The sequence below is a fragment of the Streptomyces sp. MK7 genome, assembly GCF_032658145.1.
Classification (GTDB): domain Bacteria; phylum Actinomycetota; class Actinomycetes; order Streptomycetales; family Streptomycetaceae; genus Streptomyces; species Streptomyces spiralis.
Window position 1 is genome coordinate 398,414 of sequence record NZ_JAVACL010000004.1, and the last position, 41,317, is coordinate 439,730.

The following is a 41,317-nucleotide window of genomic DNA, read 5'->3' on the forward strand; positions in this document are numbered from 1 at the left end:
CGCACCCGCTGCTTCAAGGCGCGCGAGCGCTGCGCCCTGGAGGTGCCGGCGCTGGCGGTCCCCGAGCAGTTCCTGCGCACCACCGGCCCGGCCGCCCACGACTCGGCCTGCCTCTTCGCGAGCACGGAGCCGCTGAAGCCGCTGTAGGTGCCCCAAGACCGTTAACGCACAGGCAACTTCGCGGAAGCAGCACCGATATACGGACACCCGATGGTGGACAGCGTACGGCCGTGCGGGTGCCGTGAACGGGCCGGCCCCACCCTGTCTGTGGAGTCAGGGCGGGACCGGCCCGTTGCCGTGGCGCAGGGCCCGTCGCCGTGTGGCTAGGCCATGCCCAGCGAGCGCTTGAGGAAGTCCACCTGGAGCAGCAGCAGGTTCTCGGCGACCTGTTCCTGCGGAGTCATGTGGGTGACCCCGGACAGGGGGAGGACCTCGTGCGGGCGGCCGGCGGCGAGCAGGGCGGAGGACAGCCGCAGGGCGTGCGCGACCACCACGTTGTCGTCGGCGAGGCCGTGCACGATCATCAGCGGGCGGTGCGGCTCGGCGGCCCCGGACAGTCCCTCGTCGGTGACGAGGGAGTTCCTGGCGTACGTCTCCGCCTCGGTGGCCGGGTCGCCCAGGTACCGCTCGGTGTAGTGGGTGTCGTAGAGGCGCCAGTCGGTGACCGGGGCGCCCGCGACGCCCGCGTGGAAGACGTCCGGGCGGCGCAGCACGGCCAGAGCGGCGAGATACCCGCCGTAGGACCAGCCGCGGATCGCCACCCTGTTCAGGTCGAGCGGGTGGGTCTTGGCGAGGTCGTGCAGGGCCTCGATCTGGTCGTCGAGGGTGAGCGCGAAGTCGTGGTGGACGGCCTTCTCCCAGGCGGGGGAGCGGCCGGGGGTGCCGCGGCCGTCGGCGACGACCACCGCGAAGCCCTGGTCGGCGAACCACTGGGAAGTGAGGTACGCGTTGTGCGCGGCGACCACGCGGGGGCCGTGCGGGCCGCCGTAGGGGTCGAGGAGGACGGGCAGGGGAGTGGGGGCGGACGCCGACGTGGAGGTGTCACCGGGGTAGTCCGTAGGCATAAGCACGGCGCACGGGATGCGGCGTGCGCCCCCCTGGGTGAGGGTCACGCGCGGGGACATACCGGGATCCTCGGCACGGGACGCGATGAGCGCCGTCTGCTCGCCGTTCCGGAACACCCGCACCCGGGCGCCCGGCCGGTCGAGCACGGCGGAGACGAGGACGGTCACACCCCCGGAGCGCACAGCCGAGTGCACGCCCGCTTCCTCGGTCAGGCGCTCCACGCCCAGCTCGTTGACGCGGTAGACGTGCACCTCGCCGGTCTCCGCCTCGGCCGCCTCCTCGCCGGCCGAGGCGGAGACCAGCACGTCGCCGGCCGAGACGTCGAGGACCGCACGGATGTGCAACTGCGGCCCGGTGAGCGGTCGTTCGCCCACCGCCAGCACCCGCGCGCCGCCCTCGTCCGCGATCCGCACGAGCTGCCCGGAGGGGCTCCAGCAGGGCACCCCGGGGAAAAGATCAAGCCAAGTTGGATCTTCGTCGGCGTGCACCATCCGGGTCGACCCCGAGGCCGGGTCCACGGCCAGGTACAACTGGCTGCGCTGGTCCCGCGCCTGCACCAGGAGCAGCGGCGCACCCGCCTCTGACCAGTGCACACGCGCCAGATACGGGTAGCGGTCCCGGTCCCAGACGACCTCCGTGCGCGTCCCGTCCAGGCCGATCACGAAGAGCCGTACGTCCGCGTTCGCGGTGCCGGCGGCCGGGTAGCGGACGTGAGCGGGCTCGCGGTCCGGCTGTGCGGGGTCGGAGATCCACCAGCGTCGCACCGGCGTGTCGTCCACCCGCGCCACCAGCAGCCGGTCCGACTCCGGCGCCCACCAGAAGCCCCGCGAGCGGTCCATCTCCTCGGCCGCGACGAACTCGGCGAGCCCGTACGTCACGGACTCCGACTCCGGCTCGGCGAGCGGCCGGTCGTCCTCGCCCTCGGCGCTCACCACGCGCAGCGCGCCGCCCGCGACGTAGGCGACGTGCCGCCCGTCCGGGGAGGGGCGCGGGTCGATCACCGGTCCGGGGACGGGCAGTTCGCGGGCGGTACCGGCCCTGAGCTCGGCCGTGAAAAGCCGCCCTGACAAGGCGAAAGACGCCAACTCGACGGCTGTGTCGGTGGCGTAGCCGACGATCCCCGCACCGCCCTCGCGGCTGCGCTCACGGCGCGCCCGCTCCTCGGGTGAGAGATGTTCGCCGGCGCCGCCCAGGAGGGCGCGTGGGTCCGCGGCCACGCGCTCCCCGCGGTCGCCCAGGTCGAGGACCCACAGCGAATTCGCCCGGTCCGTACCGGAGTCGGAGCGCAGGAACACGACGCGGGAGGCGTCGGGAGCCACGGTGAACGCGCGCGGCGCGCCGAGCGTGAAACGCTGGGTGCGCGCGTGCCGTCGGGGGAAGGAGACAGGCTCGGTCGTCATGCCCCGACCATATTGGCCATGCGCCCCCTTGTGCGGCTGTGCGCGGGCCGGTGCGCGCGTGCGGATAGTTATGATCACTAGCGCATAGTGGGTATGTAAGTGCTGCCCGTTGTGTGGATTTATCTGCTTTCCCGGTGCGTCCGGCCTGTCCGGCCCGTCCGTGTCCAACCGCTCGACCGTCCGTCCGACCGAGACCCTGACCCCCGACCCCCCGACACCCCGCGTCCTGGGATCTTTGGAGGTGAGCCGCCGTGGCACTCTCGATTTCGGCGGTGGTGCTGCTGGCGATCATCGTCTTCCTGCTGATCAGGAAGTCCGGCCTGAAGGCCGGCCACGCGATCGTGTGCATGCTGCTGGGCTTCTACCTCGCCTCTTCCACGGTCGCCCCCACGATCAGCGAACTCACCACGAACATCGCGGGGATGATCGGCAGCATCAAGTTCTGAGTGCTCGAGGCGGGGCTTCCGTGGACGCTTCCCGGTGCCGGGAACACGAGGAGGGGGAACGCCGCCTCGTAGGGTGGGGGCATGACGGAACTGCCCTCCCCCAGCCTTCGGCCGGGGGGACCCCCACCTCGCTTCGCGCGGCGTCTGTTGCTGGTGCACGCGCATCCCGACGACGAGTCGATCAACAACGGCGCGACCATGGCCCGGTACGCGGCCGAGGGTGCCCAGGTGACCCTGGTGACCTGCACGCTCGGTGAGCGGGGCGAGGTCATCCCGCCCGGGCTGCGGCACCTTTCCGGGGCCGCGCTCGGCGCCCACCGGCGCCAGGAGCTCGCCGCGGCGACGAGGGAACTGGGCGTCACGGACGTCCGGCTGCTCGGCGGCGCCGGGCGGTACCGGGACTCCGGGATGATGGGCCTGCCCGACAACGAGGACCCCGACTGCCTCTGGCAGGCCGACCTCGACGAGGCCGCCGGGCACCTCGTCGCCGTGATCCGCGAGGTGCGCCCGCAGGTCCTCGTGACGTACGACGACAACGGCGGGTACGGCCACCCCGACCACATCCAGGCCCACCGCATCGCCATGCGCGCCGCGGACCTGGCCGCCGACCCCGCCGTACGGCCCGACCTGGGCGAGCCCTGGCGGATCGCCCGGGTGTACTGGAACCGGGTGCCGCGCTCCGTCGCCGAGGCCGCCTTCGCGCGGCTCCAGGACGACCTGGCCCAGTTGCCTTTCGCCAAGTCCGCCGCCATCGAGGACGTACCGGGTGTCGTCGCCGACGAGCGGATCACCGCACGGGTCGACGGCAGCGCCCACGCCGCCGCCAAGGCCGCCGCTATGCGCGCCCACGCCACCCAGATCGAGGTGGCCGAGCCCTGCTTCGCGCTCTCCAACGAGCTGGCCCAGCCCCTGTTCACCACCGAGTACTACGAACTGGTGCGCGGAGAGGGTGTCGCGGGCGTCCACAGCGATCTGTTCGCCGGGATCGCCGGGATCACCGGGCCCGCCGGGACCGAGGAGGCGTCATGAGCCCGGCCGGACGGGAGCCCGCGCACGGCTCCACGCTGGCGCAGCCCCTCAAGCCGCCGTCCGCCGGGCGGGCCGCGGCCTATCTGGGGCTGTTCGTGCTCGGCGCGGTGGTCGGCCTGGCCGGGGCACTGGTGCAGGCCGCGTGGTTCCCCGGCGGGCTGCTGCTCGCCCTCGCGGGCTCCGCCGGGCTCTTCCTGGGCGGGGCGCGGGCCACCGGCGGCCGGGGCGGGGCCGTGGCGGGCGCGGCCGGCTGGATGGTCGCGGTCGTGCTGCTCACCGCCAGCCGCCCGGAGGGGGACTTCCTCTTCGCCGCGGGCGGCGGCTCCTATCTCTTCCTGCTCGGCGGCATGGCAGTTGCTGTGATCTGCGCCACTCTGGGTCGCGGGCGGCAACCGGACGGTCCGTGACGTCCGACTTGGCGAATGACGTACCGCTTCTTCCCACCGCCGCCGTGGGGGTCCGGTGTGGGTTTCCCCGGCGGTCCCGGGATGCGGGCCGGACGTGGCCAGTATGGTGGTGCGCGCCGCCGAGCCGCCCGCACAGTCAGGTCGTAACGGGCGGCGGAGCCAACCGGGAGAACCTGCCTTGAGTCGTGAAACTGACACTCCGTCCTCCGGGCCCAACGGGCGCGGCGGAGCCGCCTACCCCTCGGGGACCCCGCCGTACGGCATCCCGGCGGTGTCCGACGACGGCGCGGGCGCGGGCCGTTCGGCCGCGCAGCCCGAGGAACGCAAGACCGAGACCACACTGACGACCCGGATCCGGATCAACATCCCCGGATCCCGGCCGATTCCGCCGGTGGTCGTGCGCAAGACCGTCAACGAGGCCGAGGCGGAAGGCCAGGGGGCCGAGGGCCCCGGCGGTGCTCAGGGGGCCCAGGGGTCCGACGGGGCCAAGGTGCCCCTGCCGACCAGGGGGTCCGTCCGGGCCGACGGAACGGGCCAGGGCGCCGGCGGTGACGCGCGGACGCCGGCGGGCGCCGCGGGGGCCTCCGGTGACGCTCAGAGCGCCGCCGCGGCCGAGGAGAAGGCGACCAGCGACTGGTTCGCGCCCCGCAAGTCGCAGGGGAAGAAGGCCGGCCAGGGCGGCGGCGGCACCAACGGCGCCGGGCTGCCCGGCGGTTCGGGCGCGCCCGCGAACGGGTCCGGGACGGGCCCCGGCGCATCCGGGACGGGACCGTCCGGCGCGGGCGCTCCGGGCGGTTCACGTCCGGCGGCCGGCGGCCGGCCCGGTGGTGTGGTCGGCTCCATGAGCGTGCCCGGCGGCCCCGCGCGCGCCGGTTCCTCCGGCGGCGGGCTCCCCGGGGCCACCGGCGGCCCCGTCGCCCCCGGCCACGGCGGCGGTACCGGCTCCTTCGACGTGACCGAGGCGCTTGCCGCGGGCGCGCGCTCCGGCGGCTCCCGGCCCGGCGGCAGCGGCGAGCCGAGCCGCGACGACCTGCCGTTCTTCGCGGAGAGCGGCCGGAACGGCCAGAGCGATCGGGACGGTCAGAGCGGCCACGACACTCCGAACGGCCCGAACGGGCCCGGTGGCGGCCTCAGCGGCTTCAACGGGGCGGGCGTTCCCGGCGGGCCCGGCCGGCCCGGGGGAGCGCAGGGGCCCGCGGGCCCGACCGGCGGTCCGGTGACCGGCGACGGCCCGCTCCTGCCGCCCACCGGCGGCGCACCCGTGACCGCCTCCGGCCCGTCCGGCCCGGTCGGTCCCGCCGGTCCGTCCGGCGCCCCCGGTGCGCACACCGCACGTCCCGGTGGCGGCCTGAGCGACGACACCGCGATCCTCACCCCGCAGCAGCCCGCCCCCGAATCGGGCACCCCGGGCTACGCGGGCCGTCCGGACAACGTCTCCGGACACACCGTCACCAGTGGCATCCCCGTGGTGCCGGCCGGGACCGACTCGCCGTTCCCGTCGGGTTCCGGTGGCAAGCCCGCGCCGTCGTACCCGCTCCCGAAGCCGCCGGAGCCGGGCCGGCGGGGCCCCGCCGCGCCCGCCAAGTCCACCAAGGCGCCCAAGAAGAAGGGCCGCAGCAAGGTGGCGCTGCTCGGCGGCGTCGTGGTCGTCGTCGCCGGTCTCGCCTACGGCGCCGGGCTGCTGATGAACCACTCCGACGTGCCCAAGGGCACCACCGTGCTCGGCGTCGACATCGGCGGCGGCACCCGCGACGACGCGGTCAAGAAGCTCGACGACGCCTTCGGCAAGCAGGTGAGCCAGCCGCTGAAGCTGTCGGTCGACGGCAAGACCGTCACCCTCAAGCCCGACCAGGCCGGACTTCAGTTCGACATACAGGCCACGGCCAGCGCGGCGGCGAAGAGCGACTACAACCCCGTCTCCGTGATCGGCTCCCTGTTCGGCAACCACCGGGTGGTCGAGCCGCGGATGCCCGTCGACGAGGAGAAGCTCCAGGCCGCTCTGCAGGGCGCCGCCGGCGGCGCGGGTTCGTCGGCCGACGGCACCATCAAGTTCGAGCCGGGCAAGGCCGTCGCCGTGTACGGCAGGACGGGCAAGGGCATCGACGCCGCCCGCTCCGTCCAGGCGGTCGAGCAGGCCTACCGCACCCAGGTGGAGACGGGCACGACCGCACCGGTCCAGGTGCCCACCACCACCCGGAAGCCGACGGTCTCCGACGCCGAGGTCGACCGGATGATGAAGGCGTTCGCCAAGCCGGCGATGTCGGCCAAGGTGACGGTCATGACCGACCCGGCGCACTCGGTGCTGTTCAGCCCGCAGAAGTCGCTGTGGAAGTTCCTGGGCGTCAAGGCGGTCGACGGCAAGCTCGTGGAGTACTACGACAAGGCGGCGCTCAAGCAGCTGTACGGGCGTGCCTTCGACGGCGTACTGATCACCAGGGGTACCGGCAAGAAGACGCCCGTGACCGTCGAGGACGTGATCGGCGCACTCCGCCCCGCCCTGACGAGCAGCACCAACCGGGTCGGCGTCATCGACACCACCCCCAACTAGGCACCACCAGTGGTGAGGGGGCACCGGGTGCGTACCGCACCCGGTGCCCCCTCACCACGTCACCCCGCTGTCATGCCGTCCGTATGACATCTGTCATCCCGCAGTCAGGACCCGCGGCACTGCCCCGCGCCCCGGCCTCCCGGTCAGGATGGGGGCCATGACGATGACAGCGGAGACCGCCACCGCGACCGCGGTGGTGGCGTTCGACCAGGTGACCAAGAGCTACGGCGACGTACGAGCAGTGGACGGGCTGACCCTCGCCCTGCACCCCGGGGAGACCGTGGCGCTGCTGGGGCCGAACGGGGCCGGCAAGTCGACCACCCTCGACCTGCTGCTCGGCCTCAAGCACGCGGACAGCGGTTCGGTCGCCGTCTTCGGCACCAGCCCCCGGGAGGCGATCGTCGCCGGGCGGGTGGGCGCCATGCTCCAGAGCGGCGGGCTGATGGAGGAGGTCACCGTCGCCGAGCTGGTGCGGCTCGCCTGCGACCTGCACCCCAAGCGGTTCAAGGTCGACGACGTGCTGACCCGCGCCGGCATCGGCCAGATCGCCGACCGCAAGGTCAACAAGCTGTCCGGCGGCCAGGCCCAGCGCGTCCGCTTCGCCCTGGCCACCGCCGGTGACAGCGACCTGATCGTCCTGGACGAGCCGACCACCGGCATGGACGTCTCCGCCCGTCAGGCCTTCTGGGCCACCATGCGCGAGCAGGCCGACCAGGGCCGTACGGTCCTGTTCGCCACCCACTACCTGGAAGAGGCCGACGCCATCGCCGACCGGGTGCTGGTGCTGCACCGGGGCCGGCTGCTGGCCGACGGCACCGCCGCCGAGATCAAGGCGAAGGCCGGCGCCCGCAGCGTCCGGTTCGACCTTCAGGGCGCCGTCGACGAGGCCGCCCTGCGCGGCCTGCCCTTCCTGACCTCGATCACCGTGTCGAACAGCGGCTCCGCCGCGGGGTCCGGCCAGACCGTGCGCATCCAGTCCTCCGACGCCGACGCGACCGTCCACGCCCTGTACGGGCTCGGCGTCTACCCCCGCAATCTCGAAGTCGCCGGGCTCGGTCTTGAGCAGGCGTTCGTCGCCATCACCGAGGCCGAGGAGGCCAAGCAGTCGTGAACAGCCTGATCAAGCTGGAACTCGCCCGCGCCCTGCGCAACCGCAAGTTCCTGTTCTTCTCCGTGCTCTACCCCTCGATCCTGTTCCTGATCATCGCCGGCAAGGCCGACAGCACGACCAAGGTCGACGGCAGCGGCCTGACCATCCCGACGTACATGATGGTCTCCATGGCCTCCTTCGGTGCCCTGACCGCCGTGCTCATGGGCAACAGCGAGCGCATCGCCAAGGAGCGGGAGAGCGGCTGGGTACGCCAGCTCCGGCTGACCGCCCTGCCCGGCCGCGGCTACGTCCTCGCCAAGACCGCCAGCGCCGCCGTGGTCAGCCTGCCGTCCATCGTCGTCGTCTTCGCGGTCGCCGCCGCCGTCAAGCACGTCCGCCTCGACGCCTGGCAGTGGCTCGCCCTGACCGGCTCGATCTGGGCCGGCAGCCTCGTCTTCGCCGCCCTCGGCGTCGCCATCGGATACCTCGCCACCGGCGACGCGGTCCGCCCGATCACCATGATCGTCTACTTCGGCCTGTCCATGCTCGGCGGCCTGTGGATGCCGGCCACCACCTTCCCGCAGTGGCTCCAGGACATCGCCAAGTGGCTGCCGACGCACGCGTACGCTGCATTGGGGCAGGCCATCGAACAGAGCCAGGCCCCGCACAGCAAGGACATCGCCATCCTGGTCGTCTTCTTCGCCCTGTTCGCGGGCGGCGCGGCCTGGCTGTACCGGAAGGACACGCTGAAGGCGTGAGCGTCATGACCCAGGACCGGCCACGGGAGCGGGACGAGAACACATGGGGCATCGGCCGGCCGCCCCGCAACCGGCGGGAGCTGCTGCGCAAGCTCATCTGGATCGGGGTCTGGCTGGTCTTCCTGAGCGCGCCGGTCCACGATCTGGCCGCCGGGAACCACTCGCCCACCGGCACGGCGGCCGGCTGGGTGGGCCTGGCGACCTTCGTCGGGGCCTACATGGCGCTGGTCTTCCGGAACATGGGACGGCCGTTCGCCCGGACCGTGGTCGTCTCGCTCATCTGCTTCCTCGCCGTCCTGGCGATCGTGCTCTGCCTCACACTCGGCGGCGCATGGCTCGGCCTGTTCTGCTACGTCTCCGTCGCCTGCGGGGCGACCCTGTCGGTCCGCGCGGCCTACTGGGCGATCCCGGCCACGGCCGCCGTGATGACTCTGGTCGGGTGGCGCACGGACCTGGAGGAGGCCAAGAACCTGGTCCTGCTCGTGCTGCTGATCGGCTTCGCGATGACCGGCGTGGGCCAGCTGGTGCGCACCACCGTCGAGCTGCGCCAGGCCCGCGCCACCGTCGCCCACCTCGCCGCCAACGAGGAGCGCCTGCGCCTCGCCCGCGACCTGCACGACCTGCTCGGCCACTCGCTCTCCCTGATCACGCTGAAGAGCGAGCTGGCCGGCCGGATGCTGCCCGGCCGGCCCGACCAGGCCGCCCAGCAGGTCGCCGACATCGAGCAGGTCAGCCGGCAGGCCCTCGTCGACGTCCGCGAGGCCGTCACCGGCTACCGCCGCCCCCGCCTGGCCGCCGAGCTCGCCGGGGCGCGGGTCGCGCTGACCGCGGCCGGGGTGAGCGCGGAACTGCCCGACGAACCCGACCTGACCGCCGTCCCCGAGGAGAGCGAGTCCGCGCTCGCCTGGGCGCTGCGCGAGGCGGTCACCAACGTCGTACGGCACAGCGGCGCCCGGCGCTGCGCCGTGGAGGTCGTACGCCGCCAGACCCTCGACGGCCCGACGCTGGAACTGTCCGTCGAGGACGACGGCTCCGGTGGCTCCGGCGAAGGCCCCGGCAACGGTCTGACGGGCCTGACCGAGCGCCTGGAGAAGGCCGGCGGCATGCTGGAGGCCGGCCGCGTCAAGCGCGGCTTCCGGCTCGTCGCCCGCGTCCCCGCCGGTGCCGCGGTGGACGTAGGATCCCCGGCATGAGCAGTACGATCAAGGTCCTTCTCGCCGAGGACCAGTCCATGGTCCGCGAGGCCCTGGCCGCTCTCCTCGGCCTCGAGGAGGACATCGAGGTCGTCGCCCAGGTGGCCCGCGGGGACGAGGTCGTGGCCGCCGCGCACGCCCACGGCGTCGACGTGGCCCTGCTCGACATCGAGATGCCCGGCTGCACCGGCATCGAGGCCGCGGCCCGGCTCCACAAGGAGCTGCCCGCGGTGAAGCTGGTCGTCCTCACCACCTTCGGCCGCCCCGGCTATCTGCGCAGCGCCATGGAGGCGGGCGCCGACGCGTTCCTGGTCAAGGACGCCCCCGCGGCCCAGCTCGCCGAGGCGGTGCGCAAGGTGCTGGCCGGCGAGCGGGTCATCGACCCCACGCTCGCCGCCGCGGCCCTGGCCGAGGGCGCCAACCCGCTGACCGACCGGGAACGCGAGATCCTGCGCGCCGCCGCCGACGGCTCCACCAACGCCGAACTGGCCAAGGCCCTCCACCTCTCCCAGGGCACGGTCCGCAACTACCTCTCCACAGCCATCCAGAAACTGGCGGCCCGCAACAGAACAGAAGCGGTCCGCATAGCGAGGGAGAAGGGCTGGCTGTAAGAGGCGGCTGCGGGCAGCCCCGCCGCGGAGCCGTCATAGCTGCGGGCAGTCGTGCCTCCCCCCGGCGCGCACCCGCACCCCTCAGTTCAACATCGCCCGCGCCGCCCGAGCCTGCCCCCGCACCCTCTCCGCCGCAGCCTCGTCCACCGCCCCGACAACCTCCGCATACGCCTCCAGCTCCCGCGCCCCGCCCACGAAGTCCCCCCGCTGCACCAGCAACTGCGCCCGCTCGTACCGCAGCCGCGCCGGATGCGACGGCAGCAGCAGCGACAGCTCCACGGCCCACAGGGCCACATCCGACCGTTCGGGCCGCGCCGCGGCCCAGGCCCGGATGTTGTTCAGGATCCGCAGCACGACGTCCAGCGGACCCGCCGGAGCCAGCATCGAGGGATGCAGCGGCGCCCCCGTGGCCCCGACGACCAGCAGCTCAGCATCCGCCCCGGTGAGCACCCGGCCTCCGTCGAACGGATCGGCGAGCACCTGCTCCTCCGCCGTGCCGAACCCCACCACGAAGTGACCGGGCAGCGCGACCCCGTACACCGGCGCCCCGGCCCGTCGCGCGACCTCCATCCACACCACCGACAGCAGGATGGGCAGCCCGCGCCGCCGCCGCAGCACCTCGTGCAGCAGCGAGGACTCCAGGCGCTGGTATTCGGCGGCCGACCCGTGGAACCCGTACCGCCCGCCGAGCAGATCGCACACGGCCTGCGCCCACGCACGGGGGCCGCCCGGCCGGTACGGCAGCTGCCCGGCCAGCTCGTCCAGTTCCAGCTGCGCCGCGTCCAGGCCGGCCTCGTCCAGGGTCCCGTCGGCCGTCGCCCCCACCAGCAGGCACAGCTCCGACAGGTCCGGCCGCTCGGCCCGCGCCTCCTCGGCGAACCGCCGGCGCAGTTCGGCGGCCCGTTCGGGCGGCGGCGGGGGACAGGAGGGACGTATGGCTGGCATGGCAGGCTCTTGCCCTTTCACGGCGGCGTCACGCGGATGGACGTCACGCGACGGACGTCACGCGGATGTCGGCGGCTCCGTCGCGGGCTCCCGGTAGTGGTGGTAGGCGTGGTGTGCCGCGAAGCCACTGCCGGCGTACAGGGCGCGCGCTCCCGCGTTGTCGTTCTCCACCTGAAGGCACGCGGCCGACGCCCCCTCCGCGAGGGCCTGCCGGGCGAGCGCGGCCATGACGGTGGTGGCCAGGCCCTGCCGCCGCCGCGCCGGATCCACCTCCACGGCGGCGAAGGACGCCCACCGTCCGTCGACGACACACCGCCCGATCGCGGCGGGCGCCTCCCCGGCCGCGCCGGGCACCGTCGCGAACCACACCGAGGGCCCGCTGCCCAGGACCTTCAGGGCCACCTCGCTCACCCCCTTGCGCTGGTAGCGCGCAAGCCATGCCTCGTCGGCCGTGCGGGACAGCACGGCCCCGGAGCCCTCGGCGCGGTCAGCGACCGGCGCGAGCGCCCCGATCCACAGCTCGGCGGTCACCTCGCGCACCCAGCCGCGCCGCTCCAGCTCCGCGCACAGCAGTTCCTGCGTGCCCTCGGCTCCGGTGGCGGTCTGGACGTACGCGGGCAGGCCGCGCTCGCCATACCAGCGTCGTACGGCGGTCAGCGCCTCGTCGAGCGGAAGGCCGGGGTCGCCGAGCGGCAGCACGGAGTTGGCACGTCGTGTGAAGCCCGCCCGTCGCCCGGCCACCACCCCCCACGGACGCTCCCCCAGAGCTGCACGCCTGGGGGGACCCCCATCGCGCGGCACCTCCTGGACTGCCGCCCGCAGCTCCCATTCGCCGAGCCGTTCGCTCTCCACCGGCCGCCAGGCCCGCGCGACGACCCGCGCGAGCTCCTCGTACGTCGCCGCCGGTCCCCGGCGCCGGGCCGGAGCAGCCGGGACCACCTTCCCGGCGACCAGCGAGGACTCCGCGATGCGGACGGACTCGCCGCCCTTCCGTGTGATCAGCAGCACACCGTCGTCCCATGATGTGAGAACACCCACCGTGTCGGTGAACTTCTCACCCGTTCCCCCAGGTTCGCTCAAGCGCCGTACTGAGACCCGTTTGCCCACGTCAGCAGCGGTGATACGGACCTCGAAGCGTCCTGTCGACGAGATTTCCACAGGTCAGTTCACCCCTCCTGTTCGGATCATGCCCCGGAACGGAGATACTAGGGGCGGGCATCGACGACGCCGCGCTCCCGCGCGCCAGGCGGCGGAGCCTGTGGAGGCCCGCCAGCGCCCTATCGAGGAGGAACGACAGCGTGACCTACGTCATCGCGCAGCCTTGTGTCGACGTCAAGGACAAGGCGTGCATCGAGGAGTGCCCGGTCGACTGCATCTACGAGGGCCAGCGGTCCTTGTACATCCACCCGGACGAATGCGTCGACTGCGGAGCCTGTGAGCCGGTCTGCCCGGTCGAGGCGATCTTCTACGAGGACGACGTGCCGGAGGAGTGGAAGGACTACTACAAGGCTAACGTCGAGTTCTTCGACGAGCTCGGCTCTCCCGGCGGCGCCAGCAAGCTGGGGCTGATCGAGCGCGACCACCCCGTCGTCGCCGCGCTGCCGCCGCAGGGCGAGTAACCCTCAAGCGGCCCGCACACCGCGCCGCCTCGGTCCCGTACGGCCTGATCGCCTCCGGCGCTTCGGACTGCCGTACGGGACCGAGGCGTTCGCCGTTCCGGGCGCATGCCACAGAAGAAAGTGAGCCTGATCCCCGTGTCCGCAGTCTCCGACCGCCCCTCTGCCACCCGCGACCACCCTTCCGAGGAGTCGCTTCGCGACCGCCTTCCGATCTTCCCCTGGGACAGGCTGGAGCCGTACAAGAAGACGGCCGCCGCGCACCAGGAGGGCATCGTCGACCTGTCGGTCGGCACCCCGGTCGACCCGGTCCCCGAGCTGATCCAGAAGGCGCTGATCGCGGCCGCCGACTCACCGGGCTACCCGACGGTCTGGGGCACGCCCGAGCTGCGTGACGCGATCACCGGCTGGGCCGAGCGCCGCCTCGGCGCGCGCGGGATCACCCACCGCCACGTCCTGCCGATCGTCGGCTCCAAGGAACTGGTGGCCTGGCTCCCCACGCAGCTGGGTCTCGGCCCCGGCGACAAGGTCGCCTTCCCGCGCCTGGCGTACCCGACCTACGAGGTCGGCGCCCGCCTGGCCCGCGCGGACCACGAGGCCTACGACGATCCGACGGACCTGGACCCGGCGAACCTCAGGCTCCTGTGGCTGAACTCGCCCTCCAACCCCACGGGCAAGGTCCTGGGCAAGGAGGAGCTGACGCGGATCGTCGCCTGGGCCCGCGAGCACGGCGTCCTGCTCTTCTCCGACGAGTGCTACCTGGAGCTGGGCTGGGAGGCCGACCCGGTCTCGGTCCTGCACCCCGACGTCAACGGCGGCTCCCACGAGGGCATCGTCGCGGTCCACTCCCTCTCCAAGCGCTCCAACCTCGCCGGCTACCGCGCCGCCTTCCTCGCCGGTGACCCGGCGGTCCTCGGCCCGCTGCTGGAGATCCGCAAGCACGGCGGCATGATGACGTCGGCGCCGACCCAGGCCGCGGTCGTGGCGGCCCTGGGCGACGACACCCACGTGCGCGAGCAGCGCGAGCGCTACGCCGCCCGGCGCGCCGCCCTCCGCCAGGCCCTGCTCTCCCACGGCTTCCGCATCGAACACAGCGAGGCCAGCCTCTACCTGTGGGCCACGAGGGACGAGTACTGCTGGGACACCGTCTCCCACCTGGCCGAGCGAGGCATCCTGGTCGCCCCCGGCGACTTCTACGGCCCCGCGGGCGAGAAGTTCGTCCGCGTGGCCCTCACCGCGACGGACGAGAGGATCGCAGCGGCGGTGGCCCGCCTGTAACGGCGGCTGTAACCGGCTACCGCCGCGGGCAGTCGTTCCGCAGGGCGATGGGGGTACCTCCCATGCCCTTCAGGCGATGGGGGAGGGTGGGCACGGCCTACGGCTCCGGTGACCGTGCAAAGCGACGGGGGCCAGGGAAACCCTGGACCCCGTGTCGCACAGGCGGCTCTCAGCCAAGCGGCAGACCGGAAACCGGCAGCCCCTGCACAGGCCCCCCACCCTTCGTCGCCGTCTTCGCCGTGTCACCGAGCAGACCACCCGCGGTCCCCGCCGCGTCGCCCGCCGCCTTCTGTGCCACCGGCGTCGCCTTCTTTACGAGCTTGCCGCCGGTCTTGCCCGCGGCCGGCACCGCCTGCCGGACCGCCTTGCTGCCGGTGTCGCCCGCGACCCCGGTGACGTGCTGGGCCGCACCGTCCAAGGTGTTGCCGACGTTCGCCCCGTCCAGGGCGGTCATGCCGCCGAGGTTCGGAGTGGCCGGCAGCGCCGGGGCGGCGCCGGCGGAGCCGGCCGCACCGACCCCGGCAGCCGCTCCCGCAGCGACGAGCAGCGCGGCACGGGCGATCCGGCGGGTCAGGGGGAGGGACATGTTGCTCCTTCGACGGATGAGAACTCTGAACTGTCCTGCGCGGCCCGGCAGTTGAGGTCGGTCGACGGCCGTGGAGGCCGTCGCCCGGCCGGGCTCGGACGCAGTGACTACCGCTCGAAGGGCACGAAGGTTGCGGCGGCCTGACGTAAAGAATTGGCAATGCGTCGCATTATCGGTTGTGGCGGAAACCGGATAAAGAGGTCGGAAAAGGGGGCCTGGCCGTACCGTCTGCCGAATCCTTACGTCCCAGTGCTCCCAAGGGCCTCGGCAACCACAGGAGTGACGGCACGAAAACCTGCGCACCCCGCCGGTCCGGCCCACGCCGCACAGCCCTGACGAGTGAAGATCCGTACTTCCGTGCCAGTGCCGCAACAGGCGACGTTCGCCCCGTCGCGACGCCCGGCACTCCCCCCGGCCTTCGGCCGGGGGTCCCAGAGCACGCACCGGACGCCGCTCCTCGACGGGCAAACGTTGCCTAGCGCGCGGTCGTGATGCGCACGGCCTCCGCGCCCTGCCCGGCGGCGCCCTCGGCGTTCTTCGCGTCCGTCGTGTGCCAGGTGCCGTCGGTGACCCCGGCGGTCCACTCCCGTCCGGCGTACGAGACCCGTTCGATGTGCAGCGCCGAGGCGTTGGCCACCGCCCAGTGCGCCAGCTGCCAGCCGCGCTGCAACGCGCTGCGCCCGCCGCCGACGGCTCCCGTGCCCGTGCCGTCGCGCACCGGCAGTGTCACGGTCCGGTCGTCCGCGGCGGACGCCCCGCTCGACGAGGGCGTCGGTGTCGGTTGCGGCGAGGACTTGCCGCTGCCGCCCACCTCGGCGCCGGCCTCCTGCAGCACCTCCCGCCCGAAGTCCCGGACGAGGGCGGCGCGCACCGCGTCCGGGCCAAAGGCGCGGGTGGCGCCCGGGCGGCCCCGGCAGGTCAGCGTGGCCGCGGCGCGCCCGGTGAGCGCGGCGGCGAGCAGGGTGGCGTCCGGCTCGTGCTTGGCGTACGCCTGCGGGAAGCCGCTGCGCTGCACCCGCTGCGCGGCCACGGTGAGCGGCAGCCGCGTGTAGCCGGGAACCTTGGCCAGGTGCTCGTAGAACACGCCCGCCGCGTAGGTCGGCTCCATGATCTGCTTCGGCGTGCCCCAGCCCTGCGAGGGGCGCTGTTGGAACAGCCCCAGGGAGTCCCGGTCGCCGTGCCCGATGTTGTGCAGGCCAGACTCCTGAAGGGCGGTCGCCAGCGCGATCGTCACCGCCCGCTCGGGCATCCCGCGCCCGGTGCCGACGGCCGCGATGGTCGCGGCGTTCACCGCCTGCTCCGGGGTGAACTCGTAACTGGCGCCGTCGTCGTCGGCGGAGACGACCTTGCAGCCCGGCCCTCCCGGGCCGCCGGTGAGGTACTGCACAGCGAGGTACCCGGCGACCGCGAGCAGGACCATCAGGGCCGCCCCGATCCTGAGGAGGCGGCCATGGCGCTTCGAAGTGGGGGACGGCTCTGGCACGCGTACAAGGTACTGGAGACGGGTGGTGCCACTGAGGCGGATGAGGACAAGACGCGGCCGCGTCCGGGCGGTTCGGCGGGTTAGGGTCGACGCCATGGCCGATACCCCGCTTGACCTCACGCTGGACGCCGCGCGGCTGACCGCGCAGCTCGTCGACTTCCCCTCGGAGAGCGGCACGGAGAAGCCGCTGGCCGACGCGATCGAGACCGCGCTGCGCGCCCTGCCGCACCTGACGGTCGACCGCCTCGGCAACAACGTCGTCGCCAGGACGAACCTCGGCCGGTCCCAGCGTGTCGTCCTGGCCGGCCACATCGACACCGTCCCGATCGCCGGCAACGTGCCCTCCCGGCTGGACGAGGACGGGGTGCTGTGGGGCTGCGGCACCTGCGACATGAAGTCCGGCGTGGCCGTCCAGCTGCGCATCGCGGCCACGGTCCCCGCCCCCAACCGCGACCTGACCTTCGTCTTCTACGACAACGAGGAGGTCGCCGCGGAGCTGAACGGCCTCGGGCACGTCGCCGCGGCGCACCCGGAGTGGCTGGAGGGCGACTTCGCGGTCCTGCTGGAGCCCTCCGACGGCGAGGTCGAGGGCGGCTGCCAGGGCACCCTGCGCGTGCTGCTGAGGACCGGGGGCGAGCGGGCCCACTCGGCGCGCGGCTGGATGGGCTCCAACGCCGTCCACGCGGCGGCCCCGATCCTCGCGCGCCTCGCGTCGTACGAACCCCGCTACCCGGTCATCGACGGCCTGGAGTACCGCGAGGGCCTCAACGCGGTCGGTATCGCCGGCGGGGTGGCGGGCAACGTCATCCCCGACGAGTGCGTCGTCACCGTCAACTTCCGCTACGCCCCCGACCGTACGGAGGAGGAGGCGATCGCCCACGTCCGCGAGGTCTTCGCGGACTGCGGCGTGGAGGAGTTCGTGATCGACGACCACAGCCCCGGCGCCCTGCCCGGTCTGAGCCACCCGGCCGCCGCGGCGTTCGTCGAGGCGGTCGGCGGCACCCCGAAGCCCAAGTACGGCTGGACGGACGTGTCCCGCTTCTCGGCGGTCGGGGTCCCGGCCGTCAACTACGGCCCCGGGAACCCCCTTCTCGCGCACAAGCGGGACGAGCGGGTGGAGACGGCGAAGATCCTGGCCGGCGAGGAGCGACTGCGGGCCTGGCTCACCGCCTGACCGGCTGACCACCTGACCGCCACCGGGAGCCCTCCCGTGGGTCCTCATGGCGGACATGCCGAGGTCCCCCGCCCGTAACCCGCGTAGATCTACGCTGAGGTGGAACGTCCTCTCCCCGAGGTCCCGGTCCCGGCCGGGGGCCGGGGGAGGCCCGAACGCGGAGGGAGTGCACATGCCTACAGGCAACCCCGAGGGCAAGAAGCGGCCACCGGAGGAGCAGCGCCTGGGACCGGTCCTCCGGCGGCGGGCCCAGGTCCAGGCCAGCACCACCGACCAGCGGCTGCTGGACGAGCGCGCCCCCACCGACTGGGTGCACACCGACCCCTGGCGGGTGCTGCGCATCCAGTCGGAGTTCATCGAGGGCTTCGGCACGCTGGCCGAACTGCCACCCGCCATCAGCGTGTTCGGCTCGGCCCGTACGCCGGTGGACTCACCCGAGTACAAGGCCGGGGTCCGGCTGGGACGCGGTCTGGTCGAGGCGGGCTTCGCGGTGATCACCGGCGGCGGCCCGGGAGCCATGGAGGCCGCGAACAAGGGCGCCTGCGAGGCCGGCGGCACCTCGGTGGGCCTGGGCATCGAGCTCCCCTTCGAGCAGGGCCTGAACCCCTACGTCGACATCGGCCTCAACTTCCGCTACTTCTTCGTCCGCAAGATGATGTTCGTGAAGTACGCACAGGGGTTCGTGGTCCTCCCCGGCGGCCTCGGCACCCTCGACGAGCTCTTCGAGGCCCTCACCCTCGTCCAGACCCAGAAGGTCACCCGCTTCCCGATCGTCCTCTTCGGCACCGCCTACTGGGGCGGCCTGGTCGACTGGCTGAAGCACACCCTGATCGCCGAGGGCAAGGCCGCGGAAGCGGACCTGAGCCTCTTCCACGTGACGGACGACGTGGACGAGGCGGTCGCCCTGGTGTCGAAGGAGGCGGGCAGGTAGAGGGGCTCGGGGGCCCAAGGGGGCCCGCAGGGCCCCAAGGGGCGCGGGGCTGTGTCAATGTGCGGCTCCGCCGCGTGGGCGCGCCGGCCCCCACCCACCCGCCCTACGCCAGCCCCCGCCGGGCCACAGCCGGAACCCGATGCCCCGCGATGGACGCCACCATCTCCAGCACCTGCCGAGTCTCGGCAACCTCGTGCACCCGGTACACCCGCGCCCCCAGCCACGCCGAAACAGCCGTAGTGGCCAACGTCCCCAGCACCCGCTCCTTCACCGGCCTGTCCAGCGTCTCCCCCACGAAGTCCTTGTTGGACAAGGACACCAGCACCGGCCACCCGGTGGCGACCATCTCGTCCAGCCGCCGCGTCGCCTCCAGACTGTGCCGCGTGTTCTTCCCGAAGTCGTGCCCGGGATCGATCAGCACCGACTCCCGGGGTACGCCGAGCGCCACCGCCCGCTCGGCCAGCCCCACGGTCACCTTCAGGATGTCGGCCATGACGTCGTCGTACGTCACCCGGTGCGGCCGGGTCCGCGGCTCGGCGCCGCCCGCGTGGGTGCACACCAGCCCCACCTTGTACCGCGCCGCGACCTCGGCGAGCCGCGGGTCCACGCCGCCCCACGCGTCGTTGAGCAGATCCGCCCCGGCCTCGCACACCGCCTCGCCGACCTCGGCGCGCCAGGTGTCGACGCTGATCACCACGTCCGGGAACCGCCGCCGCACCTCGGCCACGAAGCCGACCGTGCGCCGCGCCTCCTCCTCGGCGGTGACCTCCTCGCCGGGACCGGCCTTCACCCCGCCGATGTCGACGATCGCGGCGCCTTCGGCGACCGCCTGCTCCACACGCGCGAGGGCCGGCTCGTCACGGAACGTCGCCCCCTGGTCGTAGAAGGAGTCCGGGGTCCGGTTGACGATCGCCATGATCACCGGCTCGTGCGTGTCGAATTCACGCCTGCCCAGCCTGAGCATCCCCTGTGACCTCTCCTCGTGCGTTCCGATACGTTCCGGCCTTCGGCCGCCTGCGACCCTGACTGTCAGCGTCGCATGGCACGATCGGACCTTGACACATACGACAGACTCCGGACTCCGTGGGGACCCCAGCGATGGTTATGTTCTTGTTCCTGGTCGTCGCGCTCGCGGTCGTGGTCGCCGCGGTGACACTCGCGGTGGTGGGCGGCGGTGAGGGCACCGGCCCGCTGCCCGAGGCCGCGCCCGAGCGGTTGCACGACCCGCTGCCGCCGGACCGCCGGGTGGCGCGCGCCGACGTGGAGTGCCTCCGCTTCCCGCTCGCCCTCCGCGGCTACCGCATGACGGACGTGGACGACGCGCTCAGCCGGCTGGGCGCGGAGCTGGCCGAGCGCGACGCCCGGATCGCCGACCTGGAGTCCGCGCTGGCCGGCGCCCAGGCCGCCGCGGCCCATGTCCGCATGGCCAAGCCCGAACCGGAGGACCAGCAGTGACGGAGAGCACGGTGACGGAGCGCACGGTGACCGGCGACCTGGCGACGGACGAGCCGGTGACCGAGGACGCGGTGACCGGCGACACGGTGACGGCCGGTGCCGCGCTGGCCGGACCGGACGGGGCCCTGCGCTGCCCGTGGGCGCTGTCCGCGGCGGAGTACGTGGCGTACCACGACGAGGAGTGGGGCCGCGCGGTCCACGGCGACGACGCCCTCTACGAGCGCCTCAGCCTGGAGGCCTTCCAGTCGGGCCTGTCGTGGATCACCATCCTGCGCCGCCGGCCCGGCTTCCGCGCCGCCTTCGCCGACTTCAGGATCGCCGAGGTGGCGGAGTTCACCGACGCCGACCGCGAGCGCCTGCTCGCCGACGCGGGCATCATCCGCAACCGTGCCAAGATCGACGCGACCCTCGCCAACGCGCGCGTGCTCGCCGAGTGGTCCCCGGGCGAGCTGGACGCCCTCATCTGGTCGTACGCCCCCGACCCGGCCGCCCGTACGGCTCCGAGGACGCTCGCCGACGTCCCGGCGGTCACCCCGGAGTCCACGGCCCTGTCCAAGGCCCTGAAGAAGCGCGGACTGCGCTTTGTCGGCCCGACGACGGCGTACGCCCTGATGCAGGCGTGCGGGCTGGTCGACGACCACCTCGCGGACTGCGTCGCCCGCCGCCGCCCGTGACCTCGGGGGCGGCGGCGGGCCGGGTCCGCGATCAGCGGCCCAGGTACTTCGGCTTCTCCTTGTTCACGAAGGCCTGTACGGCGATGGCGTGGTCCTCGGACCGCCCCGCCAGCGTCTGGAGCTCGTCCTCCTTCTCCAGCGTCTCCGCCAGGGAGTGCGTCAGGCCGTGGGTCACGGACTCCTTGAGCGCGGCGTACGCCAGCGTCGGGCCCTCGGCCAGTGCCCGCGCCACCTTCTCGGCCTCGGCGCGCAGCTCGGCCGCCGCCACGACCCGGTTGGCGATTCCCAGCTCGTGGGCCTCCTGGGCGGAGATGCTGCGCGGGAAGAGCAGCAGGTCCATGGCGCGGCTCGGCCCGACGACCCGCGGCAGGGTCCAGGAGACCCCGGAGTCGGCGGTCAGGGCCACGCCCGCGAACGAGGTGTTGAAGGCCGCCGTGTCCGCCACGATCCGGTAGTCGGCGGCGAGCGCGAAGCCGAAGCCGGCCCCGGCGGCGACACCGTTCACGGCGGCGACCACCGGCTTCCGGGCGCCGGCGAGCGCCCGCACGATCGGGTTGTAGTGCTCCCGGACGGTGCTCATGGTCTGCCCCGACCCGGCCTCGCGGTCGGCGGTCAGCAGCCCGATGTGCTCCTTGAGGTCCTGGCCCACGCAGAACGCCCTGTCCCCGGCCGCGGTCAGCAGCACGGCCCGTACGGCGTCGTCGGCCGCCGCGGACCTGACCGCGTCCCGCAGGGCGACCTTCGTCGCGACGTTCAGCGCGTTCATCGCCTCGGGGCGGTTCAGCGTGATCGTCGCGAGCCCGTCGCTCACCTCGTAGAGCACGGTGTCGGCCATGGGACATCCCCTCCGGTGTCGCGGCTGTCGACGTACCGTTCGGTACGTCCTGTCCGAAGGACAGCATGACGGAGATCACCGGCCGGAGCGCGGAGCCGACGTGTGACCTGCGTCAAACAATTTCCCCGGGGCGGTTACCGGGCGACGTCCGTGCGGGGGCGCAGTATCGCAGCCACATCGCCGAATTGAGTGGTTTTGCTCGCGCGCGTTGCCCAAGCGATGCCTACCGATGTTGGTCATCGGGTCCTGAGATGCGGGATAATGGCCGGGAAGCAATGTGTTCGATGCCGGTGCCGTGTGTCCTGGGCCGTTGTGGACGAGGACCGCGCCTGCCCTTCGGTGGGCCGTCGGCTTTGACGATGAGCTGGGTTTCAGGAAGGGGAACGAGCATGGCGGCCATGAAGCCGCGGACGGGTGATGGCCCGCTCGAGGTGACCAAGGAGGGGCGGGGCATCGTCATGCGCGTTCCGCTCGAAGGCGGCGGTCGGCTCGTCGTCGAGCTGACCCCTGACGAGGCCGACGCGCTCGGCGACGCCCTCAAGAAGGTCGTCGGCTGACGCGCGAGCGACCACACACTTTTCAGCTGCCCCGGCATCCCACGCGGTGCCGGGGCGGCTTTTTTCGCGGGTCCGGGGCGGGTCACGGTCGGCCGGGGCGGGCGGGATCCGTCCGGCAGGCCGGGCGGGTCAGCGTTTGACCGCGCACAGGAGGCCGTCGCCCACCGGGAGCAGGGACGGCAGCAGGTCGGGGCTCTCGCGGACCGTGCGCAGGAGCTCCCGCAGCCGCAGGACCTCCGCCGGCTGCGGTGCGGAGTCCACCGTCCGCCCGTGTGCGAAGACGCCCTCGAAGACGACGAGGCCTCCCGGGCGCAGCAGGCGCAACGATTCAGCTAGGTAGTCCGGGAACTCCTGCCGGTCGCCGTCGCAGAACACCAGATCGTATCCGGCGTCCGCGAGCCGGGGCAGGACGTCCAGGGCGCGGCCGGGGATGAACCGGGCCCGGTTGCTGGCGAAGCCGGCGGCACGGAAGGCCTGGCGGGCGGACTGCTGGTGCTCCGGCTCGGTGTCCACGGTGGTCAGCACCCCGTCCGGGCGCATGCCGTTCAGCAGATGGATGCCGGAGACGCCGGTACCGGTGCCGATCTCCGCGACCGCCTTGGCGTCCACGGTGGCGGCGAGCAACCGCAGCGCCGCGCCCGCGCCGGGCGACACCGAGCGCAGGCCCGCCTCACGGGCCCGGTCGCGGGCCCAGCGCAGCGCGTCGTCCTCGGCGACATAGGCGTCGGCGAACGCCCAGTCCGTCTGCCGGTTGCCGGTGATGACCCTCTCCCGTCCCGTGGTTGCCTGGGCGTGACTGTATCCGTTGGGGCCGGGAACCCGCAGATGAGCCCGGTCGTTTGAAGGGGTGAGGAAGTGCCGCGGGACGTGACCGGGGGTGCGACGGGGGATATGGGATGGATCAGGACGAAGAGCGAGTGCTGACGCAGCCGGATGCGCCGTGGCAGCGCGTGTCAAATTCTCGTAAAACCGCTTATCCGGAGCTAACGGGCGAGGTGGCTATGGTAGGGGCTCCACTGGACACCACCAGAGCCGACAGGGGAGGTGCGGCCACGCCTGGGGATCGGGGAGGAGTGCTGCGGCGCTTTCTCGGATCGGCGGGCAGGCCGAAATCCGTGACCGACACCGCTGCTGACCCGAGCCGCGCCGACGGCATCGCTCCGACCGCGACCTTCTCCACCGACGCGGACGGGCAGGCGTGGACTCCGCCCACCTGGGAGGAGATCGTCAGCACACACAGCGGCCGCGTCTACCGCCTGGCCTATCGCCTCACCGGCAACCAGCACGACGCCGAGGACCTCACCCAGGAGGTCTTCGTCCGCGTCTTCCGCTCCCTGTCGACCTACACGCCGGGCACCTTCGAGGGCTGGCTGCACCGCATCACCACCAACCTGTTCCTGGACATGGTCCGCCGCAAGCAGCGCATCCGCTTCGACGCGCTCGGCGAGGACGCGGCCGAGCGGCTGGCCAGCAAGGAGCCCACCCCGCAGCAGCTCTTCAACGACGCGCACTTCGACGCGGACGTCCAGCAGGCGCTGGACACCCTCGCGCCGGAGTTCCGCGCCGCGGTCGTCCTCTGCGACATCGAGGGCCTGTCCTACGAGGAGATCGCCGCGACCCTCGGCGTCAAGCTCGGCACGGTCCGCTCCCGTATCCACCGCGGCCGCTCGCAACTGCGCAAGGCCCTCGCCCACCGCTCGCCCGAGGCGCGGGCCGAGGCGCGGGCCGAGCGCCGCGCCTTCATGCCCCGGGTTCCCGCGCTGGGAGGAGGGGGCGCGACCGCGTGAGTGGATCACGAACCGACCCCGCCGCGAGCGGCCTCGCGGAACAGCATCTGGGAGACCGGCTCTCCGCCCTGGTGGACGGAGAGCTCGGTCACGACACGCGTGAGCGCGTCCTGGCACACGTCGCCACCTGCCCGAAATGCAAGGCGGAGGTCGACGCGCAGCGCCGGCTGAAGAACGTCTTCGCCGAGACGGCCCCGCCGCCGCCCTCCGAGAGCTTCCTGGCGCGCCTCCAGGGCCTGCCCGCGGGAGGCGACAGCGACGGCGGCTCACCGCCGGCCGCCGGAGGGTTCCCCGGCCTGACCGGACGCTCCGGGGGACTTGGGGGGCCAGGCGTGTTCGGTGTGCGGCGCGACGAGCCGTTCGAGTTCCGCTACGTGCCGGTCGGCCCCCACTCCTCCGCGCTCGACGAGCCGGAGCAGCAGAGCGGCTTCCGGATCCACCGCGTCGGCCACCCCGACAGCGAACGGTCGGCCTCTCGGGGCCTGCGGTTCGCGTTCGTCGCCGCCGGGGCGGTGTCGCTGGCCGCGGTGGCCCTGGGCGGCGTGACCACCGGGGCCGCGGGCGACCTGGCCGCGGAGGCCCGCGGCGGCTCAGGGGCGGGCAGCAACGTGACCCCGGCGCGTACGGGGGGCGGTGGCGCGGTGACGGGTGCCGAGAGCGCGCGGCGCCGCCAGTCGGCCGTACCCCTGCTCGCGCAGTCCCAGCGGTCGTCGTCCGATGCGGCACCGGTGGCGCCCACCTCGCTGTCCGCGCCGCTGCTTCCCGGGGCGCCGGCCGCGGCCGCCGGACCCGCGCAGAACGCGGCGCGGCCGCCGGTGACGCCCGTGGCCGCCGGTGCGGCGGCCATGTCCCCGCTGATACGTCCGCTCGGCACGCGTCCGCCCGTCTCCCTGACCGCTTGGTCGCCCGACCCTCAGCTCAGGGCACCCGGTCTGCTCGCCGCACCCGTCCCCGGCCCCACGTCCGCCTCCTCCGCCCACCCCACCCCGCACCGGGCGCACTGACCGGCGCGGACACCTCTGCGCGGTGGCCCGCGAACCTGGTTGAATCCAGGTGGTCGCGCCCATGACACCGGTCAGGGCGCGGCAGTCGACGAAGCACGGCCACCGCCGACGAGGCGTGCCGCGGGCACCTGTGGGGAGAGCATGAACGAGGGGAAGCCCACGAAGTCCACCCGCCCGAGGTGGTGGACCCGGCGCGGGCCAGTGCCTCCGGCCGGGCCGCAGAGCACGGCAACGGCCGAGGAGCCCGGAGAGCCGACCCGGACCGGGAACGCGGAGCCGGGCACGCCGGCGTCCCGGGGGAGCAGTGCAAACGGGGACTACGAGCTGGAGCGCCCTCACACACGCCCGCGCCCGGACGGCGCCCGGAACGCGGAGGACGACGAGGGGGACTTTCCCCTCGCCGGGCCTGCCGCGGTGAACCCCGGGAGCGACCAGACCGCCCCCGGACCGGCCGACGCGGTCGACCACGCGGTGGACGGCCTGACGGACCAGGCAGTGGACGGCGTGGCGGGCCGGGCGGTGGACGGTGTGGCGGGCCAAGCGGTCCACGGCGCGTCGGAGCACGCTGCGGACAGCGCGGTGGAGCACGTCGTGGAGGGTGCCGGTGAGCGGCCGGCCGCCGCTCCTGGCGCCGCCGGGCCCACCGCCGAACGGCCCACGCCCCTCCACGACCCCGACCCCTACAGCACCCCGCCGTACGGCGAACCGGGCCCGTGGGCCCCGGCCCCGCCGGTGCAGCACCCGGCGGCGACACCCGCACCCAGTCCCACGCAGCCCCAGGCACCCACGCCGCACACCCCGACCCCGACCCCCAGCACCCCGACCTCGGGCTCTGGCATACCGACCCCGGCCCCCGGCAGCCCGGCCTCGGGCCCCGGCGTTCCGGCCTCGGGTCCTGGCGTTCCGGCCTCGGGCCCCGGCGCCCCGGCCTCGGGTCCTGGCATACCGACCTCGGCCATCGGCACCCCGGCCTCGGGTCCCGGCACCCCGCCCGCGGGCCCTGGGCTACCGGCCCCGGCCCCCGGCGTTCCGGCCTCGGGCCCCGGCACTCCGGCCTCACCGCACTCAACCCCGACGCCGCCCCGGGCCCCTGCGCCGACCTTCCTGCCCATCGACTCGTCGGCCTCGATCACCCAGCCGCCCGGTGCTCCGGTCCCGGCTGCTCCCTCGTCGGCTGACGGTGACGCCTACGCCGCTGTCGTCGAGTCGGCGGGCCAGGCGCCGGGCGCTGCGTCCGCCCCCGGCGGCGCCCACCAGGCGCCCCACCCCGCCTCTTCCGTCGTCCCCGGCGCGTCCGCCGGTCCCTGGCAGCGGTACGACCCCTGGGTCGCGGCGCCTCTCGGCGGGTCGTTGCAGCAGAGCGGGGCCGCGCTGCCGAGCGTGGAGCAGCGGCGCAGGCGGGTGCGGCGGGCCCTTGTCGGCGGAGCCGTGGTGCTCGCGCTGGTCTCCGGAGGGCTCGGCGGGCTCGTGGGGGCCTACGTCGAGCGCAACGGCGGCGTGGGCGCCGTAGAGCTGCCACAGGCCGGGAAGGAGCCCGCCGGACGAGCCCCGGACAGCGTCGCGGGGATCGCCGCCCGTGCCCTGCCCAGCGTGGTGACCCTGCACGTGACCGGCTCGGAGGAGCAGGGCACCGGCACCGGCTTCGTGCTGGACCGCCTCGGCCACATCCTGACCAACAACCACGTCGTCGAGCCCGCCGCCACCGGCGGCGCCCTGGGCGACATATCGGTGACCTTCAGCGGCGGCCAGACCGCGAAGGCCACGATCGTCGGCCGCGACACCGGCTACGACCTCGCCGTCGTCCAGGTCCGCGGCGTGCGCGGGCTGACGCCGATGCCCCTCGGCAACTCCGACAACGTGCAGGTGGGCGACCCGGTCGTCGCCATCGGCGCCCCCTTCGACCTCGCCAACACCGTCACCTCCGGCATCATCAGCGCCAAGGAGCGCCCCATCACGGCCGGCGGCGAGAAGGGCGACGGGAGCGATCTGTCGTACGTCGACGCGTTGCAGACGGACGCGCCCATCAACCCGGGCAACTCCGGCGGCCCCCTCCTCGACTCCCGGGGCCGGGTCATCGGCATCAACTCGGCCATCCGTTCCGCCGACAGCGGCTCGGACTCGCAGAGCGGCCAGGCCGGTTCCATCGGGCTCGGCTTCGCCATCCCGGTCAACCAGGCCAAGCGCGTCGCCGAGGAGCTGATCAACAAGGGCAGGGCCAGCCATCCGGTGATCGGCGTGACCCTCGACATGAGCTACACCGGTGACGGTGCCAAGGTCGGCACCAAGGGGCGCGACGGCGGTTCCCCGGTCACCCCGGGCGGACCCGGCGCCAAGGCCGGGATCAAGGCCGGTGACGTGATCACCGCGGTGGACGGCCAGGACGTCCACTCGGGTGAGGAGCTGATCGTCAAGACGCGTGCCCACCGCCCCGGAGACCGCCTGGAGCTGACCATCGAACGTGGCGGCGCACAGCGGAAGGTCTCCCTCGTGCTCGGGTCCTCGAACAATGGCTGACGCGAACCTCACAGGGGAGCCGGCCACTGCCGCGACACGGGACAACACACGGCTGCCGCAAGGCAAACAAGCCGGAAAACTGCTCGCGTACACGCACTCCGAGGCCTCGGGACGGTACCGGGAGCGCACAGGGGCCGGGTACCGTGGTTCCGGCCCGGACCACGGATGGACCCGTACACACCGGACCACCCGAGGGCCGAGGACACGGACATCGCAAGGAGCTTCAGGTGTTCAATGACATAGGACCGCTCGAGCTGGTGACGATCATCGTCCTGGCCGTGCTCGTGTTCGGTCCGGACAAGCTCCCGAAGGTCATCCAGGACGTGATGCGCACGGTCCGGAAGATCCGCGAGTTCTCGGAGAGCGCCAAGCAGGACATCCGCCAGGAGCTGGGCCCGGAGTTCAAGGACTTCGAGTTCGAGGACCTCAACCCCAAGACGTTCATCCGCAAGCAGCTCGACAACGACGACCTGGGGCTGAAGGAGATCCGCAACGGCTTCGACCTGAAGAAGGAGATGGCCGAGGTCACGGACGCCGTCCACAGCCGCGACTCCGACTCGACGTCCTCCGCGTCGGTTTCGGCAGGCGGCCGGGTCGACATGACCAAGAAGCCCGAGGACGGCACGGACCGGGACGACCGCCCGCCCTTCGACGCGGACGCCACGTAGGCCGACGCCGCCCAGGCCCAAGCCGTCCAAGCCGACGCCGCCCAGGCCACGGTCAGTTCACAGCGAGCCGGCGGGCCACGACCCGGGCCGCGCCGCCCCGCCCGGACCCCGGGAATTCCGTGCGGTCCCGTGGGGTCCGGTGCGGTCCATGCGGCCTGAACCCGTCCCTCCTGCGACCTACGCGCCGGGTGATTTCCCGGCTGCCCGAGACGGGCTCGATATGCTGCCGAGTTGTTGTGCGGACCGGACGCGTACGCCCGAAGGGGGGCGGGCAGCCCCGGTCCGGCGAGAGCGAGGAGGCGTCCGGGTACATGGAGACGACAAGTAGGGCGGTCGCGCAGGCGCCGGCCGCGGAGGGCGGGCAGCGGCTTCCCTCCGCCCAGCGCACGGTCGACGGCTACCTGCTGGCGCCCTTCCCGTGGTACGGCCTCGACGAGGCCTTCACGGGACCGCGCTGGCTGATGCAGGTCGGCACCTCGGCCGACGGTTCCGTCGAACACGGTTCGATCGGGCACGGCGACGAGCCCTCCGTGCGCAACGAGTTCGCGTCCGGTTCCCCGGACGACCCCAAGGAGAGGTTCGCGGTCGTCGTCACCGTCGCCGCCAACCCCGAGCGGCGCCTCGCCGACGGCACGGGGCAGCTGGAGGCCACGTCGGTCTCCTCGGCGGCCTGGCTCGCCGGAGTGGGCCTGCTGTCCTTCACCTGGCCCATGCAGATGGACCACGCCCTGCGCGACGACTGGCTGGAGCAGCAGACCGAGACGGCGTGGGTGCTCGCCGACGACCTGACCGGCCCGGACTGGTCGACGCTGTCCCTGCCCGTGGACGGCGTCCCTGCCCCCTTCCACTACCGCGAGTCCGAGTTCGGCTGGGTACTCGCGGGCACGACCCAGGAAGGGGTCCACGTGGGGGCGTACGGCAGGGGCATGAGCGCGTACGGGCTCGGCTTTGCCAAGGTCAAGGACATCACCGCGTACGCGTGACTCCCACGACGAAGGGGCGCCGTCCGCAGCGGAACGGCGCCCCTTCGTCGTACGAGCGGCATGAGCCCGACCAGGGGCTCAGGAGCCCCTCAGCGGCTCAGAACTTGTTCTTCGGCGTGATCCCCAGCGACAGCCCCGACAGCCCCCGCTGGCGGCCGCCCAGCTTGCCCGCGATCGCGCGCAGGGCCGAGCCCGCCGGCGAGTCCGGGTCGGTCAGGACGACCGGCTTGCCCTCGTCGCCGCCCTCGCGCAGGTGGACGTCGATCGGGATGCTGCCGAGGACCGGGACCGTCGTGCCGGTGGTGCGGGTCAGGCCGTCGGCGACCAGCTGGCCGCCGCCCGTGCCGAAGACGTCGACCATCTCGCCGCAGTGCGGGCAGGGCAGGCCGGACATGTTCTCGACCACGCCGACGATCTTCTGGTGGGTCTGCACGGCGATCGAGCCGGCCCGTTCGGCCACCTCGGCAGCGGCCTGCTGGGGCGTCGTCACGATCAGGATCTCGGCGTTCGGGACCAGCTGGGCCACGGAGATCGCGATGTCGCCGGTGCCGGGCGGCAGGTCCAGGAGCAGCACGTCCAGGTCGCCCCAGTACACGTCCGCCAGGAACTGCTGGAGCGCGCGGTGCAGCATCGGGCCGCGCCAGACGACCGGGGCGTTGCCGGGGGTGAACATGCCGATGGAGATGACCTTCACGCCGTTCGCCGACGGCGGCATGATCATGTTCTCGACCTGGGTCGGGCGGCCGTCCGCGCCGAGCATCCGCGGCACGCTGTGGCCGTAGATGTCGGCGTCGACCACGCCCACCTTCAGGCCGTCGGCCGCCATCGCCGCCGCCAGGTTCACCGTCACCGAGGACTTGCCGACGCCGCCCTTGCCGGAGGCGACCGCGTAGACCCGGGTGAGGTTGCCCGGCTTGGCGAAGGGGACCTCACGCTCGGCCTGGCCGCCGCGCAGGGCGTTCGCCAGCTCCTTGCGCTGCTCGTCGCTCATGACGTCGAGCGAGACGTCGACGCGGGTGACGCCCTCGACGCGCGAGACCGCGTCGGTCACACGCTGGGTGATCGTCTCGCGCATGGGACAGCCGGAGACCGTCAGGTACACGGTGACCGCGACCGCTCCGTCCGCGCCGATCTCCACGGATTTGACCATCCCGAGTTCGGTGATGGGTCGGTGGATCTCGGGGTCGTCAACCGTCGCCAGCGCTGCGCGCACCGCGTCTTCCGTAGCCATAAGGACGATGGTACGGCCCGCGGCGGCGGCCCCGGGACCCCCGTCAGCGGTCGTCCATGTCACGCCCGCGCGGGCGGTCTGCCGGGAATACGGCCGGTTCGCGATGGCCGTCCCGCAGCTCCTCCAGGTCCTTCATCATGTCCTGCAGCTCCGAGCGGATCCAGTCGCGGGTCGCCACCTCACCCAGGCCGGTGCGCAGCGCGGCGATCTCCCGGGTCAGGTACTCGGTGTCGGCGATCGACCGCTCGTTCTGCTTGCGGTCCTGCTCCAGGTTGACCCGGTCGCGGTCGTCCTGCCGGTTCTGCGCCAGCAGGATCAGCGGGGCGGCGTAGGAGGCCTGCAGGGACAGCGCCAGCGTCAGGAAGATGAACGGGTACTCGTCGAAGCGCAGATGGCGCGGTGCCGCGATGTTCCACAGCACCCACACCAGGATCACCACCGTCATCCAGACCAGGAACCGCCCGGTGCCGATGAAGCGGGCGATCCGCTCGGAGATCCGCCCGAAGGCCTCCGGGTCGTACTCCGGCAGCAGCCTGCGCCGGGGAGCGCGCGGCTGGTCCAGCCGGCCCGCCCGGGGCCGGCCGGCGGCGGTGGCACCCGCCGGGTGGCGCTCGCGGACGCTGTCGCGGTCAGCTGCCATGGGCGGCCCCCTTGCCCGGTCCGGCTGCCGGAGGGCCGCCCGGTGCGGCGGCCGGTCCGACGTCCGCCTGCTCGTCCAGGTGGAACTCGGTCTCCCGCCAGTCCTCCGGCAGCATGTGGTCCAGGACGTCGTCCACGGTGACCGCGCCCAGCAGCGAGCCGGCCTCGTCGACGACGGGCGCCGCCACCATGTCGTAGGTCGCGAAAAAACCGGCGACCACGGGCAGCGCGGCGTCCGGCGCCAGCGGCTGGAGATCGTCGTCGACGAGCGAGCTGACCAGGGTGTAGGGCGGGTCGCGCAGCAGTCGCTGGAAGTGGACCGTGCCCAGGTACTTCCCGGTCGGGGTCTCGTCGGGCGGACGGCAGACGTAGACCTGGGCGGCGAGCGCGGGGGAGAGGTCGGCGTTGCGGACCCGGGCCAGGGCGTCGGCGACGGTGGCGTCCGGGCGCAGCACGATCGGCTCGGTCGTCATCAGACCGCCCGCCGTGTGCTCCTCGTACGACATCAGCCGCCGCATGTCGGCCGCGTCGGCGGGCTGCATCAGACCCAGCAGCCGTTCCTGCTCCTCCACGGGCAGCTCGCCGAGCAGGTCGGCCGCGTCGTCCGGGTCCATGGCCTCCAGGACGTCGGCCGCGCGCTCGTCCTTCAGCTTGCCCAGGATCTCGATCTGGTCGTCCTCGGGGAGCTCCTCGAGGACGTCGGCGAGCCGGTCGTCGTCCAGGGCGGCGGCGACCTCGGCGCGCCGCTTCGGGGAGAGGTGGTGCAGCACGTTGGCGAGGTCCGCGGGGCGCAGCTGTTCGAAGGTGGCGAGCAGGTTCTCCGCGCCCTGCCCGTGCTCCTCCAGGGAGAAGCCGGTGACCGCCGACCACTCGACCGTCAGCGTCTCGCCCCTGCCGCGCCGGAACGCGCCGCCCTTGCGTCCCTTGCGGACGAAGACCCGGTCGATCTCCCAGTCCCGGCGCGCGGGCAGTTGCTGCACCGACAGGTCCAGGACGGTGACCTCCTCGCCCGTCTCGACCAGCGTCACCCGCCGGTCCAGCAGTTCACCGAAGACGAGCCGCTCGGTGGGCCGCTGCTCGAACCGCCGGACGTTGAGCACGCCCGTGGTGATGACCTCGCCGGACTCGATGCTCGTCACCCGGGTCATGGGCAGGAAGATGCGCCGCCGGGTGGAGAGTTCGACGACCAGCCCGAGCAGCCGGGGCGGCCGGCGCCCGACGCGCAGCATGACGACCAGATCCCGCACGCGCCCCACCTGGTCGCCGGCCGGATCGAAGACGGCGACGCCGGACAGGTGCGAGACGAAGATCCGCGGGGCGCCCGCTGCCATGGCCGCGCCTCCTTTGCCGTTGTGCCTGCTTGCCGTTGTGCCTGCTTTGCCGTCGTGGCGAGCTTTGCCGTTGTGCGCGCTCGTGATGCGTACGGCATCTCGTGGGTATGGTGGGTGTCTTTTCCCGCTTGCCCGTTCAGGTGGGCTTCAGGCTAGCCCGTCCGGTTCGGATACGCCCTGGTGAGCGGTCCGGACGGACTGGCTCCGTTCCTCGGCCGCGGCACCGGTACGCTGCGTTACGCCGCTTCGGGTACCACCCGTCGCATCTCTCGCATGCCTCGCACCAGTCGCTCGCGTCAGAAAGGCAGCGCCACCTGTGACCGCGATTCCCCAGGGCCGCCGTTCCCGCCGGGCCGCGCTGGTGAGCGCGCTGTGCGCTCTGGTCGCCGTCACGGGAGCGGGCCTTGCGGGGTGCTCCGAGAAGGATCCGGACGCGGGCACCAACGGCGTCGGCAAACTGCCGGCCGACCGGATCCAGGCCAGGACCCGGACGGCGGCGGACTCCGCGGACGCCGTGCACCTGTCCGGGAACGTCGTCAGCAACGGCCGTACGTACCGGCTCGACATGCGCCTGAAGTCCGACGGCGGTTCCGGCTCGGTCACCTCGCAGGGAGTGACCTTCGGGCTGCTGCGGGTCGGCAAGAAGCTGTATCTGAAGGCGAACGCCGAGTTCTGGAGCCACGCCGACGGCGACGGCAAGGACGGTGGCGGCAAGGACGGTGGCGGCGGCACGGACACGGGCGCCGCCGACAAGCTCGACGGCAAGTACGTGAAGGTGCCGCAGGGCGATCCCGCGTACCAGCGCTTCAGCGGCTTCACGGACAAGAACGTCCTCCTCGACGGCCTGCTGACGCTGCACGGCACCCTGGCCACGGACGGCCACCACGAGCAGTCCGGCGTCCGCACCATCCGCATCACCGGCGGCAAGGGCACCGGCGGCACCCTGGACGTCTCCCTGGAGGGCACGCCCTACCCGGTGCGCCTGGTGCGCGCGGGCGACGCGGGAACCCTCACCTTCTCGGAATGGGGCAAGGACTTCTCCCTGACCGAACCGGACAAGAGCGACACGGTCGACTACGGCAAGCAGCTGCCGACGTCCTGAAAAACCCTCATCCTCGTCCTCACTCTCGCCCTCCCCTCCACCGGCCCGGCTACTTGCGCCGCCGCTTCCGCAGCAGCAGCCGGGGCAGTCCGGCCGGGATCGGCCGGCGGGTCGTCGCGGGCGTCGGCAGCGGCGCGCCCGCCAGCGAGCCGTCGGGCAGCGGTGCGACCGTCCCCGTCGGCTCCAGGCGTACGACGCGGCACTCGCGGGCCCACCGGGCGGTCATGGCCTCGCCGTCGGGCGCGTTCAGGCGCTTGCCCTTGAGCTCGGCCACGGCCGCCTGCCACGCCTCCGACTCGGGCGCGAGCTCCACGACCTTCGCGGCCCAGGTGACCAGCCGGCCGCCCTTGTCCTTGCTGCGCACCGTCACCTCGGCGGCGCCGCCGTCGACCAGGTGCGGCAGCGGCTGCTCACCGGGGCCGTCGCCGACCAGACAGGCCGCGCCCTCGTGCCAGACGTGCCACAGGGCACGGGCCGGGACGCCGGGGCCCTTGACCCAGATGAGGCCGGACTTCTTGGTGGCCTCCTCGACGAGGGCCTGGTCGAGCGTCGCTCTTGTCATGGCAGAAGACTAACGAGGGCCGCGCGACGAGCAGGCCTCACAGCCAGCCGTTCCGCTTCAGCGTGCGGTGGATGCCGAGGCAGATCGCGACCGTGATGCTCATGATCACCGGGTAGCCGTACCTCCAGTGCAGCTCGGGCATGTACTTGAAGTTCATGCCGTACACCCCGCACACCATCGTCGGTACGGCGATGATCGCGGCCCAGGCGGTGATCTTCCGCATGTCCTCGTTCTGCGCCACGGACGCCTGGGCGAGGTTGGCCTGGAGGATGGAGTTGAGCAGTTCGTCGAACGCGATGACCTGCTCCTGGACGCGGGCGAGGTGGTCGGCCACGTCCCTGAAGTACTTCTGGATGTCCGGGTCGATCAGCCGCATCGGCCGCTCGCTCAGCAGCTGCATGGGCCGCAGCAGCGGCGACACCGCCCGCTTGAACTCCATGACCTCGCGCTTGAGCTGGTAGATCCGGCCGGCGTCGGTGCCGCGCGGGGTCCGGCCCCGGCCCGGCGAGAACACCTCGGTCTCGACCTCGTCGACGTCGTCCTGAAGGGCGGACGCGACCGCGATGTAGCCGTCGACGACGTGGTCGGCGATGGCGTGCAGGACGGCCGAGGGGCCCTTGGCCAGCAGCTCGGGGTCGTCCTGAAGCCGGTGCCGCAGGGCGCGCAGCGAGCCCTGGCCGCCGTGCCGCACGGTGATGAAGAAGTCCCGCCCGGTGAAGCACATCACCTCGCCGGTCTCGACGACCTCGCTGTTGGCGGTGAGCTGGTCGTGGTCGACGTAGTGGACGGTCTTGAAGACGGTGAAGAGGGAGTCGTCGTAGCGCTCCAGCTTGGGCCGCTGGTGAGCCTGGACCGCGTCCTCGACGGCCAGCGGGTGCAGCCCGAACTCGGTGGCGATACCGGCGAATTCGGCCTCGGTCGGCTCGTGCAGCCCGATCCACACGAAGCCGCCGTCGCGCCGCACCTGGCGCATGGCCTCCTGCGGGGTGAGCGGCTTCGGCGTATCGATGCGGGTGCCGTCGCGGTAGACGGCGCAGTCGACGACGGCGGAGGCCGTGGCCGGGTCGCGGGTGGTGTCGTACGCGCCGGTGTCCTTGCGCGGCGCCGGGCGGGACGGGCGGACCACGGCACGCAGGTCACGGATCATCGACATGGCGGGGCTCCTTCGCGACGAGCAACGAAGAGCCGCCCACGGCGGTCGGAACTGCCCGGAATGAGGACGTCCGGTGCGTAGATGTTTCGCACGTCCACAAAGCGGGGAGCACCGCACCGTCGCGGTGGCGGGCTTCATCGCTGATTCAGCTACTGACGCAGATCAGGCAAAGCGAAACGAAGTGCTCTTCCGCGTGAAGGCGCGCATACGGGAGGCGGTGGCCGGACAGTACGAGCAGACGCAACCGGAAAAGGCTGCGTCAACGGCGGGAAGAGCGGGTGCTACTGCACGGTCGACTTCGATCCATGACAGCCCCACCTCCTCCGGCCGGTCCCTCGTAAGGGAGTTCCATCGGCGTCGGGACCCGATAGCGACGCTTCTGCGTGCTGCCCCGAACCACCGGGCAAGAATATCAGTCGGCCGACGTGTCAAGGCGCCGCTTTGCCCGCTGCTGACGAGTTCTATGCTCCCCGCATGGTTGATGTTCTTCCTCTGGTCGAGGCCCGGTTGCGTTCCGCGCTGGGCGAGCCGGACGCGCGCGCGGCGGTCACCTTCCTCGGCACGGACCGCATCGAGGTGCTGCGCTTCCCCGGCGAGGACGGGGAGGGGGCCATCGTCCGCTACGCCACCCTCGGCATGTCCGCCCACCCGATGACGGACCCCACGGCGGTGCTCGCGGACCCCGTCAAGGGGCCGCGTGCCGAACTCCTCCTGTCGGTCAGGGCCGGCCTCGCCGACACCGGCAAGGTGCTCCGCCCGCTGGCCGTGCTGGCCGCGTCCCCGCAGGTCGAGGGCGTGGTCGTGGCGCCGGGCGCCTCGCTCGACGTGGGCGAGCCGCTGTGGCCCGGCGCGCCCTTCACCTCGGTCCTGGTGGCCGAGCCGGGCGGTCTGGTGGAGGACCTGGAGCTCGACGCGCCGCTGGACCCCGTACGGTTCCTGCCGCTGCTGCCGATGACGCCGAACGAGGCCGCCTGGAAGCGCGTGCACGGCGCGCAGGCGCTCCAGGAGCGCTGGCTGGCGAAGGGGACGGACCTGCGGGACCCCGCCCGCCGGCCCGCCCCGCTGGAGTGACCGATCTCACTCAACGAATCGCCGAGAAGCGTCAGTTGGCGAACACCGCGACGCCGTCCTCGGTCGCGTGCTGCGGCTGGTGCTCCTCCGCGTCGTGCGTGAGCGCACGGCGCCGGAGCAGGACCACGAGCGCGCCCACGACCGCCGTGGCGCCGGCGACCACGAACGGGACGTGGAGGTCGGTCCACTCCTCGATCTTCGGTGCCAGATAGGGCGCGGCGGCGGCCGCGAACCAGCGCACGAAGTTGTAGCCGGCGCTCGCCACCGGGCGCGGAGCGTCCGACACGCCGAGGGCGAGCTCGGTGTAGACGGTGTTGTTCACGCCGATGAACGCGCCGGACAGGATCGTGCAGACGATCGCGGTGGTGTGGTCGCCGTAGCCGAGGACGACCACGTCGGCGGCGAGCAGCACCAGCGAACCGCCGAGCACCTTCAGCGAGCCGAACCGCTTCTGCATGCGCGGTGCCACGATCACCGAGAAGACGGCGAGCAGCACCCCCCAGGCGAAGAACACCGCTCCCGACTTGTAGGGCGTCATGTTCAGTACGAAAGGCGTGAAGGCCAGCACGGTGAAGAACGTGTAGTTGTAGAAGAACGCCGAGACCGCCGCCGAGGCGAGACCGCCGTGGCCGAGCGCCTTGATCGGGTCCAGCAGCGAGGTCCTGCGGGCCGGCTTCGGCTGTTCCTTCAGGAACGCCGTGATGCACAGGAAGCCGACGGCCATCAGGAACGCGGTGCCGAAGAACGGATAGCGCCAGCTGGCGTCACCGAGCAGCGCGCCGAGCAGCGGGCCGCATGCCATGCCCAGGCCGAGCGCCGACTCATAGAGCAGGATCGCGGCGGCGCTGCCCCCGGCCGCCGCGCCGACGATCACCGCGAGTGCGGTGGAGACGAACAGCGCGTTGCCCAGCCCCCAGCCGGCCCGGAAGCCGACCAGCTCGCCGACCGAGCCGGAGGTGCCGGCCAGGGCGGCGAAGACCACGACGAAGGCGAGGCCGAGCAGCAGGGTCTTGCGGCCGCCGATGCGGCTGGAGACGAAGCCGGTCACCAGCATCGCGATGGCGGTGATCAGGAAGTATGAGGTGAACAGCAGGGAGACCTGGCTGGCGGTGGCGTTCAGGCCCTTGGCGATGGAGGGAAGGATCGGGTCGACGAGCCCGATGCCCATGAAGGCGACGACGGACGCGCCGGCCGTCGCCCAGACGGCCTTCGGTTGCCGCAGAATGCTGCCCGCTCCCGCGTCGAAGGGGTCCTCGGCCATGCCGTGCTCCAATCCCGGTGAGATCGCCGTGTGAGATCGCCGTGTGAGATCGCTGTGCGGTAGATGGTCGGCCAATTTGGTTGGCTTTTACACATAGTAAGTTAGCTCGGCTAATTGATGCAACATGCATCTAGTTCTGCCTGGTCAGGTGTTCCCTCCGGTCGGGTGATCGTCCTTGACGTGGCGCGGTCCGGGTAGGACCGTGGGGCCCTATGAGGGGCGAACCCAGTTGCCCGAAGTGCGGTGGCCGGGTCAGGGCTCCCGGACTCTTCAGCGACGCCTGGCGGTGCGAGGTGCACGGGACGGTGTATCCGCTGCAGCCCGTGATCCCGCCCAGCGTCGAGGCCCTGAGTGTGGTCGTGAACCGCACCCAGGTACCGGTGTGGATGCCTTGGCCACTGCCGGTCGGCTGGCTGTTCACCGGTGTGGCCTACGCGGGTGACGACCGCAGCGGGGGCCGCGCCACCGCCGTGGCCTGCTCGGGACCCGGCCCGCTCGGCGGTGTGGGGGAGCTGATCCTCGTCGCCGAGGAACTCGGCGTCGGCCTCGGCGCCCGCTACGCCGGCATCGACGGCCCGGACCCCGGCCCGTCCCTGAACGTGGAGAAGCCGCCGGACGCCAAGGTGCTGGCCGGTGGCCGCCCCACCCCGCTCTGGCACGTCTCCGGTGCCCCGGTCGACCGCGCCGTGTTCGCGGGCGAGGCGCGCGGGCTGTGGCTGTGGGCGGTGGTGTGGCCCGAGCAGTCGGGGCTGCTGATGTACGACGAGCTGGTGCTGGCCGACCTGCGCGACGCGGGCGCCGAGTTGGAACTGGTGCCGTGCGGGGCGCTCTCGCCGCGGCTGCTGCATCCGTAGGTCCCCAGGCGCGCCGGGACCGGAGGTGCGGGGAGGGTGTAGGGGGTGTCATGGCGCATCGGGTGTGACAGGGCATGCCGTGTCTCCCGTTATCCTTGGGTGTCCCCTTCCGTCCGTCATCGCCTGGAGTCAGTGTCGTGCGCATCGATCTGCACACCCACTCCACCGCGTCCGACGGTACGGACACCCCGGCCGAGCTGGTGCTGGGCGCCGCCGCGGCCGGTCTGGACGTCGTCGCGCTGACCGACCACGACACCACCCGCGGACACGCCGAGGCGATCGCCGCGCTGCCCGAGGGGCTCACCCTCGTCACCGGCGCCGAGCTGTCCTGCCGTATCGACGGCACCAGCATGCACATGCTGGCCTACCTCTTCGACCCCGCCGAGCCCGCCCTGCTCGCCGAGCGTGAGCTGGTCCGGGACGACCGGGTGCCGCGGGCCAAGGGCATGATCGCCAAGCTGAACGCGCTGGGCGTACCGGTGACCTGGGAGCAGGTCGCGCGGATCGCGGGGGACGGCTCGGTCGGACGGCCGCACATCGCCTCCGCGCTCGTCGAGCTGGGCGTCGTACCGACCGTGGGCGACGCCTTCACCGACCAGTGGCTGGCCGACGGCGGCCGGGCCTACGTCGAGAAGCACGAGACGGACCCCTTCGAGGCGATCCGGCTGGTCAAGGGGGCCGGCGGGGTCTGCGTCTTCGCCCACCCGGCGGCCGTCAAGCGGGGCCGTACGGTTCCGGAGTCCGCGATCGCCGAGATGGCCGCCGCGGGACTCGACGGCATCGAGGTCGACCACATGGACCACGACCCGGACACCCGGGCGCGGCTGCGCGGCCTGGCCGCGGAACTGGGGCTGCTGGTCACCGGTTCGAGCGACTACCACGGCAGCCGGAAGTCCGTCTCGCTCGGCGAGTTCACCACGGACCCCGAGGTCTACGGGGAGATCACCCGGCGGGCGACCGGGGCGTTCCCGGTGCCGGGCACCGGCGGAGCCTGAGCCACGACGCTCCGACCTCACCCTCCCCTCACCTCTTCACTTCTCCCGCAAGGCCCTCATGTTCGACGTCGCTGTCTTCGGCTCTCTCTTTCTGACCCTTTTTGTCATCATGGATCCCCCTGGGATCACCCCGATCTTCATAGCGCTGACCGGTGGACGCACCGCACGGGTGCAGAGGCGGATGGCGTTCCAGGCCGTCTGTGTGGCAGGTGGGGTGATCGCGGTGTTCGGCCTGCTCGGCCACCAGATCCTCGACTATCTGCACGTCTCCGTGCCCGCGCTGATGATCGCGGGCGGGCTGCTGCTCCTGCTCATCGCACTCGACCTGCTCACGGGCAAGACCGACGAGCCGAAGCAGACGAAGGACGTGAACGTCGCGCTCGTCCCGCTGGGTATGCCGCTGCTCGCCGGTCCCGGCGCGATCGTGTCCGTGATCCTCGCCGTGCAGAAGGCCGACAGCGTGGCCACGCAGGTGTCGGTGTGGTCGGCGATCCTCGCGATCCACGTCGTGCTGTGGCTGGTGATGCGCTACTCGCTGCTGATCATCCGGGTCATCAAGGACGGCGGTGTGGTGCTGGTGACCCGGTTGGCGGGCATGATGCTCTCCGCGATCGCCGTCCAGCAGATCATCAACGGCGTCCTCCAGGTGATCCGGGGCGCCTGAGGCTGTTCGGGGCGCCTTTGTCTGTCCCGGTCGTCTGCGGCTGTGCCGAGGCGCTTGAGGTTGTGCGCACGCACGCAAGAAGCCCCCGTACGGCGCAAGCGCCGCACGGGGGCTCGAAGCGTCAAGAGCGGTCCGCTGTTACGAGGCCGTGGTCTCGGCCGGGCGGATCCAGAGCCGCTGACCGATCGCGGCGGCCTGCTGAACGATCCGGTTGACGGAGGCGGCGTCCACGACGGTGCTGTCCACGGTGGTGCCGTCGACCTCGTCGAGTCGCATGATCTCGAAGCGCACGGGCTTCTCCCTTCGTCTGGTCATCCTCCTGCGGAGAATTACTGGTGAGGTGGGTGGCGCGGGGGGCGTCTGTGCCCCTTGTTCCATGCATAGTCAACGATCCATGTGTTACGAACATTCCCTACGCTAAAGAAATTTTTCGAACGTCTAATTACCGACCGGTAAGGCTGGGGTGCTCGACCGACCGGGACCGGTTGTGTTCGCAGCGTGATCGCCGAGACAATGGAGGCGATGAACGAGGACCAAGCGGCGCTGGCCGCCCGCATCGACCGCACGAACGAGCTGCTGGAACGCATGCTCGCCGAGGTGGCCAAGACACCCTCGACCCATGCGATCTTCGTCGACGCCGGCTACCTCTACGCCGCCGTGGGCCGACTGGTCGCCGGGACGGAGGACCGCCGCGCCTTCGACCTGGACGCCGAGGGCCTGATCGACGCGCTCATCGACCGCGCCCGCACCGTCTTCGCCGACAGCCGGCTGCTGCGCGTCTACTGGTACGACGGCGCCCGCCGCCGCATCCACACCGCCGAGCAGCAGTCCATCGCCGAACTGCCCGACGTCAAGGTCCGCCTCGGCAACCTCAACGCCAACAACCAGCAGAAGGGTGTCGACTCACTCATTCGGACGGACCTGGAGTCCCTGGCCCGGCACCGCGCCATCAGCGACGCGGCCCTGCTCGGCGGCGACGAGGACCTGGTCTCGGCGGTCGAGGCCGCCCAGGGCTTCGGCGCCCGGGTCCACCTGTGGGGCATCGAGGCGCCCGAGGGCCGCAACCAGGCCGAGCCGCTGCTGTGGGAGGTCGACAGCCAGCGCACACTCGACCTCGACTTCTTCAAGCCGTACGTCTCCCGGCGCACGGCGGTGACGTACGACCCGGCGGGCGGCGACCGGCCCAGCCGCGACGACGTCCGCTTCGTGGGCGCGCAGATCGCTGCGAAATGGCTCGCGGCACGCGGCCGGGACACCCTGGTGGAACTCCTCCCCGGCCACCCCTACCTGCCCGGCTCGGTCGACCAGGACCTTCTGGTCGAGGCCGAGGGGCTGCTGCAGTACTCGCTGCGCGGCCAGGCCGACCTGCGACGCGCCCTGCGGGACGGCTTCTGGGACCACCTCCAGGCGCAGTACT

Annotated in this window: 42 protein-coding genes (1 of these 42 only partly in view); 27 read left to right on the top strand and 15 right to left on the bottom strand. The window is 72.5% G+C overall.

The annotated features are described in order from the left end of the window. Positions 1-147, top strand: the 3' portion of a protein-coding gene (locus R2S09_RS08550; RefSeq protein ID WP_306189484.1) for an ABC transporter ATP-binding protein. The gene continues 891 nt to the left of window position 1, outside the view; 147 of the gene's 1,038 nt are visible here — the last part of the coding sequence; the start codon falls outside the window, past its left edge; the stop codon is at positions 145-147. A 176-nt stretch (positions 148-323) separates the two neighbouring features. Here R2S09_RS08550 and R2S09_RS08555 read toward each other — a convergent pair whose 3' ends face one another. Further along, positions 324-2,465: a prolyl oligopeptidase family serine peptidase gene (locus R2S09_RS08555; protein ID WP_316740315.1), complete on the bottom strand. Its 2,142-nt coding sequence runs from the start codon at positions 2,463-2,465 to the stop codon at positions 324-326. 251 nt (positions 2,466-2,716) lie between these two features. On the opposite strand from R2S09_RS08555, the gene R2S09_RS08560 reads away from it, so the two are divergent. From R2S09_RS08560 to R2S09_RS08595, 8 genes are all read left to right on the top strand, one after another. Then, positions 2,717-2,911, top strand: coding sequence for a hypothetical protein (locus R2S09_RS08560; RefSeq protein WP_306189482.1), 195 nt, complete (start codon positions 2,717-2,719; stop codon positions 2,909-2,911). An 81-nt stretch (positions 2,912-2,992) separates the two neighbouring features. Then, positions 2,993-3,940, top strand: a complete 948-nt coding sequence (gene mshB / locus R2S09_RS08565) for an N-acetyl-1-D-myo-inositol-2-amino-2-deoxy-alpha-D-glucopyranoside deacetylase (RefSeq protein WP_306189481.1) — start codon at positions 2,993-2,995, stop codon at positions 3,938-3,940. After that, positions 3,937-4,347 carry a DUF6113 family protein gene (locus tag R2S09_RS08570; protein WP_316740316.1) on the top strand — a complete coding sequence of 137 codons (411 nt, stop codon included), beginning with the start codon at positions 3,937-3,939 and terminating at the stop codon, positions 4,345-4,347. Before mshB ends, R2S09_RS08570 begins: the two co-directional genes overlap by 4 nt. Before the next feature lie 178 nt (positions 4,348-4,525). After that, entirely contained in the window at positions 4,526-6,895 is a 2,370-nt protein-coding gene (locus R2S09_RS08575; protein WP_316740317.1) for a hypothetical protein, read from the top strand. Between the two features lie 157 nt (positions 6,896-7,052). Further along, the gene (locus tag R2S09_RS08580; protein ID WP_306189478.1) at positions 7,053-8,006 is read left to right on the top strand and encodes an ABC transporter ATP-binding protein; all 954 of its coding nucleotides are present in this window, start codon (positions 7,053-7,055) and stop codon (positions 8,004-8,006) included. Further along, the gene (locus R2S09_RS08585) at positions 8,003-8,743 is read left to right on the top strand and encodes an ABC transporter permease (RefSeq protein ID WP_306189477.1); all 741 of its coding nucleotides are present in this window, start codon (positions 8,003-8,005) and stop codon (positions 8,741-8,743) included. The genes R2S09_RS08580 and R2S09_RS08585 overlap by 4 nt, the downstream gene beginning before the upstream one ends. After that, complete coding sequence (locus tag R2S09_RS08590; protein WP_399143929.1) at positions 8,740-9,936, top strand: sensor histidine kinase; 1,197 nt, start codon at positions 8,740-8,742, stop codon at positions 9,934-9,936. Before R2S09_RS08585 ends, R2S09_RS08590 begins: the two co-directional genes overlap by 4 nt. Next, positions 9,933-10,547 carry a response regulator transcription factor gene (locus R2S09_RS08595; RefSeq protein WP_306189476.1) on the top strand — a complete coding sequence of 205 codons (615 nt, stop codon included), beginning with the start codon at positions 9,933-9,935 and terminating at the stop codon, positions 10,545-10,547. The genes R2S09_RS08590 and R2S09_RS08595 overlap by 4 nt, the downstream gene beginning before the upstream one ends. An 81-nt stretch (positions 10,548-10,628) precedes the next feature. Here R2S09_RS08595 and R2S09_RS08600 read toward each other — a convergent pair whose 3' ends face one another. Beyond that, positions 10,629-11,483, bottom strand: a complete 855-nt coding sequence (locus R2S09_RS08600) for a tetratricopeptide repeat protein (RefSeq protein WP_372337737.1) — start codon at positions 11,481-11,483, stop codon at positions 10,629-10,631. Positions 11,484-11,549: 66 nt separating this feature from the next. Further along, the gene (locus tag R2S09_RS08605) at positions 11,550-12,650 is read right to left on the bottom strand and encodes a GNAT family N-acetyltransferase (RefSeq protein ID WP_316740318.1); all 1,101 of its coding nucleotides are present in this window, start codon (positions 12,648-12,650) and stop codon (positions 11,550-11,552) included. 140 nt (positions 12,651-12,790) lie between these two features. On the opposite strand from R2S09_RS08605, the gene fdxA reads away from it, so the two are divergent. Both fdxA and R2S09_RS08615 read left to right on the top strand, forming a co-directional pair. Then, on the top strand, positions 12,791-13,111 hold the full coding sequence (gene fdxA / locus R2S09_RS08610; protein ID WP_030176303.1) for a ferredoxin: 321 nt from the start codon (positions 12,791-12,793) through the stop codon (positions 13,109-13,111). Positions 13,112-13,246: 135 nt separating this feature from the next. Further along, entirely contained in the window at positions 13,247-14,386 is a 1,140-nt protein-coding gene (locus R2S09_RS08615) for a bifunctional succinyldiaminopimelate transaminase/glutamate-prephenate aminotransferase (RefSeq protein WP_316740319.1), read from the top strand. Between the two features lie 169 nt (positions 14,387-14,555). On the opposite strand, the gene R2S09_RS08620 is transcribed toward R2S09_RS08615, so the two are convergent. Together R2S09_RS08620 and R2S09_RS08625 are read right to left on the bottom strand one after the other, a co-directional pair. Further along, entirely contained in the window at positions 14,556-14,972 is a 417-nt protein-coding gene (locus tag R2S09_RS08620; protein WP_306189472.1) for an ATP-binding protein, read from the bottom strand. A gap of 475 nt (positions 14,973-15,447) precedes the next feature. Further along, the gene (locus R2S09_RS08625; protein ID WP_316740320.1) at positions 15,448-16,455 is read right to left on the bottom strand and encodes a heavy metal transporter; all 1,008 of its coding nucleotides are present in this window, start codon (positions 16,453-16,455) and stop codon (positions 15,448-15,450) included. A gap of 94 nt (positions 16,456-16,549) precedes the next feature. On the opposite strand from R2S09_RS08625, the gene dapE reads away from it, so the two are divergent. Together dapE and R2S09_RS08635 are read left to right on the top strand one after the other, a co-directional pair. Then, positions 16,550-17,629 carry a succinyl-diaminopimelate desuccinylase gene (dapE, locus tag R2S09_RS08630; protein ID WP_306189470.1) on the top strand — a complete coding sequence of 360 codons (1,080 nt, stop codon included), beginning with the start codon at positions 16,550-16,552 and terminating at the stop codon, positions 17,627-17,629. A gap of 172 nt (positions 17,630-17,801) precedes the next feature. Continuing rightward, a complete protein-coding gene (locus tag R2S09_RS08635; protein ID WP_306189469.1) occupies positions 17,802-18,560 on the top strand; it encodes a TIGR00730 family Rossman fold protein in 759 nt (252 codons plus the stop codon). 103 nt (positions 18,561-18,663) lie between these two features. On the opposite strand, the gene folP is transcribed toward R2S09_RS08635, so the two are convergent. After that, entirely contained in the window at positions 18,664-19,524 is an 861-nt protein-coding gene (gene folP, locus R2S09_RS08640; RefSeq protein ID WP_306189468.1) for a dihydropteroate synthase, read from the bottom strand. 134 nt (positions 19,525-19,658) lie between these two features. Between folP and R2S09_RS08645 the strand changes: the two genes are divergently transcribed. Together R2S09_RS08645 and R2S09_RS08650 are read left to right on the top strand one after the other, a co-directional pair. Next, positions 19,659-20,015, top strand: a complete 357-nt coding sequence (locus R2S09_RS08645; RefSeq protein WP_316740321.1) for a DivIVA domain-containing protein — start codon at positions 19,659-19,661, stop codon at positions 20,013-20,015. Between the two features lie 86 nt (positions 20,016-20,101). Next, positions 20,102-20,689: a DNA-3-methyladenine glycosylase I gene (locus tag R2S09_RS08650; RefSeq protein ID WP_316740345.1), complete on the top strand. Its 588-nt coding sequence runs from the start codon at positions 20,102-20,104 to the stop codon at positions 20,687-20,689. Between the two features lie 31 nt (positions 20,690-20,720). On the opposite strand, the gene R2S09_RS08655 is transcribed toward R2S09_RS08650, so the two are convergent. Then, positions 20,721-21,524, bottom strand: a complete 804-nt coding sequence (locus R2S09_RS08655) for an enoyl-CoA hydratase-related protein (RefSeq protein WP_316740322.1) — start codon at positions 21,522-21,524, stop codon at positions 20,721-20,723. 389 nt (positions 21,525-21,913) lie between these two features. On the opposite strand from R2S09_RS08655, the gene R2S09_RS08660 reads away from it, so the two are divergent. Beyond that, positions 21,914-22,081: a DUF3117 domain-containing protein gene (locus R2S09_RS08660; protein ID WP_003966491.1), complete on the top strand. Its 168-nt coding sequence runs from the start codon at positions 21,914-21,916 to the stop codon at positions 22,079-22,081. A 129-nt stretch (positions 22,082-22,210) separates the two neighbouring features. Here R2S09_RS08660 and R2S09_RS08665 read toward each other — a convergent pair whose 3' ends face one another. Then, the gene (locus tag R2S09_RS08665) at positions 22,211-22,906 is read right to left on the bottom strand and encodes an O-methyltransferase (RefSeq protein ID WP_316740346.1); all 696 of its coding nucleotides are present in this window, start codon (positions 22,904-22,906) and stop codon (positions 22,211-22,213) included. Positions 22,907-23,154: 248 nt separating this feature from the next. Here R2S09_RS08665 and sigE point away from each other — a divergent pair, with 248 nt between their 5' ends. The 5 genes from sigE (at position 23,155) to R2S09_RS08690 (ending at position 29,037) form a co-directional block, all read left to right on the top strand. Then, complete coding sequence (gene sigE, locus R2S09_RS08670; RefSeq protein WP_306189465.1) at positions 23,155-23,868, top strand: RNA polymerase sigma factor SigE; 714 nt, start codon at positions 23,155-23,157, stop codon at positions 23,866-23,868. Further along, the gene (locus tag R2S09_RS08675; RefSeq protein ID WP_306189464.1) at positions 23,865-24,872 is read left to right on the top strand and encodes an anti-sigma factor; all 1,008 of its coding nucleotides are present in this window, start codon (positions 23,865-23,867) and stop codon (positions 24,870-24,872) included. The genes sigE and R2S09_RS08675 overlap by 4 nt, the downstream gene beginning before the upstream one ends. Before the next feature lie 414 nt (positions 24,873-25,286). Continuing rightward, complete coding sequence (locus tag R2S09_RS08680; RefSeq protein ID WP_316740323.1) at positions 25,287-27,386, top strand: trypsin-like peptidase domain-containing protein; 2,100 nt, start codon at positions 25,287-25,289, stop codon at positions 27,384-27,386. Between the two features lie 227 nt (positions 27,387-27,613). Further along, positions 27,614-28,054 carry a sec-independent translocase gene (locus tag R2S09_RS08685; protein ID WP_316740324.1) on the top strand — a complete coding sequence of 147 codons (441 nt, stop codon included), beginning with the start codon at positions 27,614-27,616 and terminating at the stop codon, positions 28,052-28,054. A 311-nt stretch (positions 28,055-28,365) separates the two neighbouring features. Next, on the top strand, positions 28,366-29,037 hold the full coding sequence (locus R2S09_RS08690) for a hypothetical protein (protein ID WP_306190462.1): 672 nt from the start codon (positions 28,366-28,368) through the stop codon (positions 29,035-29,037). Positions 29,038-29,134: 97 nt separating this feature from the next. Here the strand turns inward: R2S09_RS08690 and R2S09_RS08695 are convergent, their stop codons facing one another. Genes R2S09_RS08695 through R2S09_RS08705 form a run of 3 tightly spaced genes read right to left on the bottom strand, consistent with a single transcriptional unit; the run spans position 29,135 to position 32,238 of the window. Next, complete coding sequence (locus tag R2S09_RS08695) at positions 29,135-30,268, bottom strand: Mrp/NBP35 family ATP-binding protein (protein ID WP_316740325.1); 1,134 nt, start codon at positions 30,266-30,268, stop codon at positions 29,135-29,137. A gap of 43 nt (positions 30,269-30,311) precedes the next feature. Then, positions 30,312-30,908, bottom strand: a complete 597-nt coding sequence (locus R2S09_RS08700; RefSeq protein ID WP_306190465.1) for a DUF1003 domain-containing protein — start codon at positions 30,906-30,908, stop codon at positions 30,312-30,314. After that, complete coding sequence (locus tag R2S09_RS08705) at positions 30,898-32,238, bottom strand: magnesium transporter MgtE N-terminal domain-containing protein (protein ID WP_316740326.1); 1,341 nt, start codon at positions 32,236-32,238, stop codon at positions 30,898-30,900. Before R2S09_RS08705 ends, R2S09_RS08700 begins: the two co-directional genes overlap by 11 nt. A gap of 316 nt (positions 32,239-32,554) precedes the next feature. Here R2S09_RS08705 and R2S09_RS08710 point away from each other — a divergent pair, with 316 nt between their 5' ends. Next, a complete protein-coding gene (locus tag R2S09_RS08710; RefSeq protein WP_316740327.1) occupies positions 32,555-33,340 on the top strand; it encodes a hypothetical protein in 786 nt (261 codons plus the stop codon). Positions 33,341-33,389: 49 nt separating this feature from the next. Here R2S09_RS08710 and R2S09_RS08715 read toward each other — a convergent pair whose 3' ends face one another. After that, positions 33,390-33,902: a hypothetical protein gene (locus tag R2S09_RS08715; protein WP_306190469.1), complete on the bottom strand. Its 513-nt coding sequence runs from the start codon at positions 33,900-33,902 to the stop codon at positions 33,390-33,392. Positions 33,903-33,939: 37 nt separating this feature from the next. Continuing rightward, positions 33,940-35,055 carry a magnesium and cobalt transport protein CorA gene (locus R2S09_RS08720; RefSeq protein ID WP_316740328.1) on the bottom strand — a complete coding sequence of 372 codons (1,116 nt, stop codon included), beginning with the start codon at positions 35,053-35,055 and terminating at the stop codon, positions 33,940-33,942. A 474-nt stretch (positions 35,056-35,529) separates the two neighbouring features. Here R2S09_RS08720 and R2S09_RS08725 point away from each other — a divergent pair, with 474 nt between their 5' ends. Then, positions 35,530-36,126 (top strand): suppressor of fused domain protein, encoded by a 597-nt coding sequence (locus tag R2S09_RS08725; RefSeq protein ID WP_316740329.1) that lies wholly within the window; start codon positions 35,530-35,532, stop codon positions 36,124-36,126. Between the two features lie 31 nt (positions 36,127-36,157). Here the strand turns inward: R2S09_RS08725 and R2S09_RS08730 are convergent, their stop codons facing one another. Continuing rightward, on the bottom strand, positions 36,158-37,387 hold the full coding sequence (locus R2S09_RS08730) for an MFS transporter (protein WP_316740330.1): 1,230 nt from the start codon (positions 37,385-37,387) through the stop codon (positions 36,158-36,160). 212 nt (positions 37,388-37,599) lie between these two features. On the opposite strand from R2S09_RS08730, the gene R2S09_RS08735 reads away from it, so the two are divergent. The 3 genes from R2S09_RS08735 to R2S09_RS08745 all read left to right on the top strand — a co-directional run bounded on the left by R2S09_RS08735 (position 37,600) and on the right by R2S09_RS08745 (position 39,900). Further along, positions 37,600-38,241, top strand: a complete 642-nt coding sequence (locus R2S09_RS08735; protein WP_316740331.1) for a DUF6758 family protein — start codon at positions 37,600-37,602, stop codon at positions 38,239-38,241. A gap of 137 nt (positions 38,242-38,378) precedes the next feature. Then, positions 38,379-39,236, top strand: coding sequence for a PHP domain-containing protein (locus tag R2S09_RS08740; RefSeq protein ID WP_306190478.1), 858 nt, complete (start codon positions 38,379-38,381; stop codon positions 39,234-39,236). Between the two features lie 58 nt (positions 39,237-39,294). Continuing rightward, positions 39,295-39,900, top strand: a complete 606-nt coding sequence (locus tag R2S09_RS08745; protein ID WP_306190480.1) for a MarC family protein — start codon at positions 39,295-39,297, stop codon at positions 39,898-39,900. 138 nt (positions 39,901-40,038) lie between these two features. On the opposite strand, the gene R2S09_RS08750 is transcribed toward R2S09_RS08745, so the two are convergent. Next, positions 40,039-40,215 carry a hypothetical protein gene (locus R2S09_RS08750; protein ID WP_159007048.1) on the bottom strand — a complete coding sequence of 59 codons (177 nt, stop codon included), beginning with the start codon at positions 40,213-40,215 and terminating at the stop codon, positions 40,039-40,041. A gap of 198 nt (positions 40,216-40,413) precedes the next feature. On the opposite strand from R2S09_RS08750, the gene R2S09_RS08755 reads away from it, so the two are divergent. Then, positions 40,414-41,317: NYN domain-containing protein (locus R2S09_RS08755; protein WP_372337769.1), on the top strand; the 904-nt coding region annotated here is incomplete at its 3' end.

Excerpts from the sequence above, each read along its gene's own strand:
- R2S09_RS08620 (WP_306189472.1), bottom strand. The coding sequence starts at position 14,972 with ATGTCCCTCCCCCTGACCCGCCGGATCGCCCGTGCCGCGCTGCTCGTC.
- R2S09_RS08715 (WP_306190469.1), bottom strand. The coding sequence starts at position 33,902 with ATGACAAGAGCGACGCTCGACCAGGCCCTCGTCGAGGAGGCCACCAAG.
- R2S09_RS08655 (WP_316740322.1), bottom strand. The coding sequence starts at position 21,524 with ATGGCCGACACCGTGCTCTACGAGGTGAGCGACGGGCTCGCGACGATC.
- R2S09_RS08660 (WP_003966491.1), top strand. The coding sequence starts at position 21,914 with ATGGCGGCCATGAAGCCGCGGACGGGTGATGGCCCGCTCGAGGTGACC.
- R2S09_RS08735 (WP_316740331.1), top strand. The coding sequence starts at position 37,600 with ATGAGGGGCGAACCCAGTTGCCCGAAGTGCGGTGGCCGGGTCAGGGCT.
- dapE (WP_306189470.1), top strand. The coding sequence starts at position 16,550 with ATGGCCGATACCCCGCTTGACCTCACGCTGGACGCCGCGCGGCTGACC.
- R2S09_RS08695 (WP_316740325.1), bottom strand. The coding sequence starts at position 30,268 with ATGGCTACGGAAGACGCGGTGCGCGCAGCGCTGGCGACGGTTGACGAC.
- folP (WP_306189468.1), bottom strand. The coding sequence starts at position 19,524 with ATGCTCAGGCTGGGCAGGCGTGAATTCGACACGCACGAGCCGGTGATC.
- R2S09_RS08580 (WP_306189478.1), top strand. The coding sequence starts at position 7,053 with ATGACGATGACAGCGGAGACCGCCACCGCGACCGCGGTGGTGGCGTTC.
- R2S09_RS08645 (WP_316740321.1), top strand. The coding sequence starts at position 19,659 with ATGGTTATGTTCTTGTTCCTGGTCGTCGCGCTCGCGGTCGTGGTCGCC.
- R2S09_RS08570 (WP_316740316.1), top strand. The coding sequence starts at position 3,937 with ATGAGCCCGGCCGGACGGGAGCCCGCGCACGGCTCCACGCTGGCGCAG.
- mshB (WP_306189481.1), top strand. The coding sequence starts at position 2,993 with ATGACGGAACTGCCCTCCCCCAGCCTTCGGCCGGGGGGACCCCCACCT.
- R2S09_RS08690 (WP_306190462.1), top strand. The coding sequence starts at position 28,366 with ATGGAGACGACAAGTAGGGCGGTCGCGCAGGCGCCGGCCGCGGAGGGC.
- R2S09_RS08555 (WP_316740315.1), bottom strand. The coding sequence starts at position 2,465 with ATGACGACCGAGCCTGTCTCCTTCCCCCGACGGCACGCGCGCACCCAG.
- R2S09_RS08635 (WP_306189469.1), top strand. The coding sequence starts at position 17,802 with ATGCCTACAGGCAACCCCGAGGGCAAGAAGCGGCCACCGGAGGAGCAG.
- R2S09_RS08705 (WP_316740326.1), bottom strand. The coding sequence starts at position 32,238 with ATGGCAGCGGGCGCCCCGCGGATCTTCGTCTCGCACCTGTCCGGCGTC.
- R2S09_RS08750 (WP_159007048.1), bottom strand. The coding sequence starts at position 40,215 with ATGACCAGACGAAGGGAGAAGCCCGTGCGCTTCGAGATCATGCGACTC.
- R2S09_RS08725 (WP_316740329.1), top strand. The coding sequence starts at position 35,530 with ATGGTTGATGTTCTTCCTCTGGTCGAGGCCCGGTTGCGTTCCGCGCTG.
- R2S09_RS08595 (WP_306189476.1), top strand. The coding sequence starts at position 9,933 with ATGAGCAGTACGATCAAGGTCCTTCTCGCCGAGGACCAGTCCATGGTC.
- R2S09_RS08700 (WP_306190465.1), bottom strand. The coding sequence starts at position 30,908 with ATGGCAGCTGACCGCGACAGCGTCCGCGAGCGCCACCCGGCGGGTGCC.
- R2S09_RS08745 (WP_306190480.1), top strand. The coding sequence starts at position 39,295 with ATGTTCGACGTCGCTGTCTTCGGCTCTCTCTTTCTGACCCTTTTTGTC.
- R2S09_RS08730 (WP_316740330.1), bottom strand. The coding sequence starts at position 37,387 with ATGGCCGAGGACCCCTTCGACGCGGGAGCGGGCAGCATTCTGCGGCAA.
- R2S09_RS08720 (WP_316740328.1), bottom strand. The coding sequence starts at position 35,055 with ATGTCGATGATCCGTGACCTGCGTGCCGTGGTCCGCCCGTCCCGCCCG.